At 68.1% G+C, this 54,411-nt stretch carries 52 protein-coding genes, 2 tRNA genes and 1 pseudogene (1 of these 55 cut by a window edge); 27 read left to right on the top strand and 28 right to left on the bottom strand.

Going from position 1 to position 54,411, the window contains the following annotated elements; all coding sequences use genetic code 11:
* Positions 1 to 92 precede the first annotated feature (92 nt).
* Genes IRG63_RS08065 through paaA form a run of 6 tightly spaced genes read right to left on the bottom strand, consistent with a single transcriptional unit; the run spans position 93 to position 4,628 of the window.
* Positions 93 to 866 (bottom strand): enoyl-CoA hydratase/isomerase family protein, encoded by a 774-nt coding sequence (locus IRG63_RS08065; protein ID WP_193509790.1) that lies wholly within the window; start codon positions 864 to 866, stop codon positions 93 to 95.
* Between the two features lie 45 nt (positions 867 to 911).
* Complete coding sequence (gene paaE / locus IRG63_RS08060; RefSeq protein ID WP_193509789.1) at positions 912 to 2,015, bottom strand: 1,2-phenylacetyl-CoA epoxidase subunit PaaE; 1,104 nt, start codon at positions 2,013 to 2,015, stop codon at positions 912 to 914.
* Positions 2,016 to 2,537 carry a 1,2-phenylacetyl-CoA epoxidase subunit PaaD gene (gene paaD / locus IRG63_RS08055; protein ID WP_193509788.1) on the bottom strand — a complete coding sequence of 174 codons (522 nt, stop codon included), beginning with the start codon at positions 2,535 to 2,537 and terminating at the stop codon, positions 2,016 to 2,018.
* Entirely contained in the window at positions 2,531 to 3,349 is an 819-nt protein-coding gene (gene paaC, locus IRG63_RS08050) for a 1,2-phenylacetyl-CoA epoxidase subunit PaaC (RefSeq protein ID WP_370566207.1), read from the bottom strand. Before paaC ends, paaD begins: the two co-directional genes overlap by 7 nt.
* The gene (gene paaB / locus IRG63_RS08045; RefSeq protein ID WP_168626948.1) at positions 3,346 to 3,651 is read right to left on the bottom strand and encodes a 1,2-phenylacetyl-CoA epoxidase subunit PaaB; all 306 of its coding nucleotides are present in this window, start codon (positions 3,649 to 3,651) and stop codon (positions 3,346 to 3,348) included. The genes paaC and paaB overlap by 4 nt, the downstream gene beginning before the upstream one ends.
* Positions 3,651 to 4,628 (bottom strand): 1,2-phenylacetyl-CoA epoxidase subunit PaaA, encoded by a 978-nt coding sequence (gene paaA / locus IRG63_RS08040; protein WP_168626949.1) that lies wholly within the window; start codon positions 4,626 to 4,628, stop codon positions 3,651 to 3,653. The genes paaB and paaA overlap by 1 nt, the downstream gene beginning before the upstream one ends.
* A 122-nt stretch (positions 4,629 to 4,750) precedes the next feature.
* On the opposite strand from paaA, the gene paaI reads away from it, so the two are divergent.
* Both paaI and IRG63_RS08030 read left to right on the top strand, forming a co-directional pair.
* Positions 4,751 to 5,170 (top strand): hydroxyphenylacetyl-CoA thioesterase PaaI, encoded by a 420-nt coding sequence (gene paaI, locus IRG63_RS08035; RefSeq protein ID WP_370566206.1) that lies wholly within the window; start codon positions 4,751 to 4,753, stop codon positions 5,168 to 5,170.
* 35 nt (positions 5,171 to 5,205) lie between these two features.
* Positions 5,206 to 5,826 carry a TetR/AcrR family transcriptional regulator gene (locus IRG63_RS08030; protein WP_193509787.1) on the top strand — a complete coding sequence of 207 codons (621 nt, stop codon included), beginning with the start codon at positions 5,206 to 5,208 and terminating at the stop codon, positions 5,824 to 5,826.
* A 188-nt stretch (positions 5,827 to 6,014) separates the two neighbouring features.
* Here the strand turns inward: IRG63_RS08030 and paaZ are convergent, their stop codons facing one another.
* The 5 genes from paaZ to IRG63_RS08005 all read right to left on the bottom strand — a co-directional run bounded on the left by paaZ (position 6,015) and on the right by IRG63_RS08005 (position 11,813).
* Positions 6,015 to 8,081: a phenylacetic acid degradation bifunctional protein PaaZ gene (paaZ, locus tag IRG63_RS08025; RefSeq protein ID WP_193509786.1), complete on the bottom strand. Its 2,067-nt coding sequence runs from the start codon at positions 8,079 to 8,081 to the stop codon at positions 6,015 to 6,017.
* Entirely contained in the window at positions 8,078 to 8,911 is an 834-nt protein-coding gene (locus IRG63_RS08020; RefSeq protein WP_168627705.1) for a 3-hydroxyacyl-CoA dehydrogenase family protein, read from the bottom strand. Before IRG63_RS08020 ends, paaZ begins: the two co-directional genes overlap by 4 nt.
* A gap of 38 nt (positions 8,912 to 8,949) precedes the next feature.
* Positions 8,950 to 9,684: an enoyl-CoA hydratase/isomerase family protein gene (locus IRG63_RS08015; RefSeq protein ID WP_168626952.1), complete on the bottom strand. Its 735-nt coding sequence runs from the start codon at positions 9,682 to 9,684 to the stop codon at positions 8,950 to 8,952.
* Positions 9,681 to 10,868, bottom strand: a complete 1,188-nt coding sequence (locus tag IRG63_RS08010) for an acetyl-CoA C-acyltransferase (RefSeq protein ID WP_193509784.1) — start codon at positions 10,866 to 10,868, stop codon at positions 9,681 to 9,683. Before IRG63_RS08010 ends, IRG63_RS08015 begins: the two co-directional genes overlap by 4 nt.
* 72 nt (positions 10,869 to 10,940) lie before the next feature.
* Positions 10,941 to 11,813 carry an acyl-CoA thioesterase II gene (locus IRG63_RS08005; RefSeq protein WP_193509783.1) on the bottom strand — a complete coding sequence of 291 codons (873 nt, stop codon included), beginning with the start codon at positions 11,811 to 11,813 and terminating at the stop codon, positions 10,941 to 10,943.
* 62 nt (positions 11,814 to 11,875) lie between these two features.
* Here IRG63_RS08005 and IRG63_RS08000 point away from each other — a divergent pair, with 62 nt between their 5' ends.
* Both IRG63_RS08000 and IRG63_RS07995 read left to right on the top strand, forming a co-directional pair.
* On the top strand, positions 11,876 to 12,550 hold the full coding sequence (locus IRG63_RS08000; RefSeq protein WP_168626955.1) for a hypothetical protein: 675 nt from the start codon (positions 11,876 to 11,878) through the stop codon (positions 12,548 to 12,550).
* 108 nt (positions 12,551 to 12,658) lie between these two features.
* Positions 12,659 to 13,987: an HNH endonuclease signature motif containing protein gene (locus tag IRG63_RS07995; RefSeq protein WP_193509782.1), complete on the top strand. Its 1,329-nt coding sequence runs from the start codon at positions 12,659 to 12,661 to the stop codon at positions 13,985 to 13,987.
* Positions 13,988 to 14,030: 43 nt separating this feature from the next.
* Here IRG63_RS07995 and IRG63_RS07990 read toward each other — a convergent pair whose 3' ends face one another.
* The 3 genes from IRG63_RS07990 to IRG63_RS07980 form a co-directional block, all read right to left on the bottom strand.
* The gene (locus tag IRG63_RS07990) at positions 14,031 to 14,627 is read right to left on the bottom strand and encodes a DUF2510 domain-containing protein (protein ID WP_193509780.1); all 597 of its coding nucleotides are present in this window, start codon (positions 14,625 to 14,627) and stop codon (positions 14,031 to 14,033) included.
* Between the two features lie 37 nt (positions 14,628 to 14,664).
* Complete coding sequence (locus IRG63_RS07985) at positions 14,665 to 16,317, bottom strand: FAD-binding dehydrogenase (RefSeq protein ID WP_168626958.1); 1,653 nt, start codon at positions 16,315 to 16,317, stop codon at positions 14,665 to 14,667.
* Between the two features lie 100 nt (positions 16,318 to 16,417).
* The gene (locus IRG63_RS07980; protein ID WP_193509779.1) at positions 16,418 to 17,173 is read right to left on the bottom strand and encodes an IclR family transcriptional regulator; all 756 of its coding nucleotides are present in this window, start codon (positions 17,171 to 17,173) and stop codon (positions 16,418 to 16,420) included.
* A 78-nt stretch (positions 17,174 to 17,251) separates the two neighbouring features.
* Here IRG63_RS07980 and hutH point away from each other — a divergent pair, with 78 nt between their 5' ends.
* Genes hutH through hutI form a run of 4 tightly spaced genes read left to right on the top strand, consistent with a single transcriptional unit; the run spans position 17,252 to position 22,513 of the window.
* The gene (gene hutH, locus IRG63_RS07975) at positions 17,252 to 18,793 is read left to right on the top strand and encodes a histidine ammonia-lyase (protein WP_193509778.1); all 1,542 of its coding nucleotides are present in this window, start codon (positions 17,252 to 17,254) and stop codon (positions 18,791 to 18,793) included.
* Positions 18,790 to 20,451, top strand: coding sequence for a urocanate hydratase (hutU, locus tag IRG63_RS07970; RefSeq protein WP_193509777.1), 1,662 nt, complete (start codon positions 18,790 to 18,792; stop codon positions 20,449 to 20,451). The genes hutH and hutU overlap by 4 nt, the downstream gene beginning before the upstream one ends.
* Positions 20,451 to 21,329, top strand: a complete 879-nt coding sequence (locus IRG63_RS07965; RefSeq protein ID WP_193509776.1) for an arginase family protein — start codon at positions 20,451 to 20,453, stop codon at positions 21,327 to 21,329. Before hutU ends, IRG63_RS07965 begins: the two co-directional genes overlap by 1 nt.
* A 35-nt stretch (positions 21,330 to 21,364) precedes the next feature.
* A complete protein-coding gene (gene hutI, locus IRG63_RS07960) occupies positions 21,365 to 22,513 on the top strand; it encodes an imidazolonepropionase (RefSeq protein WP_193509775.1) in 1,149 nt (382 codons plus the stop codon).
* A 3-nt stretch (positions 22,514 to 22,516) separates the two neighbouring features.
* Here the strand turns inward: hutI and IRG63_RS07955 are convergent, their stop codons facing one another.
* The 3 genes from IRG63_RS07955 to pepN form a co-directional block, all read right to left on the bottom strand.
* Positions 22,517 to 22,957 carry a globin gene (locus tag IRG63_RS07955; RefSeq protein ID WP_370566205.1) on the bottom strand — a complete coding sequence of 147 codons (441 nt, stop codon included), beginning with the start codon at positions 22,955 to 22,957 and terminating at the stop codon, positions 22,517 to 22,519.
* Positions 22,950 to 23,930 (bottom strand): mechanosensitive ion channel family protein, encoded by a 981-nt coding sequence (locus IRG63_RS07950; RefSeq protein ID WP_168626965.1) that lies wholly within the window; start codon positions 23,928 to 23,930, stop codon positions 22,950 to 22,952. The genes IRG63_RS07955 and IRG63_RS07950 overlap by 8 nt, the downstream gene beginning before the upstream one ends.
* A gap of 121 nt (positions 23,931 to 24,051) precedes the next feature.
* The gene (gene pepN / locus IRG63_RS07945) at positions 24,052 to 26,592 is read right to left on the bottom strand and encodes an aminopeptidase N (RefSeq protein WP_193509773.1); all 2,541 of its coding nucleotides are present in this window, start codon (positions 26,590 to 26,592) and stop codon (positions 24,052 to 24,054) included.
* A 120-nt stretch (positions 26,593 to 26,712) separates the two neighbouring features.
* On the opposite strand from pepN, the gene IRG63_RS07940 reads away from it, so the two are divergent.
* Complete coding sequence (locus IRG63_RS07940; RefSeq protein WP_193509772.1) at positions 26,713 to 27,330, top strand: disulfide bond formation protein DsbA; 618 nt, start codon at positions 26,713 to 26,715, stop codon at positions 27,328 to 27,330.
* Here IRG63_RS07940 and IRG63_RS07935 read toward each other — a convergent pair.
* Entirely contained in the window at positions 27,259 to 27,882 is a 624-nt protein-coding gene (locus IRG63_RS07935; RefSeq protein ID WP_168626968.1) for a hypothetical protein, read from the bottom strand. The genes IRG63_RS07940 and IRG63_RS07935 overlap by 72 nt on opposite strands.
* 187 nt (positions 27,883 to 28,069) lie before the next feature.
* Here IRG63_RS07935 and IRG63_RS07930 point away from each other — a divergent pair, with 187 nt between their 5' ends.
* The 4 genes from IRG63_RS07930 to IRG63_RS07915 are packed head-to-tail and all read left to right on the top strand — an operon-like array spanning position 28,070 to position 31,575.
* Entirely contained in the window at positions 28,070 to 28,558 is a 489-nt protein-coding gene (locus IRG63_RS07930) for a ribose-5-phosphate isomerase (protein WP_193509771.1), read from the top strand.
* The gene (locus tag IRG63_RS07925) at positions 28,558 to 29,508 is read left to right on the top strand and encodes an Fpg/Nei family DNA glycosylase (RefSeq protein ID WP_193509770.1); all 951 of its coding nucleotides are present in this window, start codon (positions 28,558 to 28,560) and stop codon (positions 29,506 to 29,508) included. Before IRG63_RS07930 ends, IRG63_RS07925 begins: the two co-directional genes overlap by 1 nt.
* Positions 29,509 to 29,530: 22 nt before the next feature.
* The gene (locus IRG63_RS07920; protein ID WP_168626971.1) at positions 29,531 to 30,145 is read left to right on the top strand and encodes an FMN-binding negative transcriptional regulator; all 615 of its coding nucleotides are present in this window, start codon (positions 29,531 to 29,533) and stop codon (positions 30,143 to 30,145) included.
* Positions 30,142 to 31,575, top strand: coding sequence for an amidohydrolase (locus IRG63_RS07915; protein WP_193509769.1), 1,434 nt, complete (start codon positions 30,142 to 30,144; stop codon positions 31,573 to 31,575). Before IRG63_RS07920 ends, IRG63_RS07915 begins: the two co-directional genes overlap by 4 nt.
* 8 nt (positions 31,576 to 31,583) lie before the next feature.
* Here IRG63_RS07915 and IRG63_RS07910 read toward each other — a convergent pair whose 3' ends face one another.
* Positions 31,584 to 33,068: an MDR family MFS transporter gene (locus IRG63_RS07910; protein WP_168626973.1), complete on the bottom strand. Its 1,485-nt coding sequence runs from the start codon at positions 33,066 to 33,068 to the stop codon at positions 31,584 to 31,586.
* Between the two features lie 238 nt (positions 33,069 to 33,306).
* Between IRG63_RS07910 and IRG63_RS07905 the strand changes: the two genes are divergently transcribed.
* Positions 33,307 to 34,656 (top strand): sensor domain-containing protein, encoded by a 1,350-nt coding sequence (locus IRG63_RS07905; protein ID WP_193509768.1) that lies wholly within the window; start codon positions 33,307 to 33,309, stop codon positions 34,654 to 34,656.
* A gap of 45 nt (positions 34,657 to 34,701) precedes the next feature.
* On the top strand, positions 34,702 to 35,340 hold the full coding sequence (locus tag IRG63_RS07900) for a response regulator transcription factor (RefSeq protein ID WP_193509813.1): 639 nt from the start codon (positions 34,702 to 34,704) through the stop codon (positions 35,338 to 35,340).
* A 7-nt stretch (positions 35,341 to 35,347) separates the two neighbouring features.
* On the opposite strand, the gene IRG63_RS07895 is transcribed toward IRG63_RS07900, so the two are convergent.
* Entirely contained in the window at positions 35,348 to 39,115 is a 3,768-nt protein-coding gene (locus IRG63_RS07895; RefSeq protein ID WP_193509767.1) for an SCO7613 C-terminal domain-containing membrane protein, read from the bottom strand.
* A gap of 109 nt (positions 39,116 to 39,224) precedes the next feature.
* Here IRG63_RS07895 and IRG63_RS07890 point away from each other — a divergent pair, with 109 nt between their 5' ends.
* From IRG63_RS07890 to IRG63_RS07870, 5 genes are all read left to right on the top strand, one after another.
* The gene (locus IRG63_RS07890) at positions 39,225 to 40,097 is read left to right on the top strand and encodes a M15 family metallopeptidase (RefSeq protein ID WP_193509812.1); all 873 of its coding nucleotides are present in this window, start codon (positions 39,225 to 39,227) and stop codon (positions 40,095 to 40,097) included.
* A gap of 40 nt (positions 40,098 to 40,137) precedes the next feature.
* A complete protein-coding gene (locus tag IRG63_RS07885; RefSeq protein WP_193509766.1) occupies positions 40,138 to 40,776 on the top strand; it encodes a TMEM175 family protein in 639 nt (212 codons plus the stop codon).
* 42 nt (positions 40,777 to 40,818) lie between these two features.
* Positions 40,819 to 41,172, top strand: a complete 354-nt coding sequence (locus IRG63_RS07880; RefSeq protein ID WP_193509765.1) for a PadR family transcriptional regulator — start codon at positions 40,819 to 40,821, stop codon at positions 41,170 to 41,172.
* Positions 41,169 to 42,509, top strand: coding sequence for a permease prefix domain 1-containing protein (locus IRG63_RS07875; protein WP_193509764.1), 1,341 nt, complete (start codon positions 41,169 to 41,171; stop codon positions 42,507 to 42,509). The genes IRG63_RS07880 and IRG63_RS07875 overlap by 4 nt, the downstream gene beginning before the upstream one ends.
* 452 nt (positions 42,510 to 42,961) lie before the next feature.
* Positions 42,962 to 43,240 (top strand): hypothetical protein, encoded by a 279-nt coding sequence (locus IRG63_RS07870; protein ID WP_193509762.1) that lies wholly within the window; start codon positions 42,962 to 42,964, stop codon positions 43,238 to 43,240.
* 86 nt (positions 43,241 to 43,326) lie between these two features.
* On the opposite strand, the gene IRG63_RS07865 is transcribed toward IRG63_RS07870, so the two are convergent.
* The 3 genes and pseudogenes from IRG63_RS07865 to IRG63_RS14080 form a co-directional block, all read right to left on the bottom strand.
* Positions 43,327 to 43,400, bottom strand: a tRNA-Gly gene (locus IRG63_RS07865).
* Between the two features lie 55 nt (positions 43,401 to 43,455).
* Positions 43,456 to 43,842, bottom strand: coding sequence for a hypothetical protein (locus IRG63_RS13760; RefSeq protein WP_227411972.1), 387 nt, complete (start codon positions 43,840 to 43,842; stop codon positions 43,456 to 43,458).
* 606 nt (positions 43,843 to 44,448) lie between these two features.
* Positions 44,449 to 44,532 (bottom strand): annotated as a pseudogene (locus IRG63_RS14080) (DUF2510 domain-containing protein); the annotation flags it as partial.
* A 175-nt stretch (positions 44,533 to 44,707) separates the two neighbouring features.
* Between IRG63_RS14080 and IRG63_RS07855 the strand changes: the two are divergent.
* Together IRG63_RS07855 and tig are read left to right on the top strand one after the other, a co-directional pair.
* Positions 44,708 to 44,782: transfer RNA gene (locus tag IRG63_RS07855), tRNA-Pro, on the top strand.
* Between the two features lie 39 nt (positions 44,783 to 44,821).
* Positions 44,822 to 46,228 (top strand): trigger factor, encoded by a 1,407-nt coding sequence (tig, locus tag IRG63_RS07850; protein ID WP_193509760.1) that lies wholly within the window; start codon positions 44,822 to 44,824, stop codon positions 46,226 to 46,228.
* 46 nt (positions 46,229 to 46,274) lie between these two features.
* Here tig and IRG63_RS07845 read toward each other — a convergent pair whose 3' ends face one another.
* Positions 46,275 to 46,766 carry a tetratricopeptide repeat protein gene (locus IRG63_RS07845; RefSeq protein WP_370566204.1) on the bottom strand — a complete coding sequence of 164 codons (492 nt, stop codon included), beginning with the start codon at positions 46,764 to 46,766 and terminating at the stop codon, positions 46,275 to 46,277.
* Positions 46,767 to 46,874: 108 nt separating this feature from the next.
* On the opposite strand from IRG63_RS07845, the gene IRG63_RS07840 reads away from it, so the two are divergent.
* The 4 genes from IRG63_RS07840 to IRG63_RS07825 all read left to right on the top strand — a co-directional run bounded on the left by IRG63_RS07840 (position 46,875) and on the right by IRG63_RS07825 (position 49,694).
* On the top strand, positions 46,875 to 47,474 hold the full coding sequence (locus IRG63_RS07840) for an ATP-dependent Clp protease proteolytic subunit (protein WP_168626997.1): 600 nt from the start codon (positions 46,875 to 46,877) through the stop codon (positions 47,472 to 47,474).
* A 39-nt stretch (positions 47,475 to 47,513) separates the two neighbouring features.
* Positions 47,514 to 48,176: an ATP-dependent Clp protease proteolytic subunit gene (locus tag IRG63_RS07835; protein ID WP_193509810.1), complete on the top strand. Its 663-nt coding sequence runs from the start codon at positions 47,514 to 47,516 to the stop codon at positions 48,174 to 48,176.
* Positions 48,177 to 48,264: 88 nt separating this feature from the next.
* Positions 48,265 to 48,627, top strand: a complete 363-nt coding sequence (locus tag IRG63_RS07830; RefSeq protein ID WP_193509759.1) for a metalloregulator ArsR/SmtB family transcription factor — start codon at positions 48,265 to 48,267, stop codon at positions 48,625 to 48,627.
* Entirely contained in the window at positions 48,624 to 49,694 is a 1,071-nt protein-coding gene (locus IRG63_RS07825; protein ID WP_193509758.1) for a cation diffusion facilitator family transporter, read from the top strand. The genes IRG63_RS07830 and IRG63_RS07825 overlap by 4 nt, the downstream gene beginning before the upstream one ends.
* Here IRG63_RS07825 and IRG63_RS07820 read toward each other — a convergent pair.
* Positions 49,648 to 50,268, bottom strand: coding sequence for a copper resistance CopC family protein (locus IRG63_RS07820; RefSeq protein WP_193509757.1), 621 nt, complete (start codon positions 50,266 to 50,268; stop codon positions 49,648 to 49,650). The genes IRG63_RS07825 and IRG63_RS07820 overlap by 47 nt on opposite strands.
* Positions 50,269 to 50,346: 78 nt before the next feature.
* Positions 50,347 to 50,961 carry a hypothetical protein gene (locus IRG63_RS07815; RefSeq protein ID WP_193509756.1) on the bottom strand — a complete coding sequence of 205 codons (615 nt, stop codon included), beginning with the start codon at positions 50,959 to 50,961 and terminating at the stop codon, positions 50,347 to 50,349.
* Between the two features lie 170 nt (positions 50,962 to 51,131).
* Here IRG63_RS07815 and clpX point away from each other — a divergent pair, with 170 nt between their 5' ends.
* Positions 51,132 to 52,406, top strand: a complete 1,275-nt coding sequence (gene clpX / locus IRG63_RS07810; protein ID WP_168627002.1) for an ATP-dependent Clp protease ATP-binding subunit ClpX — start codon at positions 51,132 to 51,134, stop codon at positions 52,404 to 52,406.
* 160 nt (positions 52,407 to 52,566) lie between these two features.
* On the opposite strand, the gene IRG63_RS07805 is transcribed toward clpX, so the two are convergent.
* Both IRG63_RS07805 and IRG63_RS07800 read right to left on the bottom strand, forming a co-directional pair.
* A complete protein-coding gene (locus IRG63_RS07805; RefSeq protein ID WP_193509755.1) occupies positions 52,567 to 53,034 on the bottom strand; it encodes a general stress protein in 468 nt (155 codons plus the stop codon).
* Positions 53,035 to 53,106: 72 nt separating this feature from the next.
* On the bottom strand, positions 53,107 to 54,411 hold the 3' portion of the coding sequence (locus tag IRG63_RS07800) for a M3 family metallopeptidase (RefSeq protein ID WP_193509754.1). Its footprint extends 717 nt past the window's final position; the window shows 1,305 of its 2,022 coding nt (coding positions 718-2,022); the start codon falls outside the window, past its right edge; the stop codon is at positions 53,107 to 53,109.

Below are 54,411 nucleotides of genomic sequence, written 5' to 3'. Positions count from 1 at the left end.
CCCCCCCCCCCCCCCCCCCCCGCCCCCCCCCCCCCCGGCCCCCCCCCCCCCCCCCCCCCCCCCCCCCCCCCCCCCCCCCGACTCGATGAGGGTCAGGCGCGGCCGGTGAAGGCCGGCGAGCGCTTCTGCTGGAACGCGGCGAATCCCTCGCGGTAGTCGTCGGTGTCGCACAGTGCGGCTTGCGCACGGTTCTCGTCCGCCATCGACTGCCACAGCCCGAGCCGCTCGTCGCGCAACGCGTGCACGAGCTCCTTGCTCTCCAGGAACGCTCTCGTCGCGCCGGTCGAAGCCTTCCGGGCGGCCGCGCGGGTCGCATCCGTCACCTCGTCGGCGGGGAACACCTGCGAGAAGAGCCCGGATGCCACCGCCTCCGACCCACTCATCAGCCGGCCTGTGTAGATCAGGTCGAGGGTCTTGTGCGCCCCGAGCCGCTCGAAGAAGAGGGCGTGCCCGCCCGAGTCGAGCGTGGCGCCCAGGTTCGCGAACGGCGAGCCGATCTTCGCGGTGTCCGCGACGTAGACGACATCCGTCGCGATGAGCAGGCCGAGCCCGACGCCGAGGCACGCCCCGTGCGCGACAGCGAACGTCGGCGCCGGGAAGCTGCTCATCCGCTCGAGCAGCGGCGTGACCAGCCCACCGAGGTAGCCCAGCACGTCGTCGTCTTGTGGATCGACCTCGGAGATGTCCCGGCCGGCGCAGAACGCTCGCCCCTCACCTCGGAGCAGCAGCGCGCGCACGCCCGCCGATTCTGCCTCGCGGTAGGCGGCGTCGAGTTCGGCGATCGCCTGAGGGTCGAGCGAGTTCAGCTTGTCCGGGGCATTCATCACCACCTCGGCAACGTTGTCGGCGATGGTCAGCTCGATCACGTCATCTGCTCCTTCGGTTGAGCGGGGTCTCGCGACCACCGGCTGTCACACGTCGTAGTCGACCACGACGGCCGGGGTTTTCGGATGCGACTGGCATGTGAGCACGTATCCGCGCTCGAGCTCGTCCGGTTCGAGCGCGTAGTTCTCGGTCATCTGCACGCTGCCCTCGATGAGACGCGCCCGGCACGTGCCGCACACGCCACCAGCGCACGCGAACGGCACATCCGGACGCACCCGCAGCGCGGCGTTCAGGATCGACTCGTTCGCGCTCACCGGGCTCTCGACCGTCGCGGAGTGCCCGTCGAGGATGAACTCGATGCGGAACGTCTCCTCGCCGCGCTGCACCACGACGGGTCGTCCGGCGTTCCCGGATGCCTGGTCCGGCTCACCGGTCGTGAACAGCTCGAAGTGCACGTGCGTCGGGTCGACGCCGACCGAGGCGAGCGTGTCGCGGCACAGCTGCACGAGTTCGAATGGGCCGCACAGGAACCACTCGTCGACGTGCGCGGGCGGGATGAGTGCGTCCAGCATCCGGCGCAGTTTGTCCTCGTCGATGCGGCCGGACAGCAGCGGGGCGGTGCGCTGCTCGCGGGAGAGCACGTGGTGCAGCGCGAGTCGGGCGGGGTAGCGGTCCTTCAGCTCGGCGAGGTCCTCCAGGAACATGACGTCCATGGTTGAGCGGTTCGTGTAGACGAGGGTGAACCGCGAGGTGTCCGAGCGAGCCAGCACGGTCTGCGCAAGCGACATCAGCGGGGTGATACCCGACCCTGCGGCGATGCCGACGACGTGCTTGTCGTCGAGGTCGTCCAGCTGGGAGGTGAAAGTGCCCTGTGGGCTCATGACGTCGATGCGGTCGCCCGGGTGCAGTTCAGCATTCGCCCAGGTCGAGAACCGGCCGCCGAGGTCGCGTTTGATCGCAACGCTGATCGACCCAGGATGCGGCGGGCGGCAGATCGAGTAGCTGCGCCGCAGCTCCTGGCCGTCGATGCTCGCGCGCAGGGCGACGTACTGGCCGGCGAGGTAGTCGTATTCGCCGTGCAGCTCGTCCGGCACCGCGAACGTGACCTCGACGCTGTCGGCGGTGAGCGGTCGCACGTCCGCGACCTCGAGCGAGTGGAAACGCGCGCGTTTGCGCGTGGTCGCGGGCACTCAGAGCACCTTGAAGTAGTCGAACGGTTCGAGGCAGTCGCGGCACTCGTAGAGCGCCTTGCACGATGTCGAGCCGAAGCGTGCCAGCTCGCGCGTGTTGAGCGAGTCGCAGCGCGGGCACTTCACCGTCAGCTGCACCCGGATCGGTCCGTCGCCGCGCGCTGGCGCGTTGCCGCTCGGCGGGGTGATGCCGTAGCTGCGCAGCTTTTCGCGTCCGGCTTCGCTCATCCAGTCGGTCGTCCAAGCGGGTGAGAGCACGAGCCTAACGTCAACGTCCCGGTAGCCTTCCCGCAGCAGCGCCTCCGTGACGTCGGCGCTCATCGCTTCCATCGCCGGGCATCCGGAGTAGGTCGGCGTCAGCTCGACCCGCACGCGCTCGCCGTCCAGGGTGACAGAGCGCAACACGCCAAGGTCCTCGATGGTCAGCACCGGGATCTCGGGGTCGGTCACCGTGGCGGCGACGTCCCAGGCGTGCCGGGCGCGGGCATCCGTCGGCGCCGGGCGGGCGATCGTCTCTACCATTTCGCCTCCGGGTGCTGCCGGGCGAGCACCTGCATCTCGGCGAGCAGGTACCCCATGGTGGAGAAGTGGCTGCCGCGACGGCCACCCCCTGAGGAGATCATGCCCTTGGGCAGTTCGATCCCGGCCTCGGTGAACACCGCGTCGACCACGGCGTCGAAGTCGGCGCGCAAGGTGGATGGCCGCACCGCGACGCCCTCCAGAGCGTCGATCAGCGGTTCGTCGCGGAACAGCTCATCGACGTACGGCCAGACGTCGTGCAGTGCGACGATCATCCGGCGCCGGGATTCGTCCGTGCCGCCGGCGAGCCGCAGCACCCACTGGGTGGCGTGGTCGCGGTGGTAGGCGACCTCCTTGGCGGCCTTCGCGGCGATTGCGGCGAGGGTCGCGTCGCTCGACGAGGTCAGCCGCGGGTACAGCGCGTCGAGGTAGACGGATGCGACGAACTGCCGGGCGATGGTGTGGGCGAAGCCGCCGTTCGGCTGCTGGAACAGCCAGGCGGTGCGGAACTCCGGTTCGTTGCGGAAGTAGGCGAGGTCGTCTTCGGTGCGACCGGACGCTGTGCCCGCGTACCGCAGCAGTGAGCGGGCGTGGCCGAGGAGGTCGAGGGCGATGTTGCCCAGTGCGACGTCTTCCTCGAGCTCGGGCGCGCGGGAGATCCACCAGCCGAGCTGCTGGGCGAGGATCAGCGCGTCGTCGCCCAGCCAGAGCGCGTACTCCGCGACATCCGGAGTCGCCACCGCGCCCTGGTCGCCCTCGAGCTCAGCCGACAGCTCGACCTGGTCGACCGAGACGTGCACCTCGGAGTCAGTCACAGGTGCTTCACTCCCTCGGATTTCGTGTAGTACGAGGCGTGACGGTAGTTCTTGCCTGCGGGGCTTTCGAAGAAGGCGCCCTTGAGGTCCGGGTCGCTGGTGGTGATCGCAGCGGCAGGGACAACCCAGATCGACACGCCCTCGTTGCGGCGCGTGTACAGGTCGCGCGCGTTCCGGATTGCCATCTCCTCGTCCGGGGCGTGCAGCGAGCCGACGTGCACGTGGCTCAGGCCGCGGTTCGCGCGCACGAAGACCTCCCAGAGCGGCCAGGCCTCTGTCTCGATCTCACCCGGTGTCGGCATCAGGCCACCTCCGCTCGTGCTGCCGCCTGCTTGCGGGCGTACTCGGCGGCGGCCTCGCGCACCCATGCGCCCTCTTCGTGTGCTTCGCGCCGCCGCTGCAGCCGCTGCGAGTTGGTCGGACCGCGGCCCGCGAGCACCTCGTGGAACTCGTCCCAGTCGATGTCGCTCATGTCGTACGCGCCCTTCTCCTCGTTCCAGCGCAGCTTCGGGTCGGGGAGCGTGACGCCGAGCACCTCGGCCTGCGGGATGAGCATGCCGATGAACCGCTGCCGAAGCTCGTCGTTGGAGAACCGCTTGATCTTCCACGCCATCGACTGCGCCGAGTTGGGGGACTCGTCATCCGGCGGGCCGAACATCATGAGCGACGGCCAGTACCAGCGGTTGACGGCATCCTGTGCCATCTCCCGCTGTGCGGGCGTGCCCTGCATGAGCTCGAGCAGGATCTCGAAGCCCTGACGCTGGTGGAACGACTCCTCCTTGCAGATGCGCACCATGGCGCGGCCGTAGGGGCCGTAGGAGGCGCGGCACAGCGGGACCTGGTTGCAGATCGCCGCGCCGTCGACGAGCCAACCGATCGCACCCATGTCCGCCCAGGTCGGGGTGGGGTAGTTGAAGATCGACGAGTACTTGGCCTTGCCTGCGATCAGCTGGTCGGTCATCTCCTCACGGGAAATCCCGAGGGTCTGCGCCGCCGAGTAGAGGTACAGGCCGTGGCCGGCCTCGTCTTGCACCTTGGCCATCAGGATCGCCTTGCGCTTGAGGCTCGGAGCCCGGGTGATCCAGTTGGCTTCCGGCTGCATGCCGATGATCTCCGAGTGGGCGTGCTGGGAGATCTGCCGGATGAGCGACTTGCGATAGCTCTCCGGCATCCAGTCCCTGGGCTCGATGCGCGAATCAGCGGCAATCAGGTCGTTGAATTGCTTCTCAGCCTCGGAGAGTTCTGGCTCCACCGGGGCGAGGTCTGCAGGGGTTGTCATCGTCGACTCCTGATGCTCCAACGGCATTTCTAACCGATCGTTCGGTTAGTATATAGTGTCTCGTAGCGCGGCGGCAATGAGGCCGTGCGCGCGTACATCCCGACCGAAGCAGGGGAGCGACAGTGACCGAAGCCGCCGCACCGAACCGGGCGATGATGGAGCGCGATCTGGCTTCTGCCGCGCTCGGCATGGTCGTCGAACGGGACGATCCTGGCCACGCAGTCGTCACCATGAAGGTGCGCGAAGACATGACCAACGGCTTCCACATCACGCACGGCGGGCTCGTGTTCGCGCTCGCGGACACCGCATTCGCCATCGCGTGCAACGAGGATGAGAACATCACGGTGGCGGCGGGGGCCGACATCACCTTCCTGAAGTCGACCCGCGCCGGGCAGAGCCTCACCGCGACCGCCGTGCGGAAGGTGCGCAGCGGACGCACCGGCCTCTATGACGTGACCGTCACCGACGACACCGGCGATGTGGTCGCCGAGTACCGGGGACGCAGCGTCTCCACCAACCGCAGCCTGGGCACGCCCGGCTGATCCGTGCCCCGCCCGGGATGGGAGACTGGTGGCCTATGTCAGAACTGATCGAACCGCGCCGTGGCCGTCCCGGCTACGACCAGCGCCGCATCCTCGAGGTCGCGGTGACCGCGTTCATCGAGTTCGGCTACGACGCGACCTCGATGGGCGTGCTGGCCGAGCGGCTAGGGCTGTCGAAGTCGGCGATCTACCACCACTTCTCGTCGAAGGACGAGATTCTGCAGCGCGCGCTGAATGAGGCGCTCGACGCGCTGGAGGCCTTGCTGACGGATGAGCAGGCGCGCGCCGGGCGAGCCGCCGACCGGCTCGCGTACGTGCTCCGTGGCGCGGTGCACGTGCTGGTCGACAAGCTCCCGTTCGTGACGCTGCTGCTGCGGGTACGCGGCAACACCGAGGTGGAGCGGGAGGCTCTGCGCCGCCGGCGTGAATTCGACCGCGCGGTCACCGCATTGTTCGTCGAGGCGGGCCAGGAGGGCTCGCTGCGCAGCGACATCGACGCTCGCGTCGTCGAGCGGCTGGTGTTCGGCATGATCAACTCGATCGTCGAGTGGTACCGGCCGGAGGGCCGCGAGAGCGTCGATCGCCTGGCGGACGACGTGCTGGCGATCGCCCTCGATGGGCTGCGGATGCCGGCTGTCGCCCGCGTCCTCCCGTAGCCCTGCCGCCCCGCCCGCCGAGACTGCAGGAATCGGCGTCTAGGGAGGTCCATTCCGCACCTTCCGCAGTCTCGCGGAAATGACCGACTCCATCTAACCGAGCATTCGCGCCGAGACTGCACAAAAGTGCGATTGGGAGGCCCATTCCGCCCTTTTTCTGCAGTCTCGCGGAGGTGAGTTCAATGAGTTCAGGCGGCGAGTGTCTTTGCCACCAGGGTCAGCACGTCGTACTGCGCCACCAGCTCGTCGTTCTGGTTGCGCAGCACAGCATCCCAGCGCACCTCGCCGTAGTCGTCGGTCTCGCGCGGCGTGATCTGCTTCGCGGTGAGCTCGACCCGGATGGCGTCACCCGGCGACACCGGCGTGACGAAGCGCAGGTTCTCCAGCCCGTAGTTGGCGAGCACCGGCCCCGGCTCAGGGTCCACGAATAGCCCAGCAGCCCACGAGATGAGCAGGTAGCCGTGCGCCACCCGGCCGGGGAAGAACGGGTTCGCGGCCGCGGCATCCTCGTCCATGTGGGCGTAGAACTTGTCGCCCGTGAAGTTCGCGAACAGCTCGATGTCATCCAGCGTCACGGTGCGCGGCTCGGACACGACCTGGTCACCGATCCGCAGCTCGGCCAGGGACTTGCGGAACGGATGCCGACCATCCGGATTCGACTTCGCCCCGGCATGCCAGACACCGGTCAGCGCGGTGAGCATCTCGGGGGAACCCTGCACCGCGGTGCGCTGCATGTGGTGCAGCACCGCGCGGATGCCGCCCAGCTCCTCGCTGCCGCCGGCGCGGCCCGGCCCACCGTGTACAAGGTGCGGCACGGGCGAACCGTGCCCTGTCGAGGTGCCGGCGTTGTCCCGGTCGAGCAGCAGGACGCGCCCGTTGTAGGCGGAGATCCGCTCGGTGATGCCGACCGCGAACTCGGGGTCGTGGGTCGCCACACTCGTGACGAGCGAACCGCCACCGTGCGCGACGAGCTTGACCGCCTCATCGAGCGTGCGATAGCCGACGATCGACGACACAGGGCCGAACGCCTCGACCTGGTGCAGCGCCTCGGTGTTCGGGTCATCGAACCGCAGCATGAGCGGGGCGAAGAAGGCTCCCTCCGGGGCCAGCGCGCGACTGCCGTCGGCTCGGGTCACGTCGGGGTCGGCGGTCGACCCGATGACGATCTCACCGCCGGCCGCTTCGAGCTTGCCGACCTGGCGCAGCACCTCGTCGCGCTGTTCCAGAGACGCGAGCGGTCCCATCGTGACGCCCTCCGCGCGCGGGTCGCCGACCACGATCCGCTCCTCAATGCGCGCCCGAACGGCGTCGATGACGGCGTCCACGGATGCCGCGGGCACGACCGCCCGCCGGATGGCGGTGCACTTCTGCCCTGCCTTCGAGGTCAGCTCGTTCACCAGCTGCTTGACGTAGGCGTCGAACTCCGGGGTCTCGGGCGTCGCATCCGGCCCCAGCACTGACGCGTTGATCGAGTCGGTCTCGCTCGAGAACCGCACCCCGCCGGTCTGCACCGACTCGTGCGAACGCAGGCGCTCGGCGGTCGAAGCGCTGCCGGTGAACGACACCAGGTCGCCGAGTCGCAGGTGCTCGAACAGGTCGGGCACGCTGCCCGAGACCAGCTGCAGCGAGCCATCCGGAAGCAGCCCGGTCTCGACGAGAATTCGCACGTACGCCTCGGTGAGGTAACCGGTAGGGGTCGCGGGCTTCACGAGCGTCGGCACCCCGGCCAGGAACGCCGGCGCGAATTTCTCGAGCGACCCCCAGACCGGGAAGTTGAAGGCGTTGATCTGCACCGCAACGCCGGGGAGGCGCGTGTAGATGTGGCGGCCCAGGAAAGAGCCGTCCTTGGACAGGTTCTCGACCGGCCCATCGACGTAGACCCGCGCGTTCGGCAGTTCGCGCCGCCCCTTCGACGAGTAGGTGAACAGCACTCCGATGCCACCATCGATGTCGACCCAGGAGTCCCGCTTGGTCGCGCCGGTGCGGGAGGACAGCGCGTACAGCTCGTCCTTGCGCTCGGTCAGGGTGAGCGCGAACTGCTTGAGCAGCACCGCCCGCTGGTGGAAGGTCAGCTCGCCGAGGCTCGCCTGCCCGACCGTGCGCGCGTAGTGGAGCGCGCCGGCCAGGTCCAGGCCCGCGGTCGACACCCGGGTCACGACCTCGCCGGTGGACGCGTCGCGCACGGTGGCAGCGCCGTCGGCCGACTCGGGCGTCCACCACTGGCCGTTGACGTAGCTCGGCAGGATCTCGCTCATCGATTGCTCTCCTTTGAGGGGTTCTCGTCCCAGCGGTAGAAGCCCTGGCCGCTCTTGCGGCCCAGCTTTCCCTCGGCGACGAGCCGGCGCAGCAGCGCAGGGGGTTCGAAACGATCGCCGAGTTCGGCGTGCAGGTACTCGGCGATGCCGAGGCGCACGTCGAGGCCGACGATGTCGGTCAGCTTCAACGGGCCGACCGGATGCTTGTAGCCCAGGGTCATGGCCGCGTCGATGTCCTCGGCGCTGGCGACCCCGGATTCGAGCATGCGGATCGCCTCCAGGCCGATGGCGACGCCGAGCCGGGAGGACGCGAACCCGGGAGCATCACGCACCGTGATCGGCGTCTTGCCCAGCGCGGCCACCCAGCCGCGCGCCTCGCCGAGGAGTTCGGGCTGGGTCGCATCCCCGGCGACGATTTCGACGAGCGCCGACGCCGGCACCGGATTGAAGAAATGCAGGCCGAGGAAGCGGCCAGGGCGCAGCAGTTCGGAGGCGAGCGAGTCGATGGAGATCGACGACGTGTTGCTGGCGAGCACCGCGCCGGGCGAGAGCTGCGCCTCGACTCGCCGCAGCGCGTCCAGCTTGAGGTCGCGTTCTTCTGGCACAGCCTCGATCACGAGCGCGCAATCGGCGAAGGCGGCAACATCCGTGCCGGTGTGCAGGGCGCTGGCGAGGTCGTCGCGCGACAGCACTGTCTTGCCTCGGTCGATGCTCTCCTCGACGCTGTCCGTGATTCGCCCGAGCGCCGCGGCAGCGGCTTCCGGATCCCGCTCGACCACGATCACGTCCGCGCCGGCCAGCAGGAAGGCGTGCGCGATGCCGGCGCCCATCCGGCCGCCGCCGAGCACTCCGACGCGCTCTGGAACGGTCACTTCTTCTTCTCCAGGAACTCGGTCATCCGACGGTGCTTCTCCGGGCCCTCGAACAGCACGGCCTGCTCCTCGAGGTCGACACGTGGGTGCTCGGCGCGCGGCGCGGTGAGCACGCGCTTGGTGGCCATGGTCGCGGCGGCGTCGTTGCGCGCGATACGGTCGGCGATCGCGTGCGCGGCAGGCAGTAGTTCCTCGGCAGGGTGCAGCGCGCTCACCAGACCGATCGCCAGGGCCTCGTCGGCGCCGACGCTCCGGCCGGTGAGCAGCAGGTCGGCCGCCCGCGCGGCGCCCACGATCTCCTTGAGCCTCCAGCTCGCGCCGGCCGCCGCGATGATGCCGAGGCCGGTCTCCGGGTTGCCGATCTTCAGGCTCACCGTGCCGATCCGGATGTCCGCGGCGTACGCCAGCTCGGCGCCGCCGCCAAGGGCGTAGCCGTCGATCGCGGCGATCACCGGCATGGGCAGCGCGGCGACCCGGATGAAGGCGTTCGCGTTGATGCCGCGCAGCGCGTCCTTGGCGGTGCGCTCGCGCAGCTGGGCGATGTCGGCACCGGAAGCGAATACGCCGTCGGCGCCGGTGATAATGAGGATGCGGGGGTCCTTCTCCAGCTCGTCGCACAGCTCGTGCAGGGCGTCGATGGTCGCCTGGTCGATGGCGTTGCGCACGTCGGGCCGGTTGAGGGTCGCGACGACCCGGTCGTCCAGGCGTTCGACGAGCAGCGGCGCGCTCACGACACCCGTTCCACGATCATGGCCGTGCCCTGGCCGACGCCGACGCACATGGTTGCGAGTCCGTACCGGGAGTCCTCGCGCTCCATCCGGCCGAGCAACGTGACGATCAGCCGGGAGCCGCTCGAGCCGAGCGGGTGGCCGAGCGCGATCGCGCCGCCGTCAACGTTCACGCGTTCCGGGTCCAGGCCGAGTCGCCGGATGCAGGCGATCGACTGGGTGGCGAACGCCTCGTTGAGCTCGATCGAGCCGAGGTCGTCGATCGTCAGGCCGGTGCGGGCGAGCGCCTTCTGCGTCGCGGGGACCGGCCCGAGGCCCATGATCTCCGGGGCGAGCCCGGCGCTGGTCCCGACGACGACGCGCGCACGCGGTTCGAGCCCGTACTTCTCCACCGCCTCGCCGCTGGCGATCACAATGGCCGACGATCCATCGTTGAGCGAGCTGGAGTTCCCGGCGGTGACAACGGTGCCGCCCTTCACCACCGGCCGCAGAAGGCCAAGAGCTTCAAGAGTGGAGTCGCGGCGCGGCCCCTCGTCGACGAGCACCTCACCGGTGGCGGTCGGCACGCCGATGATCTCGTCGGCGAAGTGTCCGGCGTCGATCGCGGCCGTGGCCCTCTGCTGGCTGCGCAGCGCGAACTCGTCGGCTTCCTCGCGCGTGATCAAGTCGACTCGCGCGACCTCCTCCGCGGTCTCTGGCATCGAGAAGGTGGCCTTGTCGCGCGCGAGCAGTCTCGGGTTGGCGAAGCGCCAGCCGATCGAGGTGTCGTAGGCGTCGCCGGGTTTCGCCCAAGGCTTCTGCGGCTTTGCCTGCACCCATGGTGCGCGCGTCATCGACTCCACGCCGCCTGCGACAATGAGGTCGGCGTCGCCGGCGCGCACAGCCTGCGCCGCCATGGCTATCGCCGACATGCCGGATGCGCACAGCCGGTTCACGGTGATGCCGGGCACGTCATCCGGCAACCCGGCGAGGAGCACGCCCATCCGGCCGACGTTGCGGTTGTCTTCGCCGGCCTGATTGGCCGCGCCGAAGATAACCTCGTCGATGCGCTCGGGGTCGATTCCGGCTCGACGTACCGCCTCACCGATCACGAGTGCGGCGAGGTCGTCCGGTCTGACCGTTGCGAGGGCCCCTCCGTAGCGTCCGACCGGCGTGCGAACCCCACCGACGAGAAAGGCCTCCGCCATGCTCTCTCCTGACCGCGTTGTCGGGCGAACGGGGAATTAGTGACCGACCGTTCAGGAAATAATTATGCCAGATCAGCGCGGCGACGGTACCCGGATCATGCCCTCCTGCGCGACGCTCGCGACGAGCACTCCTTCGCGCGTGTAGAACCGGCCGTGCGACAGGCCGCGGCCGCCGGTGGCGCTGGGCGACTCCTGCACGTAGAGCAGCCACTCGTCGACGCGCGCAAACCGGTGGAACCACATCGCGTGGTCGAGGCTCGCGACCTTGAGGCCGGGCGTCGCCCACGCGAGCGAGTGCCGGCGCAGCACCGACTCGAGGATGGGGTAGTCGCTTGCGTAGGCGAGCGCGGCACGGTGCAGATTCGGGTCATCCGGAAGGTCGCCCGTCGCCCGCAACCAGATGGCCTGCTGGGGCGAGCTGTCTCGGTCGGGCTCGAGGTAGATCGGCTCCTGAACGTGCCGCATGTCGAACGGCCTGCCTTTGGCCCAGTAGCGCGCGATGACGTGGTCGTGGCCATCGAGGACCTCCTCGTCCGTCGGCAGCGATTCCGGTGGCGGGACGTTTCCATCGACGTCAACCTGGTGGTCAAGGCCCTCATCCACGGTCTGGAACGACGCGATCATCGACAGGATCGGAAGACCACTCTGGTACGCCTGGCTGCGGCGGGTGGAGAACGAGCGGCCGTCGTGGATGCGGTCCACCGTGAAGGTGATCGGCAGCTGCACGTCGCCGGGGCGCAGGAAGTAGCCGTGCAGAGAGTGGACGATGCGGTCCTCGGGCACGGTGCGGACGGCGGCGACGAGCGACTGGGCGAGAACCTGGCCGCCGTACACGCGGCCGTGCGGCATCCATTGGCTGGGGCCCGTGAAGATGTCTTTGCCTGCCGGTGCACCGGTGTCGTCGAGGTCGAGAGCGGCGAGCATTCCAAACAGGGGGTCGTTCATGGGTCTCCCGGCTCAGCGGGCGCGAGCGGCGCCAGTTGTTTCCAGCTAGTTTAGTTTGGGTAATGAACCGAACCTTCTCATTGGTCGATTCCCTCTCCCTCAGTGATCTGCAGACCTTCCTCGGTCGCGCCGGCAGGGTGGAGGACGGCTCCGTGCGCCTTATTTCGGGCTCGGGCGTGCTCGCGGTGTACGTGGCGGTGCTCTACCCGGTCGGCCTGCGCGATGAGACACCGACGGTGCTCGGCCTGCGCACGTTCGCGCTGACAGACTCTGAGGCGTTCGACGCGGTCGTGCCGGTGCGCTCGCTGCTGGACCGTCTCGCGCGGGCGCAGTCGAACGTGACCGATCCGGATGCGCCGGTGACGGTCAGCCTGCCGATCGAGGTGAACACGGTGGTGTGGGCCGCGATCTCGCCCCCGCGTGGCGGCTGGACCCAGCACGACCCGGTGGGCCCGGTCGTGCTCTCTCGGGTCGCGGACGAAGGCATCCGGGAGGTGGCAGACACCGTCGGCACCGAAACCGGTGAGCAGCTCGTGCGTTCGGTGCGGGCCGAGGTGTGGGGCCGCCCGATTCCAAGCATCGAGTACGTCCCGGCCGGCGCGGCGTTCGCCGCGCATTCTCTGGGTTTCATCGGTGACGACGACGTGCGGATCTACGAGACCGGCCCCTGGACTCGGCTGACCAGCCAGCGCGGGCACGTTCTCGTGCGCCGCAGGGCGTGGACACTGCAGGTCTGACTCAGGGTCGAGTCCACATTGTGGTTGTCGAGCCAGCCGAGACCTTTCATGTGGATAACTTCCGGCCTCCGATGTCGGAATGTCGGTGGCAGGGTGTGCACTGGATTCATGGAGAACTTCACCGGCACCGGAGGTCAGGTCGACGCTGAGATTCAGCCTCGCGGGCTCGCCGATGCGGGTTGGGAGCTGCCGGCCGATGAGGTCGAGGCGAGGTTCCGTGCGCTGGTGGCCGGGCTGGAGCCGGAGAGTCCGATCGACGCCGGCATCAAGCGGGTGGCCTTGCTGCAGGCGAGGAAGGCGCAGTTGGAGGCCGAGGAGGCCCGGGAGCTGGCCATGCTGGCCCGGCTGTACGTGGCCGAGGAGGGTCCGGATGCCCGGGTGGATCTGGTTTACCGGTCGTTGGCGGCAGAGTTGGCGTTGGCCTGCCGGGTGTCGGATCGGACCATGGAGAGCCGGATCATCTACGCCGAGGAGCTGGTCGACGAGTACCCCGGCACGCTGGAGGCGCTGGCGGCCGGCACGATCGGCATCGGGCACGCCCGCGTCATCGTCGAGTGCGGCGACCCGATCGACGATCCGGAGCTGCGCGGCAAGTACGAGGCCGCGGTGCTCAAGCGGGCGGTGAACATCACCCCCGGCCGGTTACGGCGGCTGGCGCGGCAGGCAGCCGAGAAGCTCGCCGCGGTGACCTTCGAGGAGCGGCACCGGAAGGCTCGGGAGGGCCGCTCGGTGCGCATGTTCGAGGGCGTCGACGGGATGTCGGAGCTGGTGCACACCGTGCCGACCGTGTTCGCGGTGGCGATGTTCGACCGGCTCACCGCGCAGGCCAAGGCGGTCAAGGCCGCCAACCCGGCAGACGCCCGCACTCTTGATCAGGTGCGTGCCGACCTGGCCTGCGAGCTGGTGCTCACCGGGCAGCCCTCGGGCGACCCGGATGCCCCGCACGCCGCCGGGATCGGTATCCGCCCGGAGGTGTCGATCCTCATTCCGGTCCTCACCCTGCTCGGCGAAAGCGACGAGCCGGCGAGCATTGCCGGACGCGGTCCGATCGGCTTGGACGATGCCACCCGGCTGGCCGGGAACGCGCCCAGCCTGATCCGGGTGCTCACCCATCCGGTCAGCCAGCAGGTGCTGGCGGTGGACAGCTACCGGCCGTCAAAGAAGCTGCGTCGCTACCTGCATCGCCGCGACGGGCGATGTCGATGTCCGTCCTGCGCACGGCCGCCCGGCGACTGCGACCTCGACCACACCACCGCCTGGCAGCACGGCGGCAAGACGGAGGTCGGCAACCTCGCAGACCTGTGCCCGAATCATCACACCATCAAGCACCTGCCCGGCTGGAGCGTGAAACAGATCAGTCCCGGCGTGCTGGAATGGACCAGCCCCCACGGCGTCACCGCCGTCGACATCCCGGACACACCCGTCACCTTCCAATAGGGGTGAACGGGGAGGCGAGTCGGGTCAACCGATCTGCAGCGGGTCAGGCCGTCAGCGAAGGCATGAACTCGAACACCACGGCGAAGATGACGCCGATCATCCAGATGGCGGCGACAAGCCCGAACATCAGGATGGCGATCTCCAGCCACATGACTGCGATTCCGCGGCCCGCTCGGCGCCGTGCGACGACCGCTCGACCGATCACGTAGACGGCCGGGGAGAGGATCGACCATGCGGCGTGAAACGGGCGTGGGATCCCTTCGCGCTTCAGCGCGGACCAGTCCAGGAAGGCGCAGCCGATGAGCAGCGCCAGGCCGCCCCAGCCGGAGAGCATCGAGACCAACGACGCCTGGGACGTCAGCGCCGCGAGCTGCCCTTGAATGGAAGCGTCCAGCGAAAGTCGCATGTACTCGGCCCAGTCGATGGTCAGCAGGGCGATGGTCTGCAGCACCTGAACCCCCAGCATCACCCAGATCCACGGGGTGTAGACGCGCGCGCCCTCTGGTGCAGTGAGGTCGACCCGCTCTGTCGTGTACGGGTGCTGGTAGTGCTCGGTCCAGGCCACTCCGTCCCACCAACGTTGACGCTGGCTGCCGTCGTTGGCGGGGTACCAGCCTGCGGGCGCTGCGACGTCGGACATGGGCCTCCTCGAATAGTCGAGGACAGCTTAGGGGTGCTTAGGCGCTCGCCGCGGCAGCGCGCCCGGCGGCGCGCCCGCTGAACAGGCATCCGCCGAGAAACGTTCCCTCGAGCGACCGGTACCCGTGGACGCCGCCGCCGCCGAATCCGCTCGCCTCGCCCGCCGCGTACAGGCCGGGAATCGGTCGCCCGTCGGTGCCGAGGGCTCGTGAGTCAAGGTCGGTTTCGATGCCGCCAAGGCTCTTGCGGGTCAGCAGGTGCAGCTTCACCGCGATGAGTGGACCGGCCTTCGGATCGAGGATGCGATGCGGGCCAGCCACTCGGATGAGCCGGTCGCCGCGGTACTTGCGTGCCTGCCGCAGTGCGTTCACCTGGGCGTCCTTCGCGAACGGGTTGGTGAGTTCGCGGTCACGAGCTTCGACCTCGGCGCGGATGCGGTCCGCGTCGAGTGGCACGTCCGATTTCGCCTGCATGCCGGCGATGAGCTCGTCCAGCGTGTTCGCGACGACGAAGTCCTCTCCGCGCCGCTTGAATGCCTCGACTGGTGCGGGGGCGCCCTTCCTCACCCGCTGCAGCAGCAGCTTGAAGTCCTTGCCGGTGAGGTCGGGGTTCTGCTCGCTGCCCGAGAGCGCGAACTCCTTCTCGATGATCTTCTGGGTCAGCACGAACCACGAGTGCGCGTGGCCGGTCGCGACGATGTGCTCGAGGGTGCCGAGCGTGTCGAAGCCGGGGAACAGCGGCACCGGCAGCCGCTTGCCGGTCGCGTCAAGCCACACGCTGGACGGACCAGGCAGGATCCGGATGCCATGCAGCGGCCACACCGGGCTGTGATTCTTGATGCCCTCGACGTAGTGCCACATTCGGTCCCCGTTGATGAGGCGTGCCCCGGCTCGCTCGCTGATGCCGAGCATCCGCCCGTCGACGTGGGCGGGCACACCTGAGAGCAGGTCGGCCGGCGCGTCGCCCATCCGGCGCGGCCACTGGTCGCGCACCAGGTCGTGGTTGCCGCCGATGCCGCCGCTGGTGACGATCACCTGGCCGCTGGCCTCGAACTCGCCTCCCGGCTCGCGGTTGCTCGCCGCGCCGCGCTCGGCGGCATCCGGCTGCAGGATGGTGCCGCGCACGCCGACCACCGCGCCGCCGTCGACCACGAGTTCGTCGACGCGGTGCCGGAACGCGAGGGTGACGAGGCCTGGCTGCTGTCCGTCGCGCACCGTCTTGATGAACGGCGCGAGCACTCCCGGGCCGGTGCCCCAGACGATGTGGAACCGCGGCACCGAGTTGCCGTGGCCGAGTGCCGTGTACCCGCCCCGCTCGGCCCAACCGACGACCGGGAAGAACCGGATGCCGAGACCGTGCAGCCACGCGCGCTTCTCACCGGCCGCGAAATCCAGGTATGCCTCGGCCCAGCGCTGCGGCCACAGGTCTTCCTCACGGTCGAAGCCGGCCGACCCGAACCAGTCCTGGCGGGCGAGCTCGGGCGAGTCCTTCACTCCCATCCGGCGCTGCTCGGGCGAATCGACGAGGAACAGTCCGCCGAAGGACCACCAGGCCTGGCCGCCGAAGCTCGCCTCCGGTTCCTGCTCGAGGATGGTCACGCGCTTGCCCGCGTTCACCAGTTCGGCCGCGGCCACCAGCCCTGCCAGCCCGCCGCCAACAACCAAGACGTCACTGTCCAACTCCGTCGTCATGCCCTCATCTTTCCCTAACCCGTCTCAAGGAGATGTTCGCCGCGGCGACGGATGTTGCGGGCGAGTCGGCAGCGAAGCGGCAGGAAATCCTTGAGACGGGTTAAGAGCGGCCGCGGATGCGGCGGGACAGCGTGTCGGCAGCGCGCGAGACGGCACGGGCGAGCCGGGGCGCGTCGGCGAGCAGGTTGCGGCGGAAGGTGAGGCCGACCGCGGCCGCCGGGTAGTCGTTGTGGTCGAGCACGGCGGAGGCGACGGATGCGTAGGCCGGGTTGATGTCGCCGTCCTCGGTCGCCCAGCCGCGGTCCCGGGTTTGGGCGAGCAGCTCCTCGAGCGCGGCGACGGTGGCTGGCCCCTGCTCGGTGCGCAGCTGGAGGTCGCCGGGGGAGTAGTTGGCCGCGAACTGGGCGGGCGGCAGCGCAGCGAGCATCGCACGCCCGGTCGCGGTCAGGTGGGCGGGCAGGCGCACGCCGACGCTGGTCACCACCGCCGGTGCGCGGGCGGCCGCGACCTTCACCGCGTAGACGACGTCGGTGTGCTGCAGCAGCCCGAGGTGTCCGACAACCGGCAGCTTCGTCTCGGCGACCAGCCGCTCGAGCAACGGTCGGCCGATCCGCGCGAGGGCATTCGACGCCAGCACCGTCGTGCCGATCTCACCGATTAGCGGCCCCAGCGAGTAGCCCTGGTGCTCGGGCGAGTGCACGACGAAGCCCTCATCCTGCAGCACGGCCAGCAGGTGGTAGACGCTCGACCGGGGCAGTTCGAGTTCGCGCGCGATGGTCGCGGCGCGCACAGGGCCGCTCCGTTCGGCGAGGTGCCGGATGATGCGCAGTGCGCTCCTCGCGGCGGGCACGTTCATGCACTTATTGTCTCGTATCCGAGACACATTGTGCGATCAACCGGCGCTCGGGGCACGGTTCGGGAGTTTGATGTGACCATGGCTGTTTCTCTCGGTACCGGGCCGCTGTCGCCCGGTGATGTCGTCGCCGTCGCCCGGGATGACGAACCCGTCGAGCTCGCCCCGGATGCCCTCACCGCGATGGCCGAGTCCCGGGCGGTTGTCGAGCAGCTCGCGAGCGACGACCAGCCGCACTACGGCGTCTCCACCGGCTTCGGCGCGCTCGCGAGCAAGCACATCCCGTTCGAGCGGCGCACCCAGCTGCAGCGCTCGCTCGTCCGCAGTCACGCAGCCTCCAGCGGCGCAGAGGTCGAACGCGAGGTGGTGCGCGCGACCATGCTGCTGCGCCTGTCGACGCTGGCTACAGGGCGCACCGGGGTCCGCCCGGTCGTCGCCGAGACCTACGCGGCACTGTTGAACGCAGGGCTAACCCCGGTCGTCGGCGAGTACGGCAGCCTCGGCTGCTCGGGGGACCTGGCCCCACTCGCCCACATCGCACTCGCGGCGATGGGCGAGGGCACGGTGCGGGATTCCAGCGGCACCCTCGTCGAGGCATCCGACGCGCTCGCCGCGGCCGGCATCGAGCCGATCGAGCTGCACGAGAAGGAGGGCCTCGCCCTCATCAACGGCACCGACGGCATGCTCGGCATGCTCGTCCTCGCGCTGAACGACCTGCGCGCGCTTGTCACCACCGCTGATCTCGCCGCAGCGATGAGCGTCGAGGGTCTCACCGGGACCGGCGCGGTGTTCGCCGCCGACCTGCAGGCGCTGCGGCCGCATCCGGGACAGCGCGACTCCGCGGCGAACATGCGCGCGGTGCTCGCCGACTCCGACATGGTGAGCCACCCGACTGGATTCACCCGGGTGCAGGACGCCTACTCGCTGCGGTGCGCGCCGCAAGTGCACGGCGCGGTGCGCGACACCATCCAGCACGCCGCGATGGTCGCCGAGCGCGAGCTGGCAGCGGCGATCGACAATCCGGTGGTGACTCCGGATGGCCGGCTCGAGTCGAACGGGAACTTCCACGGCGCACCGCTCGGCTACGTGCTCGACTTCCTCGCCATCGCTGTCGCCGACCTGGCCAGCATGAGCGAGCGCCGCACCGACCGCTTCCTCGACGTCGCCCGCAATCACGGGCTGAACGCGTTCCTCGCCGACGACCCCGGCGTCGACTCCGGCCATATGATCGCCCAGTACACCGCCGCGGGGATCGTCAACGAGCTCAAGCGGCTCGCCACGCCGGCGAGCGTCGACTCGATCCCGTCGTCGGCGATGCAGGAGGACCACGTCTCGATGGGCTGGGGCGCCGCCCGCAAGCTGCGGCGCGCGATCGACGGACTCGGCCGCGTCATCGCGATCGAGCTGCTCACCGCCGCTCGCGCGATGGACTTGCGCGCGCCGGTCGAGCCTGGCCCAGTCGCATCCGCGGTCCGGGCACGGTTGCGGGAGGCGATCGAGGGGCCGGCGACCGACCGCTATCTCGCCCCTGAGATCGAGGACGCCTATGCGATGGTGTTGGACGGCTCGCTGCTGCAGGCTGCGGCAGTCGTCGTCTCGGAGCGAGGAGGAGAACTCGTATGAGCGGACCACGACCGGTGCGCGCCCACCGCGGCAACGCCCTGAACACCCTCGGCTGGCAGCAGGAGGCCGCCCTCCGGATGCTGCAGAACAACCTCGACCCTGAGGTTGCAGAGCATCCGGATGCGCTGGTCGTCTACGGCGGGACCGGCAAGGCCGCGCGCGACTGGGCGAGCTTCGACGCGATCGTGCGCACGCTGACCACTCTCAAGGGCGACGAGACCATGCTCGTCCAGTCCGGCCGGCCGGTCGGCGTCATGCAGACCCACGAGTGGGCGCCGCGCGTGCTCATCGCCAACTCGAACCTCGTCGGCGACTGGGCCAACTGGGACGAGTTCCGCCGCCTCGAGCAGCTCGGCCTGACCATGTACGGGCAGATGACCGCAGGCTCGTGGATCTACATCGGAACGCAGGGCATCCTGCAGGGCACCTATGAAACCTTCGCCGCGGTCGCAGCCAAGCGCAACGGTGGCACCCTGGCTGGCACGATCACACTGACCGGCGGGCTCGGCGGGATGGGCGGCGCCCAACCGCTCGCGGTGACGATGAACGGCGGCGTCGCGATCTGCGTCGACGTCGACCCGAGCCGCATCGCGCGCAGGCTGGAGCACCGCTACCTCGACGTGCAGGCCGACAGCCTGGAGCACGCGCTCCAGCTCGCCTACGACGCCCGCGACGCCCGCCGGCCGCTCAGCATCGGGGTGCTCGGCAATGCGGCGGATGTCGTGCCGCGGCTGCTCGCGATGGGCGCCGAGATCGACATCGTCACCGACCAGACGAGCGCGCACGACCCGCTCGCCTACCTGCCGCTCGAGTTCTCGTTCGACGAGTGGGACGCCGCACGGAGCGCCGACCCGGCCGGTTTCGCGAACGCGGCGCGCCAGTCGATGGCGCGGCACGGCGAGGCGATGGTGGGCTTCCAGAATTCGGGCGCCGAGGTGTTCGACTACGGCAACAACATCCGCACCGAGGCGCTCGCCGCCGGGTACGCCGACGCGTTCGCGTTCCCCGGGTTCGTGCCCGCCTACATCCGGCCGCTGTTCGCCGAGGGGAAGGGCCCGTTCCGCTGGGCAGCGCTCAGCGGCGACCCCGCCGACATCGCGGCGACCGACCGGGCGGTGCTCGAGCTGTTCCCGGAGAACGAATCGCTGGCCCGCTGGATCAAGCTCGCGGGGAAGCGCGTGCACTTCCAGGGACTGCCCGCCCGCATCTGCTGGCTCGGCTACGGCGAACGCGACGTCGCCGGGCTGCGCTTCAACGACATGGTCGCATCCGGCGAACTCGGCGCACCGATCGTGATCGGCCGCGACCACCTCGACTCGGGCTCGGTCGCCTCGCCCTACCGCGAGACGGAGGCGATGCTCGACGGGTCCGACGCCATCGCCGACTGGCCGCTGCTGAACGCGCTGGTGAACACGGCATCCGGCGCCAGCTGGGTGTCGATCCACCACGGCGGCGGTGTCGGCATCGGCCGGTCGATCCACGCCGGCCAGGTGTCGGTGGCCGACGGGACGCCGCTCGCCGCAGAGAAGCTCGCCCGGGTGCTGCGCAACGATCCCGGGATGGGCGTCGTCCGTCACGTCGATGCCGGGTACGACCACGCCGTCGAGATCGCCGATGAGCGCGGTGTGCGCATCCCCATGCGGGAGACTGGCGACTGATGGCTCTGTCGCACGATCCGCTCTGGCCCCGCGCGGGCGACTGGCCCGCGCCCGCCGGTGCCGCCGATGTCGCGCTGGTCGGGGTGCCGACCTGGCGCACCTCGCTGTCGGCGACTGACGCCGGGAAGACCCCGGCGGCCGTGCGGGAGGCTCTCCGCTACTACGGCGAGTTCGCGTATACCGTGCCGTGGGGCGAGCTGTCGATCGTCGACTGCGGTGACCTGGCCGATCCGGATGCCGACGAGCGGGCGGCCGCAGCGGCGATCGCCGCGATCGAGGCCGAGTTGGTGATCGCGCTCGGCGGCGACAACGCCGCGACCGTGCCGACCGCGTTGGGCCGGATGGGCGACGGGTTGGCGGCCGGCGGGCTGGTCACCCTCGACGCCCATCACGACCTGCGGGACGGCGTCAGCAACGGGTCGCCGGTGCGGCGGCTGATCGAGGCCGGCCTCGACGGCGGCCGGGTCGTGCAGGTCGGGATCGCCGACTTCGCGAACTCCGCCGAGTACGCAGCGCGTGCCGCCGACTACGGCATCACGGTTGTGCACCGCGACGCCCTGATGCTGCGACCGATGGCGGACGTGATGGCGGAGGCGCTCGAGTTGGCGGCATCCGGGGGTGGCCCGGTGCACGTCGACCTGGACGTGGATGTGTGCGATCGCTCGGTCGCGCCGGCCTGCCCGGCGTCGGTTCCGGGCGGAATCTCGGCGCACGAGCTGCGGATCGCCGCGCGACTGGCTGGTGCGCATCCGGCCGTCCGCTCGGTCGATCTGGTCGAGGTTGACGCGACGAAGGACACACCAGATCAGCGGACCATCCGGCTGGTCGCGCTGTGCGTACTCGAGTCGGTAGCAGGATTTCGAAGTAGAACACTGTAAGTTAAGGCGTCGTTAAATTTTGAAAGGCGCCCAACTTGAGCACTGTGATCGACAACATCGGCCTGCTGGTCACCAACGACCCTGAGCAGGGCGAGTTGACCGCGGAGCGGGCCAACGCCGCTGTCGTCATCGACAACGGCGTCATCAGCTGGGTCGGCGACGCGGGCAGCGCTCCGGATGCCGACGACCGGCTCGACGTCGGCGGGCGCTGCGTCATCCCAGGCTTCGTCGACAGCCACAGCCACGTCGTGTTCGCGGGCGACCGCTCCGACGAGTTCGTTGCGCGGATGGCGGGCGAGGAGTACGCCGCCGGCGGCATCCGCCGCACGGTCGAGGCGACCCGCGCCGCGAGCGACGCCGAATTGGCACGCAACGCGACGCGCCTGGTCGCCGAGATGCGGGCGCAGGGCACCACCACCGTCGAGATCAAGAGCGGCTACGGGCTGACCTCGATCGACGAGGCGCGAAGCCTCGCCATCGCGGGCCAGTTCACCACCGAGACGACCTTCCTCGGGGCGCACGTCGTCCCCGCCGAATTCGCCGACGACCCGGCTGGCTACGTCGAGCTGGTCACCGGCACCATGCTCGACCTGTGCGCGCCCCTTTCGAAGTGGATCGACGTGTTCTGCGACGACGGCGCATTCGACGTCGACCAGGCACGCGCCATCCTCGAGGCGGGCATCGACCGTGGGCTCGGGGCGCGGCTGCACGGCGGCCAGCTCGGAACATCCGGCGCGGTGCAGCTCGCGGTCGAACTGGACGCGGCGAGCGTTGACCACTGCACCTTCCTCACCGATGAGGATGTCGCCGCGCTCGCGGGCGGCAACACCGTCGCGACGCTGCTGCCGGGCGTCGAGTTCTCCACCCGCCAGCCGTACCCGGATGCGCGCAGGCTGATGGACGCGGGCGTCACCGTGGCGATCGCGAGCGACTGCAACCCGGGGTCGAGCTACACGTCGTCGATGTCGTTCTGCATCGCCCTCGCGGTGCGCGAGCTGGGGATGACGACGGCTGAGGCGCTCTGGGCGGCGACCGCAGGGGGAGCCGCGGCGCTTCGCCGCGAGGACGTCGGCGTGCTGGCAGAGGGCAAGAAGGCCGACCTGGTCGTGCTCGACGCCCCACACTACAGCTACCTGGCCTACCGGCCGGGCGTGCCGCAGGTGCAGCAGGTCTTCAAGGCGTAGCGGCTACTCCTCGAAGGTGTTGACGAGCGAGTGGGCGGCGCGCTCGAGGTAGCCCCACAGCGTCGCGTCCTGCAACGGCGGCAGCTCGAGCGTGTCCAGGGCGTCGCGCATGTGTCGCAGCCAGCGCTCCCGGGCATCCGGGTTCACCTTGAACGCGACGTGCCGCATCCGGAGTCTGGGATGTCCACGTTCCTCGCTGTAGGTCTTCGGTCCGCCCCAGTACTGCTGCAGGAACATGCTCAGGCGACGGATGGCGCCATCGAGGTCGTGCGCCGGGTACATCGGCCACAACACCGGGTCGTTCTGCACGCCGTCGTAGAACGCGGTGACCAGCCGGTCAAAGGTCTCGCTGCCGCCGATCTGGTCGAAGAGTTCGCCGCCGACCGCGGTGCCGCCCTCGCCGGTGCGCAGCGTCACGTGGGTTTCCCCGCCGGTTTCACTCACCGGACTCCTCCTTCTCGGTCGTCGGCTGCTGTGTCCGCCTGCCGACTGGTTGCGGGACATCCGGACTGTCGATGACCACCCGGTTCAGCGCGGGCAGACCGACGTTGATCTCGTCGAGCGCGTGCTTGAGCCGCAGCCGCAGCTCACGCGCAACCGCCCACTGCTCCGCAGGCCGCGCCTTCATCACCAGGCGGATGACGATGGCCTCGGCCGACACGGATTCGATGCCCCAGATCTCCGGCTTCTCGAGGATCTTCGAGCGCCAGGCCGGGCTGTTCGACATAGCGGTGGCCGTCTCCAGCAGCGTCTCCTGGATAGCGGAGACATCCGCGGTGTACGGGGCGGGGAGGTCGATGATGACGCGGGCCCAATCGTGGGAGAAGTTGCCGACACGCAGGATCTCGCCGTTGCGAACGAACCACAGGGTGCCGTCAACCGAACGCACCTTGGTGATGCGCAGGCCGACCTCTTCGACGGTGCCGGTCGCCTCGCCCACGTCGACGACATCGCCGACCCCGAGCTGGTCCTCGGCGACCATGAAGATCCCGTTCAGCACGTCTTTCACGATGTTCTGCGCGCCGAAACCCAGACCGGCGCCGATCGCGGCGCTGACGATCGCGAACGCTCCGGTGGCGTTGGGGAAGACGATCGAGATCACCAGCAGGAGGATCACGATCGTGATGATCGCCGTCACGGCGCTGTTGAAGACGGTGCCGAGCGCCCTGGTGCGCTGCACAACCCGCGCCGCGGCGAGAGGCGAGGAGATCAGGGCCTGGGTGTCGTCGACACTGTGCTTTTTCTTGGCGCCCGTGACAACGCGGTTGACGACTCGTCGGATGCCTAAGCGCAGCGCCCAGTTGAGCACGAGGGCGAAGACGACGAGAAGAAGGGCTTTGACCAGCGGATGGCTGAAGAACGCGTCGACGTTCGCCCAGAAGGCCGTCCAGTCGAAGGCGGGGGGAGTCTCATCCATATTCTCGCCAGTCTACTTTTCTGCGCCTGCTCACTCACTCCGAGGGGTCGCAAACGCCGAGTTGCCCACTTCGGCCCCTGAAAATGCGGAAACAGGGGCCAAAGTGGGCAACTGGGAGGTGTCAGCGCTGCTTGTCGCGCTCCTGCGCCTTCAGCGCGCGCTCCACACCTGCGAGGTTCTCCACCACGAGGCGGCGCAGCGCCGGGATCTCCTGGTTGGCGTCCAGCCACGCGTTGGTTGCGTCGACGAGCGACTGGGTCGCCAGCGGCGCGGGGTAGAGGCCCACGATGAGCGTCTCGGCGATGTGGTAGCTGCGCGACTCCCAGATGTTCGCAAGGCTCGCGAAGTAGCGCTCCACGAGCGGCTCGAGCACCGCGGGGTCGTTGACGTGCTGGAAGCCGAGCGCGGTGTTCCGTACGATCGCGTTCGGCGCATCCGCCTGATCCACAATGGACGAGAACGCCTTGAGCTTCGCCTCCACCGTCGGGAACGTGGCGCGAGCGCGAGCCGCCGCCTGCTGGCCATTTGCGGTGTTGTCCTTCTCCAGCGCGGCGTCGATGTCCGCCTCGGTCGCAGCGCCGTTCAGCACGAGACCCTCAAGAAGCTCCCAACGCAGGTCGGTGTCGACGGTCAGGCCGTCAAGTGCGACGGTGCCGCCGAGCAGGCCACGCAGCGCGGCGACGTGGTCACCGATCGACGCGACGCTCGCAAAGAACTTCACGAACTGGAACTGCGCATCCGACCCCGCCTCCGCCAGTTCGGCGAGAGTCCACAGCGACGAGCCGATGTATTCGAGCGTCTTGGCGCGCTCGAACGGGTCGACGTAGGTGCGCACCGTGGTGACGAGCTGGTTCAGCGTCGTCCGGATGGTGGTGCTCTCGGTCTCGCTGGCGATGTTGCCGAGCACGAGCTTCACGTAGTCGCGCGGGGCGACCTCCGCGTCGCGGGTCGAGTCCCACACCGAACCCCAGACGAGTGCGCGCGCGAGCGGGTCCTCGATGTCCTTCAGGTGCGCGATCGCCGTCTCGAGCGACTGCTCGTCGAGGCGGATCTTCGCGTAGGCCAGGTCGTCGTCGTTGATGAGCACGAGCGCTGGCTTGCGGCGCCCGACCAGGCCGGGAACCTCGGTGCGCTCGCCATCGACGTCCAGCTCCAGCCGGTCATCCCGCACGAGTTTGCCCGCGACGAGGTCGTAGAAGCCGATCGCGAGACGGTGCGGGCGGATGGTCGGGTAGTCCTCCGGCGCGCTCTGCAGCACCGCGAAGCTCGTGATGGTGCCCGAGGCATCCGTCTCGATCTCCGGTCGCAGCGTGTTCACGCCAGCGGTCTCCAGCCACATCTTGGACCAGCCGCTCAGGTCGCGGCCGCTCGTCACTTCGAGCTCTGCCATCAGGTCCGTCAGCTCGGTGTTGCCGTATGCGTGCTTCTTGAAGTACGCGGCGACCCCGGCGAAGAACGCCTCCTCGCCGACCCAGGCTACGAGCTGCTTGAGCACCGAGCCGCCCTTGGCGTAGGTGATGCCGTCGAAGTTGACCTGCACGTCCTCTAGGTCGTTGATGGTCGCGACCACCGGATGCGTCGACGGCAGCTGGTCCTGTCGGTAGGCCCAGCTCTTCTCCATCGCCTGGAAGGTGGTCCACGCCTCCGACCACTCGGTGGCCTCGGCGGTCGCGATGGTGGATGCCCACTCGGCGAAGGACTCGTTGAGCCACAGGTCGTTCCACCACTTCATGGTGACCAGGTCGCCGAACCACATGTGCGCGAGCTCGTGCAGGATCGTGACGACGCGACGCTCCTTGATCGCATCCGTCACCTTCGACCGGAAGACGTAGGTCTCGGTGAACGTGACTGCACCGGCGTTCTCCATCGCCCCGGCGTTGAACTCCGGCACGAAGAGCTGGTCGTACTTCTCGAACGGGTACGGGTAGTCGAACTTGCTCTCGAAGTAGGCGAAGCCCTGACGGGTCTTCTCGAAGAGGTAGTCAGCGTCGAGGTACTGACTGAGCGACTTGCGCGAGTAGATGCCGAGCGGGATCATCCGCCCGTCGCTGCTCGTCAGTTCGCTGCGCTCGACAGCGTACGGGCCTGCCACGATGGCGGTGATATACGACGAGATCACCGGGGTGGGCGCGAATACCCAGGTCGCCGAGTCACCGTTGATAACCGGCGCGGGGGTCGGCGAGTTGGACACGACCACCCAGTGCGCGGGGGCGGTGACGGTGAAGGCGAAGGATGCCTTCAAGTCGGGCTGCTCGAACACCGCGAACACGCGGCGGGAGTCCGGCACCTCGAACTGCGAGTAGAGGTACACCTCGTTGTCCACCGGGTCGACGAAGCGGTGCAGCCCCTCGCCGGAGTTGGTGTACTCGGCGTCAGCGTCGACGCGCAGCACGTTCTCCTCGGCGAGGCCCGCGAGCTGGATGCGCACACCGTCGGCCACGGAAGGGTCCAGTTCGACGCCGTTCAGCTGGATCGAGTGCACCGTGCGCGTGAACGCGTCGATGAACGTCGAGGCGCCAGCGGTCGCGGTGAATCTGACGACCGTGGTACTGCGGAACACCTCGGGTCCCGTCGTGAGGTCGAGCTCGACGTCGTAGCTCTGCACATCGATGAGCGCCTTGCGCTCCTGCGCTTCGAGGCGGGTGAGGTTGTCTCCAGGCACTTAGGCTCCCATGTCAGCGAACGAATTGCGCGCGGCAACGGCGGCGGCGCGCACCCCAGACTAGTCGGCGCGGCCACCCCGATGCAGGTCACCCAGCGGGGATGCGCTTGACTGGGATGCATGACCACCGAAGCATCCGCCACCCCTGTTCACTTCTGGTTCGACCCGTCCTGCCCGTGGGCCTGGATGACGAGCCGCTGGGTCGACGAGGTGTCACAGCATCGCGAACTTGACGTCAACTGGCATGTGATGAGCCTCGCGGTGCTGAACGAGGACAAGGATGTCGACGACGCCTACCGGGCGTTCTTCCCACGCGCGCTGCGTTACACCCGGCTCGTCGCCGCGGTGAAGGAACTCGAGGGCGCTGGCGTCGTCAAGCCGCTCTACGACGCGCTCGGCGCCCGCATCCACCTCGACGGTTCGAAGGATCCGGATGCCGTGATCCCGGAGGCGCTCGCCGAACTGGGCCTGCCGGCCGAGTACCTGAAGTACGCCGACAGCGACGAGTTCGACGAGCAGATGCGCGCGTCGCACTTCGACGGCATCAACCGGGTCGGCCAGGACGTCGGCACTCCGGTCATCGCCGTGCACGATGTCGCGTTCTTCGGTCCGGTGATTTCGCCCACACCAAAGGGCGACCAAGCGGTCGCCCTCTGGGATGGCGTTCTAGCTGCGGCTTCCTACGATGGGTTCTTCGAACTGAAGCGGTCGCGCACTCGGGGCCCGGTCTTCGACTGACGTCGGCCGTAGGATCGCGGCCGAGTCCTCGATCGCCGCAGTCAGCAGCGCGCGCAGTCGCGCGTCCGGGTTCTCGATGCACGCGCCGGCGATGCCGAGAACGGAGATCCGGATGACCGACTCGCTCAGGCGGGACGCGGCCTTGTTGCCGGTGGGCAGCCGGTAGCTTCCCACGAAGTCTCGTGCCCAGCTGACGGCCAGCGGGGTCCGCTGCATCGCGCTGTCCACGGCGGCCGCGAGGTCGGGAGCCGGTTCGACGCCCATCCGCTCCAGGATCCGCTGGCAGGAGAGGATGCCGACAGCGAGCGCGCGCTGCCGTTCCTCACTGGCAATGGGAAGGGCGACGCTCGCAGCACGGAGCGCGATGGCGACCTCGACCGAGCGGTCGGAGCCATTCAGTCCGATGACCGACGGGATGAGCACAGCAAGTCGAGAGCGCTCCGTGTCGGAACTGCAGTCGTTGACCATGCGGGCAAGGAATGCCAGAGCCGGATGCGTGCACGACGGATGGTCGCTCCAGCGCTCTCCAGCCAGGTAGGACGCGAACTCCATGAAGCACGCGCCTGTTCGGGGACTGCGGTGCCGTCCTGCAGAAAGGACTGGGACCATCCCGGGCGATACGGTCGTCGGTGACATCTGCGCCTCCCGCGTTTGTCGCGTTTGCAGTTCCCTCCAGTGTGCGCCTGTTGTCGGCCGAAGGCCAGAGGTGCTGCCCCGCGGCATCCTTAGAATGACCTGTATGCGCATCCACATCGCCACCGATCACGCCGGTCTGGACTTCAGCCGCGACCTCCAGGAGCACCTGCGGGGTGCCGGCCACGAGGTGATCGACCATGGCCCACGCGAATACGACCCGCTGGATGACTACCCGTCGTTCTGCATCAATGCCGCGATCGGTGTTGTGACCGACCAGCAGTCCGGGATCGAGGCTCTGGGTGTCGTCTTCGGCGGCTCGGGAAACGGCGAGCAGATGGCGGCCAACAAGGTACGGGGCGCTCGCGCCGCGCTGGTGTGGAACCGGTCGACCGCCGAGCTGGCCCGCGAGCACAACGATGCCAACGTGATCTCCATCGGCGCGCGCCAGCACACGCTGGAGGAAGCGATCGAGTTCATCGACGTCTTCATCGCGACACCGTTCTCCGGTGAGGAGCGCCACTCCCGCCGGATCGGTCAGCTCGCCGAGTATGAGCACACCGGGAACATCGCTGGGCACGAGATCGGCGCCTGATGCCTGAGGGTCACTCCGTTCACCGCATCGCGAGGCAGTTCGCGCTGCACTTCGTCGGCAAGCGCGTCGAAACCAGCTCGCCGCAGGGACGGTTCGTGAGCGGCGCCCAGCAGCTCGATGGGCTCACGATGACCGACTCGCGCGCGGTGGGCAAGAATCTGTTCCTCGAGTTCGATCACCGGCTGTGGCTGCGCGTGCATCTCGGCATCTACGGCGCGTGGGATTTCGCGGGCGACATCTCGACGGATGCGCCGCTCGCATCGGCCGACGAGCGCGGCAACGACCTCGCCAACTTCGAGGACTCGCTGCACTCGATCGGCGCGCCCCGGCGCTCGAGGCTGCGCATGTCGGAGAAGGAGACCGTGCAGCCCGAGTTGGACACCTGGCCTCCGGAGCCGGTTGGGCAGGTGCGGGTACGGCTCCTCACCGAGGACACCGTCGCCGACCTGCGCGGACCGACCGCATGCGAGGTGCTGCTGCCGGAGCAAGTCGATGCCGTGGTGGGGAAGCTGGGACCCGACCCGATGGGCGACGACTCGCAGGAGGCGGAGGACCGGTTCACCGCGACGGTGTTGAAGAAGCCGACACCGATCGGCCTGTTGCTGATGGACCAGTCGGTCGTGAGCGGCATCGGCAACGTCTACCGCGCCGAACTGCTGTACCGGGCGCGACTCGACCCGCACACGCCCGGAAAGCGGGTCCCGGAGGAGACCGTGCGCTCGCTCTGGCGCGACTGGGTGCACCTGCTGCACATCGGCGTCGAGACCGGCCACATGCTGACCATGGACTACCCGACCGACGAGGACTACCGCAACGCGCTCGCGAACAGTGACGACCGGCACTGGGTCTACCAGCGCGCGGGCCTGCCGTGCCGCACCTGCGGCACGCACATCCTGATGGACATGGCGGCCGGCCGGAAACTGTACTGGTGCCCTAACTGCCAGCGGTGAACCGCCATGCCATGCTTGAGTAATGCGCCACAATCCGTCCTTTGTCATCGATGACCCGCAGGAGGTCCGGCGGCTGATACGCGAGAACCCGTGGGCGACCATTGTCGCCAACACGGCCAAGGGTCTCGTCGCCTCGCACTACCCGGTACTGCTCGAGGAGGACCGCGACGAGATCAGCATCGTCACGCACGTCGGCCGCCCCGACGACCGCCTGCTCGAGCTCGGCGGCGGAGAGCTGCTGGTCATCATCCAGGGTCCGCACGGCTACATCTCGCCTGGCTGGTACGGCGACCTGAAGTCGGTTCCGACCTGGAACCACGCCACAGCTCACCTGTACGGAACGCCAGAGATCCTCAGCGACGAGGAGAACTGGCGCGTGCTCGGCACCCTGGTCGAGCATTTCGAAGGCCGGATGCCGCATCCGAAGCTGCTCGAGGACGACCACGAGAACCGGCAGCTTGCGACGGGCACCGTCGGTTTCCGACTCGTAGTCACGCGCTTCGACGCGCGACTGAAGCTCAGCCAGAACAAGCCCGCCGATGTCGTGCACACCGTCATCGACGAGCTCGACCACGGTGCCAACTACTCGCAGCCTCGACTGGCTGACGAGATGCGCAGGGTGCACGGAGAACAATGATCCTCAGAAACGCACGCGTCGGCGACCAACTTGTCGACGTGGAGATCAACGACGGCTCGATAGCAGGCTTCCGGCCAGCGGGCACGATCACGGGGGAGTCGCTCGACCTTGACGGTCGCTGGCTGCTCCCAGGGATGTGGGACCACCACGTGCACTTCGGCGAGTGGGCGTACACGCTCCGCCGCATCGACCTGTCACGGGTCACCTCGGCCGCTGAGGCCGCCGGCGTAATGAAACTGCACGTTCACGCGCAGGAGGACCCGAACGAGACCGTGGTCGGGGTCGGCATCCGCGACGCGCTCTGGCCGGACAACGCGTCGACCAGGCAGCTGCTCGACGCCGCGGTCGGCGACCGCAGCGTCGTGCTCATCAACTCGGACCTGCACTCCTGCTGGCTGAGCACGGCCGCCGCCCGGGCCTACGGTTACACCGACCACCCGACCGGCCTGCTGCAGGAGGACGACTGCTTCGACTTCGTCGCACGTCTCAAGCAGGCGCCGACCGAGCAGCACGACGAATGGGTGCGCGATGCGGCACTCGCCGCGGCCGCGCGCGGCATCGTCGGCATCACCGACCTCGACATGGCGCCGAACATCGATAACTGGACGCGCCGATTCGGCAACGGGTTCGATGTGCTGCGCGTCGACGCGGCTATCTACACGCAGTACCTGGATCAGGCCATCGAAGATGGGCGCTTCTCCGGGGAGACGCTGACAGACGACGGCCTGCTGCGGGTCGGCTCGTTCAAGATCCTCACCGACGGGTCGCTCGGCACGCGCACCGCCTTCTGTGTCGACCCGTACCCGGGCACGCACGACCATGGCCTGCTCACCGTCCCGCCGGACCGGCTAATGCCGTTGCTGCGCAAGGCGATGGATGCACGGATCCTGTTGACCGTGCACGCCATCGGCGACGAGGCGAACCGGCTCGCGCTCGACGCGATCGAGGCCGTCGGCGGACGCGGAAACATCGAGCACGCCCAGTTGCTGCGGCGTGAAGACATCCCGCGAATAGCTGCGCTCGGCCTCGCCGCCAGCGTTCAACCAGAGCACGCCATGGACGACCGGGACATCGCCGACCAGTACTGGGCCGGCCGCACCGACCGCTCTTTCATGCTGCGCTCCCTGCTCGACGCAGGCATCGAGTTGCGGTTCGGCTCGGATGCTCCGGTTGCGCCGCTGGACCCGTGGATCACCATCAGCGCCGCGGTCAGCCGCGCTCGCGACGGGCGCGAGCCGTGGCATCCGGAGCAGGCGGTGACGGCCAGCGAGGCCATTACTGCCTCGACTCGCTCACGCGTCGCCGAGGGGGAGCCCGCCGACCTGATCGCGGTCGAACTCGACCCGTACAGCGCCGACGGTGAGCAATTGCGCAGCATGCCCGTCGCGTTGACGCTGCTGGCCGGCCGGGTCACCCACTCGACGCTGTAACCGCCAGGTCAGTGCGCGGCGGGCACCGGTGCCTCTGCAATCACGTCGGCCGGCTTCTTGATGAAGAAGGACAGCGCGACGCCAGCCAGCGAGATGATCGCCCCGACCAGGAAGGCCGCGCGCGTGCCCGCGGCCTCCGCCTCGACCACGGAGACACCCGTCGCCTCGAGCGCGGCCGCCTGCGTCGACATGACCGTGACGAGCAACGCGATGCCCGCGGCTCCGGCGACCTGCTGAATGGTGCCGACGACGGCGCTCGCGTGCGAGTACAGACTTGGCCGCACAGCGCCAAGCCCGGCCGTGAACAGCGGGGTGAACAGCATCCCCAGACCGAGGTTGAGGGTGATCTGCAGCGCAAGCACGAACCAGACCGAGGTCGTGGTCCCCACCGTCGTGAAGCCCCACAGCACGCCGCTGACGATCATCGTGCCGGGGATCACAAGCGGCTTCGGCCCGATGCGGTCGTACAGCCGGCCGATGAACGGCGCGAGCAAACCCATCAGCAGCGCGCCGGGCATGATCATCAGCCCGGACTCGAGTTCGGTGAGGCCCAGCACGCGCTGCAGGTAGAGCGGGAAGACGACGATGGTGCCGAACAGGGCGACCATGCTCACCGTCAGGATGCTCACCGAGGCAGTGAAGATCGGCGCGCGGAAGGTGCGCAGGTCGAGCAGGGCACGATCCTGGCGTTGCAACAGCAGCTGGCGCCAGATGAAGATCGTCAGAGCCAGTGCGCCGACGGCCAGCGAGACCCACATCTGCGTCTCGGAGACGGCGATCGCGTCGCCCTTCTGCTGCGCGCTGGCGCCGACCAGGCTGAGCCCGTAGACCAGCCCGCCGAAGGCGAACGCCGACAGGATGACCGAGACCACGTCGATGGGGACCGGCCGCGGTTCGCTGACATTCTCGACGCGGCGGATGCCGATGACGAGCATCACGAGCGCGATCGGCAGCACCAGCCAGAACAGCCATCGCCAGGTCAGCGTGCTGAGGATGAGGCCGGAGATCGTCGGGCCGAGCGCAGGGGCGACCGACATGACGATCGACACGTTGCCCATGGTCTTTCCGCGGGTCGCAGGCGGCACCAGGCTCATGATGGTCGTCATGAGCAGCGGCATCATGATCGCGGTTCCGGATGCCTGGACAACGCGCGCAACCAGCAACACCTCGAAGCCGGGCGAGACGGCGGCCAGCAGGGTTCCGGCCGAGAACAGCGTCATGGCGGCGATGAAGATCGGCCGCGTGTTGTAACGCTGCAGCAGGAAGCCGGTGATGGGGATGACCACGGCCATGGTCAACATGAACGCCGTGGTGAGCCACTGAGCTGCCCGCGCGTCGATCGACAGATCCGTCATCAGGCGGGGGATGGCCACGCTCATGATGGTCTCGTTCAGGATCACCACAAAAGCGGCTGCGAGCAACAGCCAGATGACGCGCTGGTTGCGGCGCGAGTGGTCGACAATCGGCAGTTCGACCGGTGCTGTGTTAGTCATTTCGTCCTTTTGAGGCAAGGGGTAGCGCGGCAGGCTTTGCGGGGGAGACAGCGAAAGGTATCAGACGCAACCTATGCCTCACCGCAGACATTCCAGCTGGACGATATTCCCCTCAGGTTCGGTGGGGTTAACCCGAACGGGCATCCGTGAGGCAGCCGGATGCCGCCGTCCGCGCCGGATCGCGATGCTGGTTGTTGTTGCCGAATCGACGCCACCAACGGATACGAGGAAAAGAAACATGACCACAGAATCTGTCAGGCTTGAGCACGTGAGCGAGAGGACCGGCTACGGCGCACTCTGGCGCGGGGTTCCTCGAGAGCTGGGCTTCCTGCTGCCGACGCTGCCGATCGTCGTTGTCGGCTTTTCGGTGATGGTCTCGCTGTTTTCCGCCGGCGCGGGCATGATCGTCATCTTCGTCGGCCTCTTCCTGATCGTCGCCGCGCTGTACGTCGCGCGCGGCTTCGGAACGCTCGAGCTGGTGCGCCTGCGCGCCGCGGGCATGCCGGAGATCGCGCGCCCGAATTGGGGCGACTCGGATCGCACCGGGCTCGCGCGCGCGCTCGGTCCCCTCGCAGATGGCCGCTACTGGATCTACCTGCTGCACGGCATGGTCGTGAACTTCGCCATCGGCATCGCAACCTGGTCGATCGCGATCACCTGGGTGGCGGGCACGCTCGGCGGACTGACTTTCTGGTTCTGGGACCGCTTCATCCCACAGGGTGACAACGACTTCTACTTGTCAGAGGTGATCTTCGGGTTCTTTGCCCCCGGCGGAAACTTGCCGGGTGGTCCTGAGGGTGACGCGATTCTGAACTTCTTCTTCGGGATCTTCTTCGCCCTCACCCTGCCGTTCATCACCCGCGGTCTCACCCGACTGCACCACGTCATTGCCCAGGGGATGCTCGGGGCATGGCGTTCCGAGGCGCTCGAGCGTCGCGTGGTCGACCTCAACGAGTCCCGCGGCGCTGCCATCTCCGCCGAGGGTCACTCGCTGCGCCGTCTCGAGCGTGACATCCACGACGGTCCGCAGCAGCGCCTGGTGCGGCTGCAGATGGACCTCGCCTCTGCCGAGCGTGAGCTGGACAGGGATCCGGAGAACGCGCGCAAGCTGATCACCGAGGCGAACGAGCAGTCGAAGGCTGCGCTCGAGGAGCTGCGTGCGCTGTCCCGCGGTTTTGCCCCGCCGATCCTGATGGACCGCGGCCTGGCCGCCGCCCTGGAGTCGCTCGCCGCCCGGAACGCCGTGCCGGTCAGCTTCGTCAACGCGATCGACAGCTCGGTGCAGTTGCCGCAGGAGATCGAGCGCAACGCGTACTTTGTCGCCAGCGAACTGGTGACCAACGCAACCAAGCACTCCGGCGCATCCGACATCGGAATGCAGCTCGCGCTCCACCGGGTTCCGGAGGGCGACGACTGGTGGCTCGACGTCACGGTTGCCGACAACGGTTCGGGCGGTGCGGCCTCGAAGGACGGCCACGGCCTCGCTGGAATCGAGGAACGCATCCGCGGTCTCGGCGGCAGCTTCGAGCTGTCGAGTCCAGAGGGCGGCCCCACGGTGGCCACCGTCCACCTGCCCATCACCTACTGACCGCAGTCTTCAACGCCGCCGTCCCCCTAGAGTGGGGCGGTGGCGTTGAAGGTTGTGGTGGCGGATGATTCGGTGCTGCTTCGCGAGGGACTCGTGCGGGTGCTCGGCGAGGCCGGCGTCGACGTCATCGGGGCGTTCGGTGACGGCGACGAGCTGATCGCGAGCCTGCCCGAGTTGCGGCCCGACCTCGCGGTGCTCGACGTGCGGATGCCCCCGACCTACAGGGATGAGGGAGTGCGCGCGGCGATCAGCGCGCGCGAGCTGCAGCCGAACCTCGGCATCCTGCTGCTGTCGCAGTACGTCGAGGTCGCGTACGCGAGCGAACTGCTGTCATCCGGCAGCGGCGGCATCGGCTACCTGCTCAAGGATCGCGTCGCGAGCCTCGACGAGCTGAAGGACGCGATCGAGCGCATCGCGGCAGGCGGCACTGTGCTTGACCCCGAGGTCGTGACACAGCTGCTCGGCCGGCGGCAGAACCCGCTCGAGAGCCTCACCCCGCGCGAGCGCGAGGTCATCACCCTCATGGCCGAGGGGAAGACCAACGCGGCGATTGCATCCGCGTTGTTCATCGGCACCGGTGCTGTGGAGAAGAACGTGACGTCGATCTTCCAGAAGCTGGGCCTCGAGGATTCCGGCACCGACCACCGCCGGGTGCTCGCGGTGCTCGCCTGGCTGCAGCGCTGACCCTCGGTCAGCGGAGGTTGGAGAACTTCAGCGCGATCGCCTTGAAGTTGGCGATGCGCTGCTCATACCGGGCGGCGAGCACGATCAGCAGCACGCCGCCGGCACCCAGCCACAGCCACCACGGGAAGAACTCGTACGCCGCCCGCAACTGAGGCAGGAACGTCGCGATCCCGTGGATCAGCACCACCACAACGCCGATCGTGAACGGCGCCTGCAGCCGCTTGGCCACGCCCACGACAATCACCGCGACACCCACCACCCCGAGGCCGACCAGACGCCACATGGGGCGGTCGTCGATTGTCGCGATCAGCGATGGCAGCAACAGGATGCCGGTTCCCGGGCCGAGCCACGGCCATGACCGCGCGGTTGCCACCTCGTTCAGGTGGTTTGCGCCGGTGACGAGCAGCGCGAGCGCTATTGGCACGAAGAGGATCTCGACGGGCTCGACGGTCTGCAGGGCCAGCAGCGCCCCGATCAACGCGAAGCCGATGGCGCTCCACCCGACAACCGGGGTGAACGGCACCCGGTCGCCCAGGAACGACAGCACGTGCACGGCGGCGAACGTGACCACGATCGCCATCGCGCGCACAGCGCCAAGCCGGGTGTCAGGCAGATTCGTCAGCTCAATGAGGAGAACCGCCGCCATCGCGAAGATGACAAGCCCGTTCGCGGCGAGGGTGCGCAGGCGATCGCCGGATGCCCGAAGGCCCAGCCCGATCGCGGCGACGAGCAGCACCAGGAACATTCCGGCCAGCCACACATCTCGCGCGACGTCCAACACCGACGCCTCGGCGGCCCGTCCGATCGCGGTGACAGCCACACCGATCGCACCGGCGGCCGCGGCGGCGTCGAGCCAGGCGCGTGAACCGCCGCGCAGGAAACTGCCCGCGAGCAGCAGCGCGCTCGACGCCGCGAACAGCACGATGGCGAGCATCGGATCCCCGGTCGCGTACTGGAACGCGAGCGGCAGGATGGCGACAAGCGCCCCTCCGAGCGCGATCAGCGGCGCGGCGACGGATGTGCCCCGCGCGCGGTGCACCAGAATCCCCACGACGATGAGCGCGCCCGCGAGCGGCAGGAGATAGGGCTCAGGCGAGGAGACCGCGTCGGCGCTGAGGCGCCACCACAGGCCACCGGTGGCGAGGGTGAGAGCGAGCCAGCCGAAGTGTCGGCGCTGGGACTGCGAACCGAACAACCCGTCGGTGTCGATCGCGAGCAGCAGGGCCGTGACACCTCCCAAAGCGAGCACGAGCCAGCCGGCGTCGGCATTGGACCACACCGCCCAGCCCAGGGCGGGCACCGCCACGATCGCGACTCCGACATCCCGCGCCCAGCGCGGCAGCGTCGAACGACCGAGCACCGTGACGACGAGCGACCCGGCGGCCGCGAGCAGTGCGGCGCTGATCGGCGCGACCGCCGCGCTGAACTCGACCAGTCCCAGCGCGAGCGCGAACGACGTGACCGCCAGGTACAGCGCCGGGCCGATGCCGACGGATGCGACGATGCGCTCCACCTTCAGCACCCGGTTCACGCGGAGCAGCCACAGCGCGATCCCGGCGAGCAGCAGCAGGGCGACACCGAGCCCGGTCCAATACTCGGGCAGGAGCAGCAAGCCCCGCTCGGCTGCGCTCAGCCGCTCCAGCCAGGCCGGGGTCGAGCCGACCAGCATCGCGATCAGCGCGCCGCTGACCCAGAACACTGCGCGGCGCTCCAGCGCGCTGACCAGCCGGTTCGGGAACGCGGCGCCGGCGAACACCACGACCGCGGCGAGCCCGGCGAACCGGATGCGGCCCGCCGCGTCGACAGCATCCGGGACTCCGGAGCCGAACGTGATGTGTGCCGCAACCGCTGCCGCGGAGCCGATGACCAACACCGCTATCACCGCGGCGATCGCCGCGCGAGCGGGCCGCGCAACCAGCATCCGGACCCCGATGAGCAGCCCGAGGCCGACGATCGTGCTCGCCCACCAGGTCTCGATGCTCACCCAGCCGAACAGATAGCCGATGGTGCCGGCGGTGGCCAGTGCTGCCACGAGCGGGCCGCGGATGCGCTCCCCACGATTCAGCAGGAGCAGCCCGAGGGCGACCACGGCGATGGCGAGCCAGCCGGCGAGCACCATCCACACGGTGTTCAGCAGCGGAACCGCGAGCAGCAGCGCGATGACGGCCGCCCAGGCGACCACGACGAGGCGCCGGCCCAGCATCCCGGCGACGCCCCACAGGAGTCCGGCGAGTGCGGTCGCGATCGCAAGCCCAAGCACCGCCCAGCCCAACTCGTCGCCAACGAAGTAGATGGTGTCGATCGCAGCGTTATCCCACGGCTGGAAGATGGCGCTCGCCACCGTGACCAGCACGGTGAACGCGCTGACCCCGACCGGCAACGCGAGAACGAGCAACGCCACCGCGCCGGCGCTCACGGTCGCCAGCAGGAGCGAGCGGCGGCCGTACCCGTCCGGCAGTTTCGAGCGGATGCCGTCCAACCCGACAGCGACGGCGACAGCCGCGACCGGCGGCACAAAGTAGGAGAAGGGGTCCCAGCCGGTGTCGAGCGGCACCATGAGACCGGCCGCGACGACCCCGGCGAACAGGCTGAACCCATAGCCGAAGCCGCGGAACTCGGCGCGAGCGCTGAGCTGCGCGAGCGCGTAAACGTGCGCGCCGGCCACGAGGGCGACGACAGCGAGTGCCACGGCGGGGCCGATCGCCGGATCACCGACGAAGAGGCCGGCGAACGCCGCACCAGCGACAGCGAGGCTGGTCTGGATGAGCACGATGACCCGTTCGACCCGATGTGGGGCGAGGAGCTGGCTGAACCCGGCGATCGCCCCGGCGCTGAAGGCGATGAAGGTGCCGTCTTCGAGCACAAGTTCGTCCGTGATGCCGGCCGCGAGCAGCATGATGCCCGGCACGAACACCGAGTGCCCGACGATGCCGGGGGTGCGCAGGGTGCTCGCGCGGCTCCACAGCGCGAACGCTATCGACGTTGCGACGAACGTGACGCCCCAGTGGATGGCGCCGTGACCGCTCCCGAGCCCGAACAGGTCATTCTCGCGCACCGCCCACGCATCGAGGTAGACCAGCACGACCGCGAACGCGGCGATGCCCTCGGCGGTTGCTCGCAACCCCTTGACACGCAGCAGGTGGGCAGCGACCAGGGCGGCGACGGTGATGCCGCCGATGATCACGCTGCGCCAGATCAGCCCGAAGTTGATGAAGGCGTACACCAGGAAGAAGATGGCGGCCACTGACAGCAGGGTCACGCCGACCAGCAGCAGCGTTACCTGGACGCTCGAGCGGCGCGGCTCAACCGTGAAATTGTCGCCTGGTGTTCCGGATGCCGGGGGCGGGGGAGCGATGGGCGGCGGCTGCGGTGGGGTGAAGGCCGGCTCCTTGGCCGCCGGTTCGGCGATTGCCGTCGACGAGGTGGCGCCGGCGGGCGATGCGGCTGTCTCGGTCGAGGCCACAGGCACGGCGATTGTCTGCGCCACCGCCTGCGCCCCCTGCAGTGTCAATTCGGCGGCTCGCTGTGCAGTTTCAAATCGCATCCGCCCCACAATTGAAGCGCGGAGTTCGAGCGCGTTCGCAGCCGCGAGCGACACGTCGTGCAACCTGGATGCAGCGGGGTGGTTCAGGTCGAGTCGGCATGAGTCGCAGACCTCACCTGTCAGCCGCGCGAAGCACGCAGGGCAGTTGCCGGTGCCGGTGAGGTCCTCGAGGCGACGAGGGAAGTACATCGGCGCGGCGTAGCCGCGCAACTCGCTGTCGTCTTCGGCCATCGGCGCTGCCCCCTGCTTGTCCCGTCGCGTGTGCAGCTATCACGGTAGCGGTCGTTCGACTCTCGGCGTGGGACGTGCGTGCCAGAGGTGGAAGACTGTGCGAGTGGGGATGGTCGGGAAGGGCCGGGAGGGCCAGGGCGTGCGAAGCCTCGTGCTGCTGGCCGTGATGGTCACCATCGTGGTGACCGGATGCTCGGCTACGCCGCCGTCCGAGACGCGCAAGCCCACGTCGCTGCCGTCCACGTCGCCAACGCCCACTCCGACGCCGATTCCGCTGTGCGAACAGCCTGCCGTGCTCGAAGCGCTCGCAGGCACCGACGCCGAGCTGATCGCCGCGGTCGGTGGAGCAGACGCGTTCCGTGAGGCGGTGGCATCCGGTGCGCAATGCCTGGACCTGAGCGACCCGAACCGGCACTGGGTACTCGTGAACAAGCAGCGCGCGTTGGTGCCGCTCGACTTCGAGCCCGGCGACCTGGCCTGGCCGAGCATCCAGAACATCAACGGCACCCCCCTGCGCGCGAACGCGGTGGCGGCGCTCGAGCAACTGGTGGCGGCGGCGCTCGCCGAGGGCGTTGGGGAAATCGGCATGCTGAGCGGCTACCGCTCGTATGCGACGCAGGACTCGCTTTACGCCTGGCACGTGTGGGACAAGGGGCAGGAGCGGGCGGATCTCGTGTCGGCGCGGCCAGGGCACAGCGAGCATCAGACCGGGCTGACCGCTGATCTGGTGCCGTGCTTCGCATCCGGATGCTTGACGATCGACGACTTCGGAGCGAGCGCGCAGGGCAAGTGGGCGGCCGCGAACGCGTGGCGGTTCGGCTTCATCACACGGTACGAGGCGGGTCGCACCGAGGTCACCGGGTACACGCCCGAGCCGTGGCACATGCGCTTCGTCGGGGTCGAACTAGCGGCGGCGTACCACGACGGCGCGTTCACGACGCTGGAGGAGTTCCTCGGTCAGTCCGCCGCAGCGACTTACTGACGGGTTTTGCTCGCCTCCCTCGGAAACTAGCATCAGGAGAATGAACCGCGATGACGCGGAACGGATGCAGCGCTTCCGGCTGCGGGCTGGGCGCATGGAGGCGTTCAGTGACGGGGTGTTCGCCATCGCGACCACGCTGCTGGTGCTGGAGATCTCGGTGTCGGCAGCCGCTGACGCCGACCTCTTCGGGGCGATTGTGGACGAGTGGCCCTCCTACCTTGCCTACCTCGTGAGCTTCTCCACGATTGGCGCGATCTGGATCGGCCACGCGTACCTCTCCGAGGTTCTTCGTGAAGTGTCCCCAGGGTTTCTGCGGCTCAACCTGCTTCTGCTCCTCTTCGTCGCCTTCCTCCCGTTTCCGACGCGGTTGCTGGCCGACAACCTCGGCATGGAGAACGCGGAGCGAGTGGCAGTGACGCTGTACGGCGCTGTTCTTCTGGCCACGTCAGGTTGCCTGTGGATGCTCTGGCGGTTCGCGCTGAAGGATGACCTCGTGCGCACCGACCGCGACGAAGCCGACCTTCGGTTTGTCGGGCGGAAGCTCACACCCGGCCTTGCCTTCTACGTCGGGCTCATCGTGGTCGGCTTGTTCTTTCCGATCGTCGCGGTGTTCGGCTACTTCCTCGTCGCGATCAGCCTCCTTCTTCCGCGGCGCCGGACGCGAGCCCGCGATACCTAGAACTGCTAGATACCTAGAACATCAAGGTATATGCTGGTCGGCATGGTGTCGAACATCGACAAGGACCTGGTCGCCGCGATGGCGACCCCGCTCGTGCTTGCGATCCTGCTGGAGGGCTCGAGCTACGGCTACGCGATCCTGAAACGTGTGCGGGAGCTTTCGGGCGGGGACCTGGAGTGGACCGACGGGATGCTGTATCCACTGCTGCACCGGCTCGAGCGCCTCGGCTATGTGCGGGCGGAGTGGGGGTCGTCGCCCGAGGGCAGGCGGCGTAAGTACTACGAGATCACCGAGAAGGGGAGCGGCCAGTTAGTCGAGCACCGCAAGCAGTGGGAGACAGCGAACCGGACCCTCGGCGGTATCTGGGGACCGACACCTTCGGTGGCGACGGCATGAGCGACACGCTGGAGAAGCAGATCGGCGAATGGCGCTCTGCGGTGCTGCAGGGAAGGGCGGTCGCCGATTCGGATGCCGATGAACTCGAAGGGCATTTGCGGGAGCAGATCGCCGACCTCGAGGCGGCCGGGCTGACCGCGGACGAAGCGTTCCTGATCGCGGTCAGGCGTCTGGGCGAGGTCAACCAGCTCACTGCGGAGTTCGCACGCGAGCACGGCGAGCGCCTGTGGAAGCAGCTGGCGATCTCACGTCCCGACGATGAGCGAGGGCGGCCGATCGTGACGATGCTCGCCTTCGCCGCACTCGCAGCCGTGCTCGTGCAGGTTGCGAGGTTGATAGGCGAGGCGCCCGGTATCACAGACTCGTTCTTCAACCGCAACGCCAGCCTGTTCGTGCTGCCGGTGCTCGCCGGCTACTTTGCGGTGGTGCGGCGGATGCCGGTGCGATGGATGCTGGGTCTCGGAGCGGTCGTCGCTGTGCTTGCCGTCGCGGTCAACGTGTTCCCCTTCGTTCCTTGGGGAAGCACGGATCTGCTGGTGGCCATCCACCTGCCCGTCGCGCTGTGGTTCGTGGTCGGAGCCGCCTACGTCGCGGGGGAGTTGAGGTCGTCTGCACCGCGGATGGACTTCATCCGGTTCACCGGCGAGTGGGTGATCTACTACGCGCTCATCGCGCTCGGTGGTGCCGTGCTCATCGGGTTGACGATCGCGATTTTGGGGCCGATCGCACCTGGGGCCGTCGAAGGCGTGTTGGACTGGGTCCTGCCATCCGGAGCCGCGGGCGCGGTCGTCGTCGCGGCGTGGCTGGTCGAGGCGAAGAAGAGCGTCATCGAGAACCTTGCGCCGGTGCTGACGGCGATCTTCACGCCGCTCTTCGCCATCATGCTGACGGTTTCAGCGTTCGCGTACGCGATCTTCGGGCTCGGTCGCGAGTTCGACCGCGACCTGCTGATGGTGTTCGACCTGCTTCTGCTCGTCGTGCTGGGGCTGGTCGTCTACGGGATCTCGGCGCGGGACCTGACACGTCGCGAGCGGCTGACCGATGCGATCAGGCTGGTCGCGGTCGTCGCGGCGGTCGTGCTCGACCTGCTGGTGCTCGTGTCGATGTTCGCGCGGATCGGCGAGCTCGGGTTCACAGCAAACCGAGTGGCGGCGCTCGGTCTCAACATCATCCTGCTGGTGAATCTCGTCGTGACGGCTTGGCTTATCGCGCGGTTGTTGGCTGGCCGGGACCCGGCAGCGCGTGTCGAACGCTGGCAGACCGGCTACCTCCCGGTGTTCGCCGGCTGGGTGCTGTTCGTCGTGCTTGTCCTGCCGCCGCTGTTTAGCTTCGCATAGATACGTTCGGCCATTTGCGGGGTGGACGCTGTCTCTAGCACAGCGCCCTCACGTGCCAAGTCGGGAGGCCGCGCGCACCTGCTTGCCGTCGATTACCCGCGTGAAACGGTCCAGCGGTATGGTCGCGAATCATGAGCTCCAACACGCCCCAATCACTGCCCCAACTTCAGTCAGTCGCGGTTACAGCACTCAGGAACTACGCCACGGCAACCGACGCGGAGAAGACAGAATTGCTTCGCACGACGGCGGGCGCCTTCGTGTCCGCAAGGGAGCATTTCTTCACAAAGGAGGGGACTCCGGATTGGGGAGGGCGGACTCACGCGTACCGTAGTTGGGTACGCGAGAACATGACTCTTGCGGAGGTGCCCGCGGCCGACGCGTCTGCACTGCAAGCGGCGATCAGGTACCACAGCGGGAACATACTCCGGGGCCTATTGGACGCGGAGACGCTTATGAGTTTGGGCATGCGTTCAGCTAGTCCGCGCGAACGTTCCGCAGAGAAACAGCAGCGCAACTCCGAGATCCTCTCCGTCTTTGGTGGCGGGGGACAGGCGCTCACGGGAGCGGATGAAATTGTTGCGGCAAGTCGTACCATCGAGGCTGTCCTTCGCCGGATAAGGCTTGATGCCGTCGTGGCGCTGCCTCCGGAGTCTCGAAGTGAAGTCGCTGCGCTCGCGGAAGCCATTAACACGCGCTCGAAGGCCATCGCTGCGGCGGCAGCCGTCACCTGACCGCGCGGTTGTGTGTTGATCGGGACGTGACGATTTCGCTGGGGATGCCGGCGGTCGATGGGCTGAGCGAAGCTGTCCCGTTCAATTGGAGGGGATGACGGGAATCGAACCCGCACCATCAGTTTGGAAGACTGAGGCTCTACCATTGAGCTACATCCCCACAGGCGCCTGAATCAGGCGCGACTGCCGTAGCTACTGTACCGGATGCGTCAAGCTCACGGGATCGGCACGCCCGCCTCGCGCAGCCACGCCAGCGCGGGATCCAGGTAGGCGCCAACCTTCAGCCCGAGGTCGACGCCCGCCCACTGCCAGAGCACGACGTAGCCGACAACGATCGACAGCAGCACGCCGAGGATGCCGAGGAACACGCCCCAACCGGCGCGTCGCCGACCATTCGGCCGGTAGCCGAGCCGACCCCAGCCGCGAGCTCGCGCCGCGCCGATGCCACCAACGATGAACGCTGCGACGCTCAGCACGAACACAGGCAAGACGACCGACAGCACACCGAGGATGAAGCCGATGGTCGCGGGGAAGTTCCTGCGGTCGTCCTGCGCACGCTGGGGGAGCGGCGGATTCGCCTCTCCCGCGCGAGGAGCGCTCAAGCTGGGGTCTGGCAGCCCGGAGAGTCGTGGCGCCGTGGCCATCCCGGCCGGCGCGGTCGGCAGACCGGGAGGCGCAGGAGGAAGGTCAGCCGCGCTCAGCGGTGCCGAGCGGAGCGGCGCGGCAGGCTGGGCCAACGGCGATGCGGTGGCGGGTGCGGGCGGCGCCGCGGGGGCGGATGCCGACGGAGCCGATGGTGGCGGAGGAGGCGGCGCTGATGTCCGCAGCGGTTGCGCACTCGCCGGCGGCACCGGGGCGGGAGCAGCGCTCCCGGGGAACCGCGGCGCGGCCGGCGCAGCAGGAGTGGTCGGCAGGGGTGGTGCAGGAGGGGCAGCCAGAGCCGACGCGAAGGCAGCCTCGAAACTGGGCAGCTCATTGTGCGACGGCCCGAACGAGACCAGCTCTGCAGGCAGAGCCGCGGTGGCCATGGCGGGTGCGGCAGGCGGTGGCGTGCCTCCATCCGAAGCATTCCCCGAAGCGTCTAGCGGGGTCGCCGACCTTGGCGGCGGCGGCGCGGAAACCGGGCCGCTCGACGTGATCGCGAGCGGTGCTGCGGGCAGCGACGCATTCCCCGTCGGCTTGGGCGCCGAATGGCTCGTCCAGTTCTTCCCATCGAACCAACGGATGTTTCCGGTGACGATCGGATCCGGGTACCACCCGGCCGTCGGCGCACCAGTGATCGTGTCAGTCATGCGGGCCACCGTTCCCCCCGGGTCAGCATCAGCATCCGCACGAGGTCGGATACTGCCGCCAGCATAGGGCAATCCCAACCGATAACCACAGCGAACCGCTCGCGAAAAGCGGCTAGACTTGCCGAGGCCAATTTGCGTTCACTTGCGCGTGCACTGGCCGAGCCACCCAGTTGAACGGGGCGTAGCTCAGCTTGGCTAGAGCGCCCGCTTTGGGAGCGGGAGGCCGCAGGTTCAAATCCTGTCGCCCCGACGATTGCCCATTTCCATCATCAGGAGTAACGACAAACCCATGAAGACCACCGTCGACCGGTTGAGCCCCACCCGCGTGAAGCTGATCATCAACGTCAGCCCCGAGGAGCTCAAGCCCAGCATTGACCACGCCTACAAGCACATCGCTGAGCAGGTCAACATCCCTGGTTTCCGCAAGGGCAAGGTGCCGCCGCCCATCATCGACCAGCGGATCGGCCGCGACGAGGTAATCAACCACGCTGTGAGCGAGGGACTCGACAAGTTCTTCCGGCAGGCAACCGAGGAGACCGGCATCCGCCCGCTCGGCCGCCCGGAAGCCGACGTCACCGAGCTCCCGAACAGCAAGGACTTCAGCGGCGACCTGGTCGTCACCGTCGAGGTTGACGTGCGCCCAGAGTTCGAGCTGCCCTCGCTGGACGGCGTCGAGCTCACCGTCGACCCGATCGAGGTGACGGATGACGAGGTCGAGGCCGAGCTCGAGAACCTGCGCAGCCGCTTCGGCACCCTCGTCACGGTGGACCGCCCCGCCAAGACCGGCGACTTCGTACAGATCGACCTCAAGGCCACCATCGGCGACAGCGAGGTGGACACCGCGACCGGCATCTCCTACGAGGTCGGCAGCGGCGAGCTCATCGAGGGCATCGACGAAGCGCTCGACACCCTCACCGCGGGGGAGAGCACCACATTCGACGCACCGCTGCTCGGCGGCGACCACGCCGGCGAGACCGCGCTGATCTCGATCGACCTGATCGCAGTCAAGGAGCGCGACCTGCCCGAGGCTGACGACGACTTCGCGCAGATCGCCAGCCAGTTCGACACCATCGACGAGCTGCGCGAGGACCTCCGCGTGCAGCTGAACCAGTCCAAGGTGTTCGGTCAGGGTGCCAAGGCGCGCGACCTGCTCGTCGAGAAGCTGCTCGAGTCGGTGGAGATCCCGATCCCGCAGCAGCTCATCGACGACGAGGTGCACCGCCACCTCGAGAACGAGGGACGCCTCGAGGACGACGCGCACCGCGCCGAGGTCGCCGAGTCCAGCGAGAAGACGTTCAAGCAGCAGCTGCTGCTCGACGCCGTGGTCGAGGCCGAAGAGGTCAAGGTCAGCCAGGACGAGCTCACCCAGTACCTGGTGCAGAGCGCCGCGCAGTACGGCATGGAGCCGGGCGAGTTCATTCAGGTGCTGTCGCAGAACGGCCAGATCCCCGGCATGGTCGGTGAGGTCGCGCGCGGCAAGGCGCTAGCGCGCGTGCTCGCCAAGGCCACTGTCAAGGACACCGCAGGCAACGTGGTCGACCTTTCCGCCTTCACCGCCACCCCGGATGAGGACGAAGACGGCTTCGACCCGCGCGGCACCGCCGACATGCTGCAGCAGCTGAACACCGGCGACCGCGGCACCGACAGCCACGGTCGCACGCCCGACCACGAGCACTTCGGTCACGACCACCAGTAGGTCGCATCGACTCGCGGGCTGGGCTTCGGCTCAGCCCGCGCTGTAATTAACGCGCGGACGTGAGCTCGTCGGCGTAGGCGTGGATCGCCCGCGAGTACTCCGTCATGGTGCCCGCAAGCGCGTGCAGCGCGATCGCCGCACCCTTCTGCGGGTCGCCGCCCGTCACGTGAGCCAGCGCGAGGAAGGCGTTCGCTGCCGAGGACTGCGGATGCGCCGGGTCGGTGACCCCGCTCTCCTCGAGTATCCGGATGGCTTCGCTCGCCTCTCCGAGGTTCCGCAACGTGCTCGCGAGCTGGATGATCGCGTAGGACTTGTGCGGCTCGGGCAGCCCCGCCTCGAGCGCCCGGCGGTACAGAGGTGCCGCCTCGGCCTCCTGCCCGACGTAGTCCCTGGCGCTGGCCGCCTCGAACGCGGCGCGGGCATCCGTTTCGCCCCGCTCCGCCACCAGCTCATCGATCCGGCGCAGCACTTCAGCCTCGCCGAGTTCGGCAGCGGCACCCCACACAGCATCGACCCGAGCATCCCAATCCGCATTCACGCCTGTAAGCGTAGGCGGGACTCTCAGCCGACGGCGAACACGGCAGTTCGCAAGGTGTCGCTCGGATAGATTCGTAACGCAAGCGACAACTGAATGGAGCGCGACAGCATGGCCCAACCGGCACTCGTCAGCAGTATCTTCGACCAACTCCTCAAGGATCGGATCATCTGGCTCGGATCCGAGGTACGCGACGACAACGCGAACGAGATCTGCGCCAAGATCCTCCTCCTCGCCGCCGAGGACTCGAGCCGCGACATCTACCTGTACATCAACTCGCCCGGTGGCTCGATCACCGCGGGCATGGCGATCTACGACACCATGAAGTTCGTCGGCAACGACATCGTCACGGTGGGCATCGGCATGGCGGCGTCCATGGGGCAGTTCCTGCTGTCCTCCGGCACCAAGGGCAAGCGGTACATCACGCCGAACGCGCGCGTGCTGCTGCACCAGCCGTCCGGCGGCTTCGGCGGCACCGCTGCCGACATCCAGACGCAGGCCAAGCTGATCCTCGACATGAAGCAGCGGATGGCCGAGCTCACCGCAGAGCAGACCGGAAAGTCCATCGAGCAGATCATCAAGGACGGTGACCGCGACAACTGGTTCACCGCGCAGGAAGCGCTGGAGTACGGGTTCGTCGACCACCTGCGCGAGTTCGCCACCGACGTCGTCGGCGGCGGCGGAACCGAAGACACCTCGGCAGAGAAGTAGGGAACAGGCACAATCACCATGGAATTCACGAACCCCTCAATGTCCTCCGGCTACCAGCCGTCAGGGCTGGCCCGCCCAACGGCGGAGTCGCGCTACATCCTGCCGAGCTTCGAGGAGCGCACGGCCTACGGCTACAAGCGCCAAGACCCCTACGCGAAGCTGTTCGAGGACCGCATCGTCTTCCTCGGCGTGCAGATCGACGACGCGTCGGCGGATGACGTCATGGCCCAGCTGCTGGTGCTCGAGAGCCAGGACCCCGACCGTGACATCGTCATGTACATCAACTCGCCCGGTGGCTCGTTCACCGCGATGACGGCGATCTACGACACGATGCAGTACATTCGGCCGCAGATCCAGACCGTCTGCCTCGGGCAGGCGGCCTCGGCCGCCGCGGTGCTGCTCGGTGCCGGTGCGCCAGGCAAGCGACTCGCGCTGCCGAACGCGCGCATCCTGATCCACCAGCCGGCAACCGGCGACGCCGGGCGCGGCCAGGCCTCCGATATCGAGATCCAGGCGCGGGAGATCCTCCGGATGCGCACCTGGCTCGAGGAGACCATCTCGCAGCACTCCGGCCGCACCATCGAGCAGGTCGGCTCGGACATCGACCGCGACTACATCATGAGTGCCGCCGAGGCGCTCGAGTACGGCCTGATCGACCAGGTGCTCACGAGCCGTAAGAGCCTGCCGGCGCTCACCAAGTAGCTCCCGCCGGTATCAGGTCACGCCAAGGGCCCCGCACTTTCGAGTGCGGGGTTTCTTGTTGTCCACTGCCCTATGAAAGAATCTGCGTATGAATGCAGATAACGTGATTGGCGATGTCGGCGACGCCGAGTTCGCCGAAGTCGCGGTCGAGGTCTTCCGGATGCTCGCCGACGCGACTCGGGTGCGGATCATCCTCGCCCTGCGCACTGGGGACCTGTCGGTCAACGAGCTGGCGGAGGCGGTCGGAAAGTCGCCGGCGGCCGTGTCGCAACACCTCGCCAAGCTGCGGCTGGCGCGCATGGTCTCGACCCGTCACGTCGGCACTCGCGTGTACTACCGCCTCGAGGACGAGCATGCGAGTGCGCTCGTCACAAGTGCCATCCAGCAGGCCGAGCACTCGCTCGGCGGAGTGCCGCGCCACCACCGTTCGGACGCACGGAGCGCCTCATGACGCACGAGACCCGCGACGACCCCCACACGCACGACCACCGTCACGACCATCACCACGGTCACGGTCACGGTCACGACCACGACCACGACCACGGGCACACCCATCCGACCGGATTGAAGGGCTTTCTCCATTCGCTCTTCGTGCCGCACAGTCACGACGCCAGCGACTCGATCGACGATGCGCTGGAGGCGAGCTCGCAGGGCATCCGCGCGGTCAAGCTGAGCCTGATCGGACTCGGCGTAACCGCGGTGCTGCAGCTCTTCGTCGTCCTCATCAGCGGCTCGGTCGCCCTCCTGGCCGACACCGTGCACAACTTCTCCGACGCGCTCACCGCAATCCCGCTGTGGATCGCGTTCGTGGTCGGCCGCCGGGCCGCCAACCGGCGCTACACCTACGGCTACGGGCGTGCTGAAGACCTCGCCGGGCTGTTCATCGTCGCCATGATCGCGCTGTCGGCGGTCGTGGCCGGTGTCGAATCGATTCGCAGGCTCATCGACCCTATGCCGATCAGCAACCTTGGCTGGGTGCTGGCTGCGGGCATCATCGGCTTCGCCGGCAACGAACTCGTCGCCGTCTACCGCATCCGTGTCGGCCGCCGCATCGGTTCGGCGGCGCTCGTCGCCGACGGGATGCACGCCCGCACCGACGGGTTCACGTCCCTCGCGGTCGTGCTCGGTGTCATCGGCGTGTGGTTCGGGATGCCGCTGGCCGACCCGATCGTCGGGCTGGTCATCACCGCGGCGATCCTCGTGCTGCTCTGGGGGACGGCACGTGACATCGGCCGTAGGCTCCTCGACGCTGTAGACCCGGAATTGGTGGACCGCGCCGAGGCAGCTCTGGCTCGCGTCGATGGCGTGCGTTCGGTCGACGTCGTGCGGCTCCGCTGGATGGGCCACCGGCTCACGGTTGCCGCCGACATCGACGTCGATCCTTCGCTGTCAGTGTCGGTGTTCAGTCAGATCGAGCAGCGGGCAGCGCACGCGCTTTCGCATGCGCTGCCCGGCGTCGGACTGGTCCGACTCAGCCCTTCGGCGCACTCTTCGCGCGATGCACGAGGACCGCAATAAGCGCACCGATCGCCCCGAGTCCCAGCACGCCGCCGAGGAGCAAGCCCCACGGCGGGCCGCTGTCCGCGACCGTCTCGGCGTCGTCCCCGTTGTCGGTGGGCAGTGGCGTGTCTGTCGCGTCGGAGGTCTGCTCCGGCGCGGCGGCCGGCTCCTCGCCACACACCGGCGCGGTCGCGCGTCCCTCGCTGATCGGCGCATCCGGGGCAGCGGGCGCCCAGCTGAACGGGATGGTGCCCGAGATGGTGTGCCCGTCCGCAGAGACGACCTGCCAGTCCAGGGTGTAGTCGCCGGGCGCGCCGAGCTCCGGCACGCTTGACGCGCTCGGTCCCTCGACGACGACGCAACCGTCGCCGTAGAACAGCCCGTCGGCATCCGTCACCTGCATGATCGCCGCGCCAGCGGGAAGCAGGTCGTCGCTTGTACGGATCTCGAAGCGCGCGGGCAGTTCGGTGAGCACCTGGTCGTCGGATGGCGTCGTCGAGATGACGGCGTTGTGCGCGGATGCCGGCCCGGCCAGGCCGAGCAGCGCGATGGCAGCGACCGCTCCTGCGGCCATTAGGTTCTTGCGTTTCACTGTGATCTTCTTTCAGCCGTGCGCTGCACGGCGACGATGTGGCACGCGGATGCGTGAGTGCTCTTCGTTCGCCGATCTTCAGGCGAAGAGGGCTAGCGGCGGACCGCGATGCCGCATCGGCGACAGCATCCGTCGCAGCGCGCGAGGGACGACGCTGCGTGACCATTGCGCGCCGGATGCCTGACGGGGGAGAGCCACGGGGGCGACGAGCAACCGGTTGAGGAGTGCGCCGACGCTGAGCCGCGCGGTCTCGAACAGGCTCCAGAACGCCCGCTCGCCGAAGCGCAGGATCAGAAAGGTGATGACCGCGGCCACCACGTGGGCGAGCCACATGGTCTCACCCGCGTGCACAGCGTGCACAGCGTGCACGGTGGGCGCGAGCGGCTGAAGGCCGGCGAGCCCGCCCGGGTGCGCGTGCGCTGCGACCGGGACCGCAGCGATCGGTGCGCTCAGGCTGCTGAAGAACGCGTGGAACGCGAACTGGCTCAACGCGATCGAGACCGCCAGTCGCATCCGGGACAGCCGCTTGCCGGCCAACGCGACGCAGAGCATGCCGGAGAAAGCGAGGCAGAGCAGGATGCCGGCCGGGCCAGGAAGATCGCCATCGGCTGCTGCGTGCGAGAAGGCTGCGATGAAAGTCGACACCAGAGCCGCCGCTTGACCGCGGGCGACGCGGGCCCAACGTGTCGACATGTGTGCGCTCCTGAGTGCTGCGAGGTTCCTCGCGAACAATCCTAGGCGGCGCGCCGTGGGAGGTTATCGGCACGTTGCATCAGAGTGTCCTCGGGTCGGGTTAGGCTCGGTAGCAGGATCACGGTAAAGAATGCGACCCCCGAAGGTGGGGGACCGGGAGGAGGCCGCGAATGGCACGGATAGGCGAAAGCGCCGACCTGCTGAAGTGTTCTTTCTGCGGCAAGAGCCAAAAGCAGGTGCAGCAGCTCATCGCGGGCCCAGGGGTCTACATCTGCGACGAGTGCGTCGAGTTGTGCAACGAGATCATCGAGGAGCGCCTCGCGGAGTCGGGGGAGCAGGCGACAGCCGACTTCGACCTGCCGAAGCCCAAGGAGATCTTCACGTTCCTCGAGGAGTACGTCATCGGCCAGGAGCCGGCCAAGCGGGCGCTCTCGGTCGCGGTGTACAACCACTACAAGCGCGTTCGCGCCGGCCGCACCATCCACTCAGCCGATTCCCACGATGACGTGGAGATCGCTAAGAGCAACATCCTCCTCATCGGGCCAACCGGATGCGGCAAGACCTACCTCGCTCAGACGCTGGCCAAGCGCCTCAACGTGCCGTTCGCCGTCGCCGACGCCACCGCGCTCACCGAGGCCGGCTACGTCGGTGAAGACGTCGAGAACATCCTGCTCAAGCTGATCCAGGCCGCGGACTACGACGTCAAGCGGGCCGAGACCGGCATCATCTACATCGACGAGATCGACAAGATCGCCCGCAAGGCGGAGAACCCCTCGATCACCCGCGACGTGTCGGGTGAGGGTGTGCAGCAGGCGCTGCTGAAGATCCTGGAGGGCACCGTCGCATCCGTGCCCCCGCAGGGCGGACGCAAGCACCCGCATCAGGAGTTCATCCAGATCGACACGACGAACGTGCTGTTCATCGTCGCCGGCGCGTTCGCCGGGCTGGAGGAGATCATCTCTCAGCGTGCGGGCAAGAAGGGCATCGGCTTCGGCGCCCCGCTGCACAGCAAGGGCGACGACATCAACCTGTTCAGTGAGGTGCTGCCGGAGGACTTGCACAAGTTCGGACTCATCCCGGAGTTCATCGGTCGTCTGCCGGTCGTCTCGACGGTCACGCCGCTCGACCAGGCTGCGCTCATGGACATCCTGACGGTGCCGAAGAACGCCCTCGTGCGGCAGTACCAGCGCATGTTCGAGATCGACGGTGTGCAGCTCGAGTTCGAGACGGATGCGCTCGAGGCGATCGCCGATCTTGCGGTGCTCCGTCAGACCGGCGCTCGCGGGCTGCGCGCGATCATGGAAGAAGTGCTCGGGCCGATCATGTTCGAGGTGCCTTCGACCGAGGATGTCGCGCGCGTCATCGTGACCAAGCAGTCGGTCATCGACAACGCTGCGCCGACCATCGTGCCGCACAAGCAGCGTCGCCAGGAGAAGTCCGCGTAACTCTCCGCCTCCCGATGGTGGAGCTCTTGGCGGTCGAGCTTTGTCGAGACCTCGCAGAACTCCCAGGGGTCAGAAAGCGGCCCTTATGGCGCTGGGAAGGGCGCTTTGCGACCCCTCAAGGGTCCGGTGGTGGAGCTTGTCGAGACCTCGACCGGCGATCTCAGAGGCCACCTAGCATCCGCCGCGCCTCGTCCGCGTGCGTGACGTCGACCATCACCGAGTAGGAGCTGGCCTCCATCGTCTTCACGCTCGAGAAGTCACGCTGGCCGCGAGTCGACCATTGCCCGATCGCGCCGAAGATCGCGCCCCACAGCGCTCCGAGCAGCACGCTGAACAGCAGCACCGCCCACCAGGCGATGCCGATCACAAACAGACCGAAGATAACGCCGATGAGCAGGCCGAACCAGGCTCCGCCGATCGCTCCCATCCCTGCAGCCTTAGCCACGGTCATCCGGCCGGTGATCTGCTCGACGCTGCGCAGCCCGGTTCCGACGATGCGCAGCCGGCTGACGTCGAACCCGTCGTCGGAGAGCTTGTCGACAAGTGCCGCAGCCTCGCGATAGTTGGAGAACTCACGAAGCGGTGTCTGCGCGACCTCTTCTGTCGGTTGAACGGATGCGTCGGTCATCATCGTCTCCTCTCGGTCAGGCCCCGAGGCTATGGCTCAAACCTGACCGATTCGCGAGACTTCGATGCTGGCTTACTCCAGCCCGCGGCGCTTCAGCAGCGGCTCGATGACCGCGTCACGCCCACGGAACTCGCGGTATGCCTGCAGGGCGTCCTTCTTGCCTCCGACACCGAGCAGGAGGTTGCGGAAGCGGTCGCCGTTCTCCCGCTTCAGCCCACCGTTCTCCTTGAACCATTCGACGGTGTCGGCGTCGAGCACCTCACTCCAGATGTAGGAGTAGTAGCCGGCGTCGTAGCCACCCGAGAAGGTGTGCGCGAAATAGGTGCTCGAATATCGGGTCGGCACCGCTGCATTGTCGAGCCCGACCGCGGCGAGAGCCTCGGCTTCGAAGGCCGCGACATCCGTCACCTCGTCATCCGCGGTGATCGCGTGCCACGCCTGGTCGAGCAGGGCCGCCGCGAGGTACTCGCTGGTCTTGAAGCCCTCGTTGAACTGCTCGGATGCATGCAGCTTGTCGACGAGCTCCTGCGGCATCGGCTCACCGGTCTCGTGGTTCACCGCGTAGTTCGCGACCACCTCTGGCCACAGCATCCACATCTCGTTCACCTGGCTCGGGAACTCGACGAAGTCGCGGAACACCGAGGTGCCGCTGAATTTCGGGTAGCTGACGCGCGCGAACAGGCCGTGCAGCGCGTGGCCGAACTCGTGGAAGAAAGTGTTGACCTCGTCGTAGGTGAGCAGTGTCGGCTCGCCGGCAGCGGGTTTGGGCACGTTGAGGTTGTTCACCACCACCACGGGGTGGTCGAGCAGCTCGTTCTGGCCGATCAGGTCGTTCATCCAGGCACCGCCGCGCTTGGAATCCCGCGTGTAGAGGTCGAGCAGGTACAGCCCGACCTCGCTCCCGTCCTCGTTCCGGACCTCGAACACGCGGGCATCCGGGTGGTAGGCCTGCAGGTCGGTGCGCTCGGTGAAGGTGATGCCGTACAGCTTCGTGGCTGCGAAGAAGACGCCATCCTGCAGCACCCGCTCCGCCTCGAAGTACGGACGCATCGCGGCCGTGTCGACGTCGTACTTCGCCTGGCGGACCTTCTCGGTGTAGAACGCCCAATCGTGAGCCGCGATCTCGTGGCCCGCGAGCTGCTCGAGGTCGGCCTGCTCCGCGCGAGCATTTCGAGCGGCGGCCGGCGCGAGGCGACCCAGCATGTCGGCGACCGCCTTCGGGGTCTTCGCCGTCTCATCCGCCGTCACATACTCTGCGTGAGTCTGGAAGCCCAGCAGTCGGGCGCGTTCGGCGCGCAGGCGCGTGATCTCCAGCACCAGCTCGCGATTGTCGTGCTCGCCGCCGCGGCTGCCACGCGCGCGTGAGGCGTCCATGAT

It is taken from the genome of Cryobacterium sp. BB736 (assembly GCF_014980265.1).
Classification (GTDB): Bacteria; Actinomycetota; Actinomycetes; order Actinomycetales; family Microbacteriaceae; genus Terrimesophilobacter.
Note: the sequence above shows the minus strand (reverse complement) of the source record. Positions and strands in the feature narration are given on the sequence as shown.

Bases quoted from the DNA above. Each gene is read 5' to 3' on its own strand.
- IRG63_RS07830 (WP_193509759.1), top strand. From the start codon at position 48,265: ATGAATGCAGATAACGTGATTGGCGATGTCGGCGACGCCGAGTTCGCC.
- IRG63_RS07965 (WP_193509776.1), top strand. From the start codon at position 20,451: ATGGCTCTGTCGCACGATCCGCTCTGGCCCCGCGCGGGCGACTGGCCC.
- hutU (WP_193509777.1), top strand. From the start codon at position 18,790: ATGAGCGGACCACGACCGGTGCGCGCCCACCGCGGCAACGCCCTGAAC.
- tig (WP_193509760.1), top strand. From the start codon at position 44,822: ATGAAGACCACCGTCGACCGGTTGAGCCCCACCCGCGTGAAGCTGATC.
- IRG63_RS07995 (WP_193509782.1), top strand. From the start codon at position 12,659: ATGGAGAACTTCACCGGCACCGGAGGTCAGGTCGACGCTGAGATTCAG.
- IRG63_RS07905 (WP_193509768.1), top strand. From the start codon at position 33,307: ATGACCACAGAATCTGTCAGGCTTGAGCACGTGAGCGAGAGGACCGGC.
- IRG63_RS07895 (WP_193509767.1), bottom strand. From the start codon at position 39,115: ATGGCCGAAGACGACAGCGAGTTGCGCGGCTACGCCGCGCCGATGTAC.
- IRG63_RS07825 (WP_193509758.1), top strand. From the start codon at position 48,624: ATGACGCACGAGACCCGCGACGACCCCCACACGCACGACCACCGTCAC.
- IRG63_RS07885 (WP_193509766.1), top strand. From the start codon at position 40,138: ATGAACCGCGATGACGCGGAACGGATGCAGCGCTTCCGGCTGCGGGCT.
- paaZ (WP_193509786.1), bottom strand. From the start codon at position 8,081: ATGAGCGAGATCCTGCCGAGCTACGTCAACGGCCAGTGGTGGACGCCC.
- paaA (WP_168626949.1), bottom strand. From the start codon at position 4,628: ATGACAACCCCTGCAGACCTCGCCCCGGTGGAGCCAGAACTCTCCGAG.
- IRG63_RS07980 (WP_193509779.1), bottom strand. From the start codon at position 17,173: ATGAACGTGCCCGCCGCGAGGAGCGCACTGCGCATCATCCGGCACCTC.
- IRG63_RS08005 (WP_193509783.1), bottom strand. From the start codon at position 11,813: ATGAACGACCCCCTGTTTGGAATGCTCGCCGCTCTCGACCTCGACGAC.
- IRG63_RS07930 (WP_193509771.1), top strand. From the start codon at position 28,070: ATGCGCATCCACATCGCCACCGATCACGCCGGTCTGGACTTCAGCCGC.
- IRG63_RS07815 (WP_193509756.1), bottom strand. From the start codon at position 50,961: ATGTCGACACGTTGGGCCCGCGTCGCCCGCGGTCAAGCGGCGGCTCTG.
- IRG63_RS07875 (WP_193509764.1), top strand. From the start codon at position 41,169: ATGAGCGACACGCTGGAGAAGCAGATCGGCGAATGGCGCTCTGCGGTG.
- IRG63_RS07950 (WP_168626965.1), bottom strand. From the start codon at position 23,930: ATGGATGAGACTCCCCCCGCCTTCGACTGGACGGCCTTCTGGGCGAAC.
- IRG63_RS08020 (WP_168627705.1), bottom strand. From the start codon at position 8,911: ATGGGCGCCGGCATCGCGCACGCCTTCCTGCTGGCCGGCGCGGACGTG.
- hutH (WP_193509778.1), top strand. From the start codon at position 17,252: ATGGCTGTTTCTCTCGGTACCGGGCCGCTGTCGCCCGGTGATGTCGTC.
- IRG63_RS07805 (WP_193509755.1), bottom strand. From the start codon at position 53,034: ATGACCGACGCATCCGTTCAACCGACAGAAGAGGTCGCGCAGACACCG.
- IRG63_RS08000 (WP_168626955.1), top strand. From the start codon at position 11,876: ATGAACCGAACCTTCTCATTGGTCGATTCCCTCTCCCTCAGTGATCTG.
- clpX (WP_168627002.1), top strand. From the start codon at position 51,132: ATGGCACGGATAGGCGAAAGCGCCGACCTGCTGAAGTGTTCTTTCTGC.
- paaD (WP_193509788.1), bottom strand. From the start codon at position 2,537: ATGGTAGAGACGATCGCCCGCCCGGCGCCGACGGATGCCCGCGCCCGG.
- IRG63_RS07870 (WP_193509762.1), top strand. From the start codon at position 42,962: ATGAGTTTGGGCATGCGTTCAGCTAGTCCGCGCGAACGTTCCGCAGAG.
- IRG63_RS07840 (WP_168626997.1), top strand. From the start codon at position 46,875: ATGGCCCAACCGGCACTCGTCAGCAGTATCTTCGACCAACTCCTCAAG.
- paaB (WP_168626948.1), bottom strand. From the start codon at position 3,651: ATGCCGACACCGGGTGAGATCGAGACAGAGGCCTGGCCGCTCTGGGAG.
- IRG63_RS07915 (WP_193509769.1), top strand. From the start codon at position 30,142: ATGATCCTCAGAAACGCACGCGTCGGCGACCAACTTGTCGACGTGGAG.
- IRG63_RS07940 (WP_193509772.1), top strand. From the start codon at position 26,713: ATGACCACCGAAGCATCCGCCACCCCTGTTCACTTCTGGTTCGACCCG.
- IRG63_RS07920 (WP_168626971.1), top strand. From the start codon at position 29,531: ATGCGCCACAATCCGTCCTTTGTCATCGATGACCCGCAGGAGGTCCGG.
- IRG63_RS08030 (WP_193509787.1), top strand. From the start codon at position 5,206: ATGTCAGAACTGATCGAACCGCGCCGTGGCCGTCCCGGCTACGACCAG.
- IRG63_RS07890 (WP_193509812.1), top strand. From the start codon at position 39,225: ATGGTCGGGAAGGGCCGGGAGGGCCAGGGCGTGCGAAGCCTCGTGCTG.
- IRG63_RS08010 (WP_193509784.1), bottom strand. From the start codon at position 10,868: ATGGCGGAGGCCTTTCTCGTCGGTGGGGTTCGCACGCCGGTCGGACGC.
- IRG63_RS07835 (WP_193509810.1), top strand. From the start codon at position 47,514: ATGTCCTCCGGCTACCAGCCGTCAGGGCTGGCCCGCCCAACGGCGGAG.
- IRG63_RS07910 (WP_168626973.1), bottom strand. From the start codon at position 33,068: ATGACTAACACAGCACCGGTCGAACTGCCGATTGTCGACCACTCGCGC.
- IRG63_RS07925 (WP_193509770.1), top strand. From the start codon at position 28,558: ATGCCTGAGGGTCACTCCGTTCACCGCATCGCGAGGCAGTTCGCGCTG.
- IRG63_RS07990 (WP_193509780.1), bottom strand. From the start codon at position 14,627: ATGTCCGACGTCGCAGCGCCCGCAGGCTGGTACCCCGCCAACGACGGC.
- IRG63_RS07985 (WP_168626958.1), bottom strand. From the start codon at position 16,317: ATGACGACGGAGTTGGACAGTGACGTCTTGGTTGTTGGCGGCGGGCTG.
- IRG63_RS07935 (WP_168626968.1), bottom strand. From the start codon at position 27,882: ATGGAGTTCGCGTCCTACCTGGCTGGAGAGCGCTGGAGCGACCATCCG.
- IRG63_RS07880 (WP_193509765.1), top strand. From the start codon at position 40,819: ATGGTGTCGAACATCGACAAGGACCTGGTCGCCGCGATGGCGACCCCG.